Genomic DNA, 44,311 nt, shown 5'->3' on the forward strand with positions numbered 1-44,311 from the left:
CGTGTTGATCCCAATGCCAAGAGGGACACCATCACCGAGCACGAGCTTCGTTCCATGGTAAATGTAGGCCAGGAAAACGGCGTGATCGAGCGGGAAGAAAAGCAGATGATCTACAATGTGTTTGATTTCGGTGACTCTGCCGCCAAGGATGTGATGATTCCCAGAATTGACATGACCTTTATTGAGGTAAACTCCACTTACCAGGAGCTGATGGATATTTTCAAGGAAGACATGCACACCCGTTTCCCAGTTTATGAGGACAATACAGACAATGTAATCGGGATTATCAACATCAAGGATCTGCTTCTCTACCCGGAGAATGAGCAGTTTTCCATCCGGAAAATTCTCCGTGAGCCTTATTTTACCTATGAATATAAGCGTACCACAGATCTGATGATGGAGATGCGCAAGGCTTCCGTGAACCTTGCCATTGTACTGGATGAATATGGTTCCACAGCCGGACTGGTCACATTGGAGGACCTGCTGGAAGAAATTGTTGGGGAGATCCGGGATGAGTATGACGAGGATGAAGAAGAGCCGATCTGTGAAATCCAGCCTGGAAGAGAATATCAGGTGCTTGGTTCTGCCAAGTTAAGCGACCTGAACGAAGCCCTTGGAACCAAACTGGAATCGGAAGACTATGATTCCGTCGGCGGCTACATTATCGAGCAGCTGGACTGCCTGCCCCGTGAAGGCGAATCCGTCACTCTGGAAGACGGTATGCGGCTGGTTGTAGAAGCCCTCGACAAGAACCGCATTGAGCTGGTTCATATCTGGCTGCCGGAACGCAAAAAGACCGATGAGAACCAAGAAGACTGATCATATCCCGATACACGATCCACAATTATATATTTAAAATGCAAAAAATCCGAACCCCTTTCGATTAAAATGGGGATTCGGATTTTTGTTTTCGAAATCACATTTTAACGCCCCTTATCTCCCAGCATCAGGCAGAACTGTTTCACGATCCGGTCAATTTCTCCAGTGACGGCTTCCACCCCGACTTCCGTTTCCCGCCAGTTTTCCCTGGTGATTCCATCCGGGCAGGCCGGGCAGACCAGAATCTTCGCCTCCGGGTACAGGATCTGATAATACATCAGAGAACGTCTGGCATGATAGGTCTTGCAGCACAAAATTGCCTTATTCACCTGAATTCCCGCCCTGTCTGTCACCTGTCTGGAATAAATGGCATTTTCATAGGTAAAGGTTGCCTGGTCTTCCCGCAGGATTGCCTCTTCCGGAACACCGTTCTTCATAAGAACGCTCTTTAAGAATTCCCATTCCGTCTCATATTCTCCGTCATAAATTTCCTGGTGAGACTGCACTCCCACAAATTTCCCCAGGGTAATGCTGTATCTTCCGCTGGGCAGAATATAAGGAGCATAGCCTTCTTTATATAACTGCGCCGCACGCTCAGCCATCTGGGGAAACCCGTTTCCCGGCACAAAAATAATATCCGCCTTCTCAGGCTGATCCTCTGCAAATACAAAATCCTCTGCTGTTCTTAGAAATTCACTGTAATCCATTCTTTTGTTCCTTTCATAGCTCCTGCCAGCTTTTACCAACGAAACAGACATATCTGATCATGCATCCATTCCTAATTTAAAAGCCTGTGCATGTTGTTATCTGCATTATAATGTTTTTCCAGCTATTTTTCCACCCAGGAAATCTCTCCCGTCTTATTTTGTCACGATCAGGGTGCTGTAGCCATCATCCCGCAGCTGCTGTTCCATGCGGATCGCATTGTCCAACTGCACGAAAGCCCCGACCTGCACTTTATAGAATTCCCCATCCTGCAGAATATACGCTGGATATCCTTTTTCCTGCAGCATATACAGCATGCGGTCCGCGTTTTCCCGTTTGCGGAAAATACCGGTCTGCACCCGGTAATACAAAGGCTCCTCTCCCTGCTGCTGATCCAAAGTTCCAAGAATGGCGCCGGCAATCGCCTGGGCAATCTCCTCCTGCTTCTCATCATAAAGCTGATTGTCCTCATCAGAATTGATAAACCCGGTTTCAATCAGAAGAGCCGGCATCTTGGTTTTTCGCAGCACTACAAGCCCCGTTCTTGCCTGAACCCCGATTTCCCGAAAGCCCAGTTCTCCAAGGGCACCTACAATATTCTGTGCCATCTCATATTTCACACCGGATTTGTCGTAAACCAGCACCTCCACTCCATTGTACTGATTCACCTCCGGGCTGCTGTTCCGATGAAAGGAAATGAAATAATCCACCTTCGCCTCATTGGCAAGTCTTGCCCTCTCAAAGGGGGAAATGTAATCATCCGTAGTTCTGGTATACAGCACCTTTATCCCATTTTCGGAAAGAATTTTCCCAACAGCCATGGCAAGGGTGAGATTGTCATCCTTTTCCCTGCGGCCTTTATATACAGCTCCCGGATCCGATCCGCCGTGCCCGGCATCTATCATAATGGAATATGGCATGTCAAAATGACCTTCCTTACACTCTTTCTCTATTAGAATATGTAAAAAACTGCCAAAAGCTACTTGACTTTTACGCTTTAAAGCGGTATTATTTTGTGCAGACAGTACTTTAAACTACGAAAATGTTTTTAAGGAGGAAACAAATTATGAAAAGAAAGGTTTTATCCGTAATTATGACCGGAGCTATGGTAGCAGGTCTTGCAGGTACAGTAACCGTACACGCTGAAGAGCAGCAGACATACAATATCGGTATCTGCCAGCTGGTTCAGCATGAAGCACTTGACGCCGCAACTGAAGGCTTCAAGGATGCAGTCAAAGAAGGTCTCGGCGAGGAGAACGTTACATTTGATGAGCAGAATGCACAGGGCGATTCCGCTACCTGCAGCACCATCATCAACAACTTCGTATCCAGCAATGTAGACCTGATCCTTGCAAACGCTACTGCTTCTCTTCAGGCTGCAGCAGCAGGAACAAGCGATATCCCGATCCTTGGCACCGCAGTAACAGAGTATGGCGTAGCTCTTGATCTTACTGATTTCGACGGCACTGTAGGCGGAAATATTTCCGGTACATCAGACCTTGCTCCACTTGAGGATCAGGCAGCAATGCTTAACGAGCTCTTCCCAGATGCAAAGAACGTAGGACTTCTCTACTGCTCCGCTGAGCCGAACTCCCAGTACCAGGTAGACACTGTTAAGGCTGCACTTGAGGATCTTGGATACACCTGCGAATACTACGCATTCTCTGATTCCAACGATATCTCCTCTGTTGTAACAAACGCAGTTGCAGACAGCGATGTCATCTATGTTCCAACAGACAACACAGCAGCTTCCAACACCGAGCTGATCAACAACATCTGCCTTCCGGCAAAGGTTCCGGTAATCGCAGGTGAAGAGGGAATCTGCTCCGGATGCGGTGTTGCTACTCTTTCCATCAGCTACTATGACCTTGGAAAAGCAACTGGAGAAATGGCAGTTAAGATCTTAAAAGACGGCGAAGACATTTCTACAATGCCAATCGAGTACGCACCTAACTTCACAAAAGAGTACAACGCAGACATCTGCGCAGAGCTTGGAATCGAAGTTCCGGATGATTACGTTGCAATCGGTGCAGACGCTGAATAATACATATTAATATTGATTTGACAGATTATTTGGACATTTAGCTGTTTCAGACAGCATAAACACAGACAGCGGGAAGGGAATCCTCTCTCGCTGTTTGTGTCGTTTCTAAACAGACTTGTCCTTAAATAAAAATCAGCTGTATTGCGCCGCAGCGCTGCCGCAGCTTGGCATGCAGGAGGAAAAAAACATGCAAATCGCAAACTTAATAATGGCACTTCCAGGTGCCGCTGCCCAGGGACTGATCTGGGGTATTATGGCAATCGGTGTATACCTTACTTTCCGTGTTCTGGACATCGCCGATCTGACCGTAGACGGTACCATGTGTACCGGAGGTGCTGTCTGTGTCATGATGATGATCAGCGGACATAACGTATGGGTATCTCTTCTGGCAGCAACCTTAGCCGGTATGCTGGCCGGACTTGTCACTGGTATTTTCCACACCTTTATGGGAATCCCAGCCATCCTTGCCGGAATCCTGACCCAGCTTTCCCTTTACTCCATTAACCTGAAGATCATGGGAAAAGCAAACCAGGCCATCAACGTTGACAAGTATCCGATCCTGATCTCCCTAAGACGAATCAAAAACGTGCCGATCACCCAGAACACCATTCTGATCGTTGCACTGTTTATTGTAGTGATCATCGCAATTTTGTACTGGTTCTTCGGAACCGAGCTTGGCTGCTCCCTTCGTGCAACAGGATGCAACCCTAACATGTCCCGTGCACAGGGTATCAACACAGATTTCTGCAAGGTTCTTGGCCTTATGGTTTCCAACGGACTTGTTGCTTTATCCAGTGCTCTTCTGGCTCAGTACCAGGGCTTCGCAGACGTAAACATGGGCCGTGGTGCGATCGTAATCGGACTTGCTGCCGTTATTATCGGCGAGGCGATTTTCAGCCGCATTTTCCGCAACTTCGCACTCCGCCTTCTGTCCGTAGCATTCGGTTCCATTCTCTACTATCTGGTACTTCAGACTGTAATCTGGATGGGTATCGACACAGACCTTCTGAAAATGCTGTCCGCACTTGTAGTTGCTGTATTCCTGGCAGTACCTTACTGGAAGGGAAAATATTTCGCAAAACCAGCAAAACGTGGAGGTAAGAACAATGCTTGAGATCAAAAACATATACAAAACCTTTAATCCGGGAACCATCAACGAGAAGGTAGCCTTAAACGGTCTTTCCCTGAAGCTCAATGAAGGTGATTTCGTTACCGTAATCGGCGGCAACGGAGCCGGAAAATCCACAATGCTGAACGCAGTTGCAGGTGTATGGCCGGTAGACGAGGGCCAGATCATCATTGACGGAACAGATGTTACCAAGCTTTCCGAGTACAAAAGAGCCGCATATCTTGGACGTGTATTCCAGGATCCTATGACCGGAACTGCTGCTACCATGGGAATTGAAGAGAACTTAGCTCTTGCCAAGCGCCGCGGCAAAACAAGGCTTCTCCGCCCCGGAATCACAAAGGCAGAGCGTGCTGAGTACAAAGAGCTTCTGAAAATCCTGAACCTTGGTCTTGAGGATCGTCTGACTTCCAAGGTAGGTCTTCTCTCCGGAGGCCAGAGACAGGCGCTTACCCTTCTGATGGCTACCCTTCAGAAACCGAAGCTTCTCCTTCTGGATGAGCACACTGCAGCCCTTGACCCGAAAACAGCAGCAAAGGTTCTGGACATTACAGACAAAATTGTCAACCGCGATCACCTTACCACACTGATGATCACCCACAATATGAAGGACGCCATCGCCCACGGCAACCGTCTGATCATGATGATGAACGGAAAAATCGTTCTCGACATCCAGGGTGAAGAAAAGAAAAAGCTTACCGTGAAACAGCTTCTGGATAAATTCGAGGAAGCCAGCGGAGAGGAATTCTCCAATGACTCCGCAATTCTTGGATAAGCAAAATACTTTCCGAAAAAAACCCTGTATTTCCTAAAATTTCTGGAAACTGCCGTCAGACTTCTGGTTCTGGCGGCAGTTTTTTGCCCTTAAAAGCTTTCCCAGGTGATAGACGCTTTACTTTGTCTCCTTCTCGTCCTCTTCGTGGGGGCCTCCCACCTGCAGAAACACAGTTCCCTTATACACCATAAAATCCCCGGTTTCCTGGCAGTACCGATATACCTTATCTGTGAGAAAATCCTCCTCCGGCGTAGCCTCCCGTAATGTGTCCCTAAGAACCTCCTGCAGATCCTCTGGATAGGCCATACGCACGCTGTGGACCATCACCTCATGAATACTGGTAAACACCAGATAAAAGTCTCCTTTCATCAATTCCGCCAGTCTTTTTGCCACGCCTGGTAAAAACACCGCTACCGCTCCGTTTGTCCTTCTTACTGTGCTGAGACAGTTTCCCACATTCTCTCTTCGCAATTCAAATTCCTGGTTCAGATCCATAAAGCATTCTCCGTTGTACTCCGGGTTTCCGATCAGTTTTTCCCACAGGAAAATTCTGGGCGGGGAAATAAAATATGTATTCAAAAGAGCCGCCTCAAAAACCGTTTTCTCGTCAAGCCCCCAGTTTTCCAGACAATCACGACGTATTTTCATGCTGGTGGTGCATCCTTTCACCTCTCCTACCTGCATGTACAATACCAGGGCAATGTCCCCGATTACCCGGTATACCGCTTTTGAAAGCTCTTTCTTGTGCTTCTTCCGGTTCAAAAGCCGGATGAAAAGGTCATTTTTCACCTTCTCGTAATTGTTCAGATTTTGGGTTTTCTCAAAAAATCCGGCATTTTTCAGTTTGCGGATTTCTTTTTCCACTGTGTCTGCAATTTTTTCCAGAGACACACCGTCCTCATAGTCATCAAAAAGCTCTTCCGTATGGATTCCGCACACTTCTTTTCCTGCCGGGGAAGCATGGCATTCCACAAACAGCCGGTCACCGCTAGGCGTCATCCCCTGTTCATCCTGCTCCTTGAAAAAAATCTGTTCTTCTTTCAGCCCCAAACGTTCTAGTAACAGCTGGCGCAGATTCTCCACAAATGCATCATACTCTTTGCTCATATTCAGTTCCTTTCTGCTTGAAAATATCGCTTTGAAATAAAAGGGGCGAAACGCCCTGATGATCGCTGGCCCTGCTGTGCATTGCAGACGGCCTGCTTATGAAAAAAAGATGGAAGCTGTGAATTGCTTCCCTTTGAGTTGCTGTATGGATAGTATATAAGAAATAAGCAGATTTGTAAAGTAGTTTTCATCGACAGAATACAGCGAAATTTTCCACAAAAACGGGCCTGCCGCATACACGGCAGACCCGAAATCATTCAATCTTATAAAGTTAGATTAAGCCTGAGGACCAGCAGCAACAAGCGCTTTACCAGCTTCATTTCCTTCGTATTTCTTGAAGTTCTTAACGAAACGGTCTGCAAGGTCTTTTGCTTTTACTTCCCACTCAGAAGCGTCAGCGTATGTGTCACGAGGATCAAGGATGCCTGTGTCAACGCCTGTAAGCTCTGTAGGAACCTCAAAGTTGAAGAATGGGATCTTCTTAGTCGGAGCTGTTAAGATAGCGCCGCTGAGGATTCCATCGATGATACCACGGGTATCTTTGATGGAGATACGTTTTCCGGTTCCGTTCCATCCTGTGTTAACCAGGTATGCTTTTGCTCCGCTCTTCTCCATTTTCTTAACGAGTTCTTCAGCATATTTGGTCGGATGCAGCTCAAGGAATGCCTGTCCGAAGCAAGCTGAGAATGTAGGTGTAGGCTCTGTGATTCCACGCTCTGTACCAGCAAGTTTAGCTGTGAATCCAGACAGGAAGTAGTACTGAGTCTGCTCTGGTGTCAGGATAGATACTGGAGGAAGTACTCCGAATGCATCTGCGGAAAGGAAGATAACGTTCTTAGCAGCCGGTGCGGAAGAGATCGGGCGAACGATCTTCTCAATGTGGTTGATCGGATAAGATACACGAGTGTTCTCTGTAACGCTCTTATCAGCGAAATCAATCTTGCCTTCACCGTCAAGTGTAACGTTCTCAAGAAGAGCGTTTCTCTTGATTGCATTGTAGATATCCGGCTCAGAATCCTTGTCAAGGTTGATAACCTTAGCATAGCAGCCGCCCTCGAAGTTGAATACTCCGTTGTCGTCCCAGCCGTGCTCGTCATCACCGATGAGAAGTCTCTTAGGATCTGTGGAAAGTGTAGTCTTACCTGTTCCGGAAAGGCCGAAGAAGATAGCGGTGTTCTCACCGTTCATATCTGTGTTTGCAGAGCAGTGCATGGAAGCGATGCCCTTAAGCGGCAGATAGTAGTTCATCATGGAGAACATACCTTTCTTCATCTCTCCGCCGTACCATGTATTTACGATAACCTGCTCACGGCTTGTGATGTTGAACATTACAGCTGTCTCAGAGTTAAGGCCTAATTCCTTGTAGTTCTCAACTTTAGCCTTGGAAGCGTTGTAAACAACGAAATCTGGCTCGAAGTCTTTGAGTTCTTCCTCTGTAGGCTGGATGAACATGTTTGTTACAAAGTGTGCCTGCCAAGCAACCTCAACGATGAAACGGATTGCCATACGGGTATCTTTGTTAGCGCCGCAGAATGCATCTACTACGAAAAGTCTCTTGTTGGAGAGCTCTTTCTTAGCGATCTCTTTCACTGCTGCCCAAGCTTCCTGTGTTGCAGGATGGTTGTCGTTCTTATATTCGTCAGATGTCCACCATACGGTGTCTTTGGAATTCTCATCCATTACGATATATTTGTCTTTAGGAGAACGTCCGGTATAAATACCTGTCATAACGTTAACAGCGCCAAGCTCGCTGACCTGTCCTTTTTCAAAGCCCTCAAGACCTGGTTTGGTCTCCTCTTCAAATAACATTTCATAAGAGGGGTTGTAAACAATTTCTGTAGTTCCGGTAATACCATACTTTGTTAAATCAATTTTTGCCATCTTACACTTAACCTCTTTTCTCTAAAATGGAATTCATCTGCGAACGCAGATTCTATGGCTGATACACGCTGTTTCACCATAATACCTTATCGAAAATATTACTTGCGCCACCAGCTTCTATGGTACAAAACCTAAGGAATGGAACCGGGTGGATTCCTTTTTTCCTTATCATATATTATACATATCTGGTGGATAAAATCAACACAATTTTTCTGATTTTTGAAATTTTGTTAAAGTTTTATCAACATAGAAGGGGCCCCAGGGAAAATCCCCCAGGGCCTTGTGGAATGTTTTATTTTGTCTGTCCGTCTTTTGCGCTGCGTGCATAAATATTTGCAAGAACTGCACCGGAAATATTATGCCATACACTGAATACAGCTCCTGGGATGGTTGCCAGCGGATACTGTGCAAAATGTGTGGTTGCAAGGGAGGTTGCAAGTCCGGAGTTCTGCATGCCGACCTCGATAGAGATTGCACGGCATTTTGTAGTATCCAGCTTTAATGCACGGCCGATTCCGTAGCCAACACCATATCCAAGCAGGTTATGCAGGATAACAACTGCTACGATGAGAAGTCCGGATGTCATCAGCTTAGCAGAGTTTGCGGATACAACAGCTGCTACGATGGCCACGATGGCTGTGGTGGAGATCAGCGGAAGGATCTCTACTACTTTTTCTGTAAATTTCTTGAAGAAATGGTTGATCACAAATCCAAGTACGATTGGAACGATTACTACCTTTACAATGGAAAGGAACATGCTGAACATGTCTACGTTTACCTTCTGGCCTGCATATAAATAGGTAAGAAGAGGTGTTAAAAACGGAGCAAGCACTGTGGATACTGCAGTCATACCAACGGACAATGCCACATCTCCTTTGGACAGATAGGTCATAACGTTGGAGGATGTTCCGCCAGGGCAGGTTCCTACCAGGATTACGCCGATGGCAAGCTCTGCTGGAAGCTGAAATACTTTTGTAAGAGCAAAAGCTAACAGCGGCATTACGGTAAACTGTGCGATACAGCCGATGATCACATCTTTTGGACGGCTGAATACAACCTTGAAGTCGTTTGGCTTCAGGGTAAGTCCCATACCGAACATTACGATTCCAAGCAGGGTGTTGACGTAGCTGGTCTTGATGAAGCTAACCGTGTTCGGTGCAAAGAGTGCAAGTGCGGCAACTGCGATTACGATCACTGCCATGTACTTGCTGACAAAGTTTGTGATTTTTTTCAGTGTTTCCATTTTGGTTTCTCCTTCGTGATTTTGAAGGCAGTGTTGCTGTCTTCCTTGATTTTCCAAGGGATTTCACATGATGGTATTTCCTCTGTGTGAGAGGCAGTGTCAACAGCTCCGCGTTTCTGGCACAAGCGGATAATAAAAAAGCCTCTGTCTCCAGTTAAGAGACAAAGGCAAAATCCTCTGCGGTACCACTCTTATTGCTGCCATGCAGCCACTCACTACTCATCCTATAAAATGAGAAACAGGATAACGACTGTTAACCGTCCGAACTTACTCGAATAGATACTGCGCTTCTATGCTCATCAGCAGATAGGTACTATTTTTCAGTCCGAAAGCTCAGAGGTGATTTTCACAAAAGCTTCCTCGCCATCTCTCACCACCGATGGCTCTCTGTGGATTCCCCTTCTTGCTACTCTTCCTCGTCATTGCGAAATTCTTAGATTGAGGTTATTGTAGTACGGTGAAGTGGAAATGTCAAGAGGGGCAGCGAAAAAAGTTGGACAAATTATACAAGTTGGCGTTTTTATTTTGTGCAGTATTTCTGAAGTTCGGTATTGCCTTCATAATTATTGCACTTCTGTTTTTCACTTTGTTGCTTTTCCCATTATTTATAATACATTGCATCTTTTTCCTCACCTGCCACAGTTCTGTTACATTATCTTATTATATTCTTCCCTCTCGTTCCAAATATAAGAGAAATCCCTCGCATCCTTCCACCACATCCCGATAAGTAGACTCAAAGTTCCCGGTATACCAGGGATCTGCAATGTCTCTGGGATGATCGGAATAATCCAGCAAAAGCTTTACTTTGTGCTCCGGGTCCTTTCCTACAATCCGCAGGATATTTCGGATATTACGCTCTTCCATCCCCAGAATGTAATCATATTTCCCATAGTCCGCCTTGGTGATCTGCACTGCTCTTTTTCCCTCGCAGGAAATCCCATGCTTCGCCAGCTCCCGTTTCGCCGGAGGATAAACCGGATTCCCCACTCCGTTCCAGATTTCTTCCGTGCTGGTGGCTGCGGATGCAATATAAAATCTGTCTGACAAACTGCGTTCGGAAACAATTGATTTCATAATAAATTCTGCCATAGGACTGCGGCAAATGTTGCCTAAACAAACGAAAAGTACTCGTATCATATATTTTTGCTCCTATCTTATCTCATTGTGTTTCTTACATTGAATAATCTAAATATACGCTTTCCTAACGGATATTTGTTTTTACTGGATATTTCTTTAAAAAGCCTCCGAAAGAAGGCTTTAAAAGAATGCTTTTTTCAAAAATAGCTTCTGAAATGTCATGAGTATTGTCAAAAGCACATATATCATGACTTCCATTTATAACAATTTCACCAGATGAAAAGAATACTTTACTAATGAATTATAGCATTGTTCCTTACTGTTGTCTTCAGTTTCTGAGTATATAAAAAACGAACCGAATGCTTTATCCTTTGGAATCAGAAGATGCTGGCTGATTATGCCATTGGCACATTACATAAGTGTTATAGGAAATGGGGAACCCAATCATTTCACATATCCAAATTTCACCAATTCCTGTATAAATGCACTCCGTCTTGGATATCGTTTGCGATATTCTGCCATAAATGTATTTTTTTCACCGATAATTCCATGAGACTCCTTTACTTCACCATAAGCAGAAATAAACGCAGCACATTCATGGTAGTATTTTCTTCTGTTGGCAGTCATGATTCCATCTACCCGCAGGGAAATAAGCTGGTTAATTTTATTCATCCAACGTATTCTGTCTTCGTTCGAAATCTTTACCTCCTGTTTCCATTTGCAGATGATTTCCCACAATAACTCAGTACTGTTCTTTGTGCAGGTATGTCCGGTTCCTTTATAAAATTCTTCTGCCGTAAATTCATATTTTTGCTGTATATAGTTTAATAAACAGGATAATCCTGCAGGCAAATCTGTTCCCTGATATAACAGAAGTAAAAAGCTGGTGATGCCCTCCTTCATAAAGGTAAATGACCAGCCAAGTGATTCTCTTACACTCATGCCCTGGGCCATTACAGTATCAAATTCTTTATTCCAGAAAAGAAGCATAAAATATAATTCATTATCCGTTTTATATAGACCCTGGCAGATTTTTGCTGCCTGTCGTTTGTTATTTTCCCAGTTGTCTCCGCAGAAGCGCAGACGAAGGTAATGAACAAGCGACGGATTAGAGCGGAATGCTTCCAGCCAGCAATATTCGCATACTGATTCCTGATTATTTTCACATGCATATTTGGCTGTAAGCAGAGCTATTTCGCTCCGGACTTTTGTGTTTTCGGAAATCCTTTCCAATGCTTCTATACCAATGCTCATCATACGCTGATTTTTATCAGGATCAGAGTTTTGCTCCAAGATCTGCTTATATAACTCAGGACAGGTATTTGCATATTTTCTGGCTGTATCGAGAATCTGCTGTTCATCCTGAAGCATAGACTGGGCTTCTTTCAAAAGTATTTTTACACCCATGCCGCTGTGGGTCCCCAGGTATTCAATCCAAAGCGGAAGGAACTGCTCAAACTCAGGTAATTCAAAGTTTCCTGTCTGGAGAACATCTTCCAGCCGCACAGAGTAACACTGAAAATTATGGATCATGCAAAGCAGTTCTTCTGCACGATCTTCCAATCTATTTCCCTGGTATTCCAGATACAAGCATTCACGAACTGTTTTTTTCATAGAACCAGACAAAAGTTCGTGTTCATAAAGGTCGTTTATGCCAAGAGGTTCACCGCAAAAATCCTCATAATCTCCTTTTGCAGTGATCTCCAGCACAGACAGTGTTTCGGCTAGTTCGCAGCCTTCTTTATATACTGCCAGATCAATACATTTATGAATCAGCTTGATCGCGTCTTCAATTTCAGATAAAACACCCATGGAATCTGAAAAAAGAACTTCATCCGCATCACTGTTATACCAGTCATCCCATTCTTCGTTATATTCGCTATCGAGGCATCGGATACCGTTATTGATTTCTGCTAATATTTCCTGATTATGTTTCAGCTCTATAAGCAGCTGCTGATGATCGTCACAAGTTGTTTTGGGGGAGTCCGTGGCAGTGGTTTGGGAAGCTGCTGTTAAAGTATCCAAAAAGATTTCTCTTTTATGCTCTGGTAATGTTCTGGCAATTTCATGGATAACAGCTAGCAACTGGTCCTTTGATAGCTGTTGTGTAAGTTCATCTGATTTTCTTAAAAAAGTTGGTAAATTCATTTGTATTCTCCATAGTAATCTTATTTTCCATGCAAAAAACTCCTTATAAACATACTATAGCATTGTTCATTACAGTTGTCATTGGGTTTCGTGGTCAAAGATTAAAAGAACGCTTCCCCATCTGATATTACTCTGCTTTTGACTTTGCCCTGGCAGGAATATCTCCCACTCCATTTAAAACCATAGTTGGACGATATGCATACATTTTAAGTGTATCCTTTGTCGAACATCCGGAAAGAACAAGCACAGTAGACATACCGCTTTCCATTCCTGAAATCACATCTGTATCCATTCTGTCACCAACCATGACAGCCTCTGCTGAGTGACAACCAAGCATATTTAATCCTGTTCGCATCATCAGTGGATTAGGCTTTCCGCAAAAATATGCCTTTGTACCAGTTGCCATTTCGATAGGTGCGATCAACGCCCGGCATGCAGGGGCAATACCGTTCTCAATTGGGCCTGAAACATCTGAATTTGCCCCGATCAGCTTAGCTCCCTTTAAAACCAGATTTGTTGCCTGAGTCAAGGTATCCAGCGAATAGGAACGGCCCTCTCCAACAATAACATAATCCGGGTTTACATCATTCATTGTTATGCCAACATCATAAAGGGCATTTAATAAACCCGCTTCTCCAATTACAAATGCGGAACAGCCCGCTGCCTGTTCTTTTAAAAAAGCAGCTGTTGTGTTTAGGGGAAAATTTTTAGGAAGTTCACAATTTATGTTTTTGTCAACTATCACAGTTACTTTCCTCATTAATACCATACAAAGCATGTATTCTTATCCACTTATATAAAAAACGCCTGCATCTCTGCAAGCACCTTATCATATTGTTCCACAATTTCATATATTATTCTGCCTGCATTACAGCCATGAGGCTTATCCCTGGTCAATCAGTTTAACACCTTAACCTTGTTCATGGATTTCGGCACATTTCTATGCCTAAAGTAAAGTTGTCAATTTATTAAAAACGGTTTAAGAACAAAATCGTTGACCATTCAGAATTAACCGTTCAAACATAACCCAAAATGATTCACAATTGGAGATGTTCTGCAACATCATATTAATAACCCCAATTTTCGAAGGCAGGATTCGAACCCGCGACATCATGGTTAGCAGCCATGTGCGCTACCAACTGCGCCACTTACTAATTGAGTACCCCAATTTTCATCAGAATTGGTATATTCTTGTAACATAACCCTGTTACAGGGAAACTGAGTTCAGGATTTTTCGTAATGCAGACAATGCAGTTATGCAATTTCAATAAAAGTAGTCGCATTCGACACTTTAATCTGCGTATCCAATTCTGTAAGCAGAATGTTTCGCTTTTCTTCAAGCATTCCTAATTTCTTCTTTACATCCAGCGGATCAACAAGTTCAGCGGTATTCTCCCTTACATACGCATCTACAACGCCTAATGGCTTCTCATCTTTCCCCTTACTATCACGCCCCAGAATACTTAAACGCATATTCTCTGCAGTGGACTGAAGCTGACTATTCTTCATATCACAAAAACGTACCCGCTCATTATATTCATTGTTTAACTTCTCCTGAAGCTTCCCTTCAAAATCAGCATCTCCATCATAGGAATCCATGCCACGAAGCTTGCTTTTTCAATCTTATCTGTTATCTTTTTTACTAACAGGTCCCTCTCGTCCAAAGCCTGTGTCACCAGCATTGTTTCTCCCATAAAAAATCCTCCCATAGTTTATTTCCAAGTCGCTTTCTGAAAATAATTTTACAGGAGAATTTCTCTTTTGTCATTGTACTTGTAGTATAATTCTACGCTGCCTCAATTGCTTTTATTTTGCCATAATAAATACGCATTCGCTTTAACTGTACTTGATTTTCTGCTGTAAGAATTCTCTTTCTGCTTCCGCACAGCATGTCATCCACTGAAACCTGAAACAGATAACTAAGCGCATACAAATTATCTACAGATGGCATACTGATCCCATTTAACCAGTGATACACACTTTGAATACTACCCAATCTCAAATACTGCTGAACATCTTTTACTGTAAAACCGCATTCATCCATAATTCTGCGCAAATTAATTCCAGTTTGCTTTTTGTCAATTAACGGAATCATTCTTAGCCCACCTTTCTCTCTTATTTCATGATTTTAAATTCCCCCCACCGAAAACACCACAATCCTCTCCCTCTCATTCTTCCCCTCAAACAAATCCTCCGTATCGATCTCATCAAAAAACAGCAACAGCTCTTCTGTCATCAGGCAGCTGATGTATTCTTCTGAGGGATAATAAAAAAACAGCAGGATTTCCCTTGGGTTTTCGTAGTAGGATTCGTAGATTCTGGACAGGACTTTTCGGAGGATTTCTATGGAAAAGGGATTGAAGAAATAGCAGCGGTCTACGGATGTCGGTACTGGGTATTCTTCGGCGCTTGTCAGTTCGAAGGAAGTCCTTTTCCCGGATACAGCCTGTTCCTGATTGGCTCTGGCGCCGGCGTAAATTCTGTCGTCGTATTCTACGCCGATTGAGCTGCATCTTGTCTGGTAGGACAGGTAGAAGCACACTCTGCCTTTTCCGGTTCCGTAGTCTAATACCACATTTTTCTTTCTGATTAGGCCGCTGTTCGCCAGCCGTTCCAGGACGCAATACGGCGTTGGCTCATAGGGATAGCGATATTGATCCGCGCGGGAATCATCCCGGCCGGTGGTTTTTATTTTTAACAGCTTGTCCCACTGATTTTCATTTTGGTTCATAACAGCATCTCCCTTACAATCCCATCCAACTGCTTCCGAATCCCCTCAAAGGGCAAATTCAAATCCAATGTTTTCACCTCAATCTCATTTCCATGCATCTGGTAAGTTTGGTCAGGATGGATTTGGTCTTCTGTTTTGGCGTAGAGAAGAAGGCCGGAAACCTTGTGGGGTGTTTCGCCAAAAGCGTAATCTTTGTTTTTCACATAAGTAAAAATCTGATAAAGGTTGCCAGAATGCAGTGTATGTCTGCCGTAATGCTCCTGTGTGGTATGGGAATAATATTTTGCGTCAATGATCAATACGCTGCTGCCAAGCTGCAGAGTGATGTCGCTTTGCATGACGGGAAGCATGGTACCGCTTCCATCGTCCAGCGCCCAGGGAATCTGGGACGCAGTTACGGACAGCTGGGGAAAATGTTTTCTGTAATATTCCAGGATAAATTTCTCATAAAGGCGGCACATTCTCTGCTCATCAAGAAAAGCAGCCAACCTGTATTCTCCCTGCTCGGTGGTAAGCAGCAAGCCCTCTGCAAGCAGCTGACAGATACTGATCAGCATCCGGTAATTCTGATTGTTCCGCCCAAACCGTATGGCAGACCAGCGGACAGATGTTAATTCCAGCGTATCCACAGCAGAGAAAAACAGCATTTTCTTTTTCAGATCATCCTTATATCTCGCTTTCACATTCCCGTGCTTCAAAAGAAGCAAAACCGTTGATTTCAAAATCTGGTTCAGCAGATTGTTTTCGGAAAGCTCGTCAAACTCGCAGGCCAGCAACTGCCTTCTGGACATTTTGTTCCGGATGGTTCCCTGCATATTGATTTTTCCCCGCATGACAGACAAATCCTCCTGACAGTTCCGGTATTCCCGATACAGGCCCTGCTTCAGCTGAAAACCAATGCCCTTCGCCAGAATTGCGGCAAAAAGATTCTGCATATCCTCAAACTTCTCTGCCGCAATCTCCTCATAATTAGACTGGTTCAGCGTTTGAAAAGCGTAGGACAGCATATAATAAATATTTTTTATGAGAATACTTTTATCTCTCGTCATTGAAATACCCCATGGAGAATATTTTCCCAGCGCTGTACTTTATCCAGGTCGTCAAACCAGTACTCTTCCAGCATGGGAAGAACATCAAAATCCACGATTTCAAGCAGTTTTTCTGCCGTGCACGCCTTCATGCCGCAAAAATAACTGTGTCCGATGCAGAAGCCTTTTCCTAGAGATCTGTCTGCTGTGATTTCTTTGTTCAGTTCTGTTATTTTGCCAATCAAGGAGTCAAACAATTCACTGTTCAGAGCGTTCTGATATTTCACGAAGCCTTCTGACTCAAATCCCGGCTCCATCTCAAAAAAGCTGAATCTTCTCCGCAGAGCATAATCAATCATGGCAAGACTCCGGTCCGCCGTATTCATCATTCCAATAATATGTACCCGCTCCGGAACCGAAAAACTCAAGCCATTGTACGCCAGAGCCGTCTTGGTTCCCCGGTAATCCTTCTCAATCAGCATGAGAAGTTCCCCAAAAATCTTGCTCATATTTCCACGATTGATTTCGTCAATAATGAAAAAATAATCCTTGTCCGGGTTGTTTGCAGCCTTCTGGCAAAACCGATAGAAAATCCCATATTTCAGCGCAAAAGAATCCCCTTCCGGCTTATATCCCATAATAAAATCTTCATAGGAATAATTCTGGTGGAACTGTACAAATTCCACCCGGCTCTCGTCCTTTTCTCCCATGATCGAATAGGCCAATCTTTTTGCGGCAAAGGTTTTTCCCACGCCAGGGGCTCCCTGAAGGATGATGTTCTTTTTTCTCAAAAGCACGGACACAAGACGGTTGTATTTCGCCTCCGTCATATATACCTCTTCCAGGAAATTTTCTTTTGTATACGGCTCTGTCCTTTGCCCGGAAAATGCAGACGGATTGTTCTCACGAATCATATCCATAATAAAATCAAATTCTCCTTTGGTAAGCTTAAACAGGCTTCCCTGCTGATTGACAAAGTACTCCATTCGCGCAAGCTCCGGGCAGGCCTTCAAAGTCAAATAATCAATAGGCGCAGAAAGTCCCTCAACTTTTTCAAAATAGATCTGCTCTCCATCCTGCTCTGCGGTTACTTTGCAAATCGCCACCACCTGTTTCACTGGATAGGATTCGTAACCGATGATGAAATTCCCAGCTTTGGCGTCCAGGAAATTCTGAAAAATGCGGCGCTTATTGCCGTTCTCGTTGTAAAGGGTGTAGGACTGCACCTCTCCCACAGCAAGATCCGAAAAACTCCAGATGTTTGGATTGGCATTCAGCCACCAATAATGCGGCTCGTCCTCTTCCTGGGAAACAACATACAATGAAATCTGGGACAAATCTGTTTCTTTCAATGCTGCTTCCAGTTCCTCCCGCAGCTTCCAGATATATACGCCCTCTTCATCTGTGCCTGCTTTTTTTCCTATATATAGAGTGGGCCACCATTTCGTACTGCCATCCTGCTGCCAGACCGGACATCCGGTTTTCTCAGTAATGCGCTTTGCAAGAGCAGAAGACCCGGCATTATAAAAATTAGGGCTTTCTCCGTATTTCACGGAAAGCTGGGTGCAAGTAGCTTTGCCGCCATAATCCAGCATGCGCTTCATAATTTCAAGACTGCTCTCGTTAAAAACTTCCTCGTCAGCCAGCAAGCATTTCCACTCCTGCACCGTTATGCCGGGATCGTAGTCTTCAGCTTTGGGCCACCACTCATCTGCAGATGCACGGTTTCGCTGGCTGTAAAATCGGCTGATGTAAAAGCCAAGATCCATTGTCAGCGTCCTAAGTTCCGGATCCGGATAGCAGGTTTCTGTCAGCTGAGACTTCAGCATCCTTCTCAGCTCGTCCTCTTTTTTCAGTTCTTCGCACAGCGCATTGTAAAAGGCATAAAAGTTCCGCAGATTTTCCCCGTAATGACCCTTTCGGAAACTAAGATCACAGCCTAATTCTGCTGCGGCGTTTTTCACTTCACTGTATTTGTAAATGTAATATTTGTCCGGATATCTGAGCCACAGGTAGGTGGTGATGGCATTTTCGTACTGGTAATGCTGCGCTGCATCATTTCCATATTTCTCAAGCAAAATTCCCGCCTGATCCTTAAACGCAAGAATTCTGGAAATCACATCCTGAGTCTCATCAAAAAGTGCGAGATACATCGCCCGCACTTCCTCCGGTGCTGCTTTTGCAAAACCTTCAATCATTTTTCCTGGAAAATTATTCATAGAAACCAACAGATTATAAGTCTTTGCCAGCGAACGTGTAAGCATATCCGCAAAATCAGCCGCATTCACATCCCAGTTATCCTGAAAACACTTCACAGCCTCCCATTTGTACTTTTCATTCGGCCACTGCATTTGGATGAAATCCTTCTTGTAGCAGGCAATGGCATCGGTTAGGTAGGAATTATTGAACATTGGTGAATCTCCTTAATTTTCATATAGATATCTAAATTTACACTTCCATCATCTAGAGCGTGATATTTATTCAAAAATATCTGGCTCATTCTCAATCAAATCTTCCGCCAGATATTTTGCATCCATATTTTCTATTCCATAACTGCCATTTGAAATTTGTTCAGTAAGTTTACTGGAATAATAAATATCAAATGCCTTCCGCAAATCAATCCCTTTTATTTCGGAAATTGCATTAATGATATCATTTTCCAAATTTTGCTTATAAACCTCTTCCAATGTTTTCTTATCTACCATTGTTTTCCACCTCATATGCTCTTTTAAAAGTAATAAGTCGATTCAGTGTTCAACCACCCACATACTACAAAATACCACCTGTTTTGTGACTTTCTTATGCTGGAACTCAAAATAATCATCTTCCTGTATGTACGAATCCACTGCAATCAAAAGGTTTATTCATTATTTTTCATTAGAATTCCCTTCCCTAAGCGTCTTATTCGTCCTTTCATAATCCCTCAGGCATCTCTTCAGCCCATCAAAAACATCACTGAATTCCACACCATATTTTCTCGCCTTTTCGCAATTCATCCACAAATTATGTCTTGGCGGAGCATCCTGAACCGCCACCTGGTTTCCAAGCAAATCTAAAAACTGTTCTGTGATCTCATACATGGACTGGGTGGTCTCGCTTCCAAAATTATACGCGCCTCCCGGCAAAGCCATCACATGATCCATGTTTTCAACCACTTCCTTCAGATAGGTAATTCCGCGAAACTGTCTGGTACTAAACGCCGCCTGCTGCTTCGCATGTATCATATTCAGAAAATAATTCGGCTTCTTTGAAACATAGTCATACATCCACTCCGCCCGCAGCATCACGGCAGAAGGAACCAAATCCAACACCCGCTGCTCCATCTCCAGCTTATGTTCCGCATAAATATTTCCCGGCTTTACTACATCTTCTATATATGGTCCATTCTCCTCGCAGGCACTGTATACCTGATCGGAGCTGAAGCAGATCAATTTTCTGTCTTTGCATGCATGAGCCAGATACACCGGAATCTGCACATTTGCAAAATACGATGCTTCCGGATTTTTCTGACAGGTCCCGATATCAGAAATTGCCGCGGTATGAATCACCACATCCGCTTCACTTTCCTCAACCATTCGCTTTATCCTCTCCTGAGTTGCATTTCGAAGAGATGGTGCAGCGGCCGCCTGAGCATATGATTCCATGATTTTATGTCCTACAAATCCTGTTGTTCCTGTAATAAGCAGTTTCATTTTCATGATTCCCTTTTGCCGTTCTTTGAAAATAAAATAGAAAACGATTCCAGATCATCCGGGATCAGAAGATTGCCGGAAAAATAGTTTCTGCCCTCATTTCCATAAAGCTCTTTTCGGTGCGCAATATTTTTATCTTCTGTATGATACAGCAGCAGATTTTTCACATGAAGTTTCTCCGCCAGTTCGCAGGCATCCTTCACAGTAGAATGGTGTTTCTCATACGGATGGAAAATCTCCGCCTGACTGCTCATACAAAACGCTTCATGCAAAAGCCATGTACTGTTTTTCGCATATTTTTCCTCACAGGGATGGTATGGTTCATCTCCGCAGCATGTTAATTTCTCCCCATTTCCCAATTCCATGCAAAAGCCAAACTGCTTGGTCTTCGTTGACTGTATATCGAAAAAGGTAACTTTTTTGTTCAAAATCTCTTTCGACTCGCCATCTGTCACAGGTATCAGATGAAGACGCTTTCCAATAAACTCTGTGTCTTTCTTTTGCAGCAGTTTTTCGGAAAAATCCTGGAGCAAGGTGGTCACTTCATCATGTGCATATATGACTGCTTCGCCTTCGTATTCGCCCTGCTTCATGGACTGACAGATCATGCGAATCATCCAGATTATCCCGGTAATATGATCGAGATGCTTGTGCGTCACAAAAATAGTTTTTATCTTTTTCCAATCGATTCCGGCATGTTTCAACTGGTGGAGGATCTGGCTTCCTCCACCGCCATCTACCAGGAAATATTGATTGCTTTCGTGCAGGACGAAGCAGGTGTTGTAGCACTCGGTTGTTACTGCGTTGCCGGTGCCTAGGATTGTAAGGGTCATGGTTGGTTCTCCTGACATAGAAAATTTATGATTTCTAATAAAGTGTATAGGGATATTGTCCGAATTTATAAATCCTCTTATGAAAACAAAAAGGATTCATAAAATCACTATCTTTTTATAAGATATATGATACTATGAACCCTTAATGGGTGCAAGCGAAAAAGTCAAGCCGCATTTTGTTAAAGCTCATTTTTTCTTCATATCCCACCTTATTTAACGCTTATGAATAAGGTATAAATTCTCTCCGTTTTTGCATACCAGCAGCTTCAACAGCAATTTTAACTCCACGGTTCTTTTCTTCCTTAGGTATCCATTTTCCACCTTTTTTAATTTTTCCAATAATGATTTCGGAAATTTCTTTCTCCGATTTTCCATCAATAAATAACACATCTCCTATAAAAGTTAAAATAGTGTCTAATGTTGCAATTTTATAAATCGGATCAATTTCTCTGCTATGAATCGACCATGGACTTACCGTAAAATGCTGTTTTCTTTCCCAATAATATTTTGATACACGCCGTTCGAATATAAGCATACAATCTGTATTGTTTAATATACTTACATAATAATTAAAAACATTTTTTAAATTTTCTGAAGTCATTTCAATAGATGCTGAAAGACTAGATTTACTATACCTATAACCATCTTGTGTTAGACAATGACATCCAATTTTTTTCATAAAGTCTTTAATAGGCATTGTAAAAAAAATGGGTTGCTTGAAACGGTCATTTTGTATCTTAAATCGTATTACAGTACCCTTGGTTCCCAAAAAAGTTACATCCTTTTGCTTTAGACACTTTTCAAATACAAAAATATTTCTTTTAATAAATTCAGGTTCATATATAAATTGTAAAGTTTCCTCATTTAAAATTCCATTTGCCTTTTGTATATTCTCAATCACATATTTATAACCGTTTTTCAGCAACCAGTCTGCAATTTTTCTTGTACATAATAAAGGATTTCTTCTATTTTTTGCATAGCAGTTTTCAGCTCTTTCGTATAGTTCACAAAACTCATTCATTTTCAAGTTAAATTTATTAATACTTTCGCTTAAATCTCCTCCAGAAGATATATAAACAGTTCTAATTCGATTACACATAGCAATTACACTTTTTAAATCACTATGCAATTTATAAGGCAAAACCATAGGGAACTGTTCAATCTTATTATTAGCATTTTTACAGAAATCTATATTTTCGCCAAGTGCTACGTCAAATTCAGTTTGTCTAGCATCTTTTTTTACATCTCTTCTATATGAACTTACCTTAGAAATTACACTCCCTGCCCCTTTTATATCTTTATAGTGCTTCACACACTCAGATCCAACATGCAGTTCCTCTCCAGTTATACTGTTTTCGATATAACATATATATACCGTCTTTCTACTACACAACTGACAATGCACTTCATTATCAGCAATCTCAAATGATGACTTTGCGTGCCATTCATTTTTTATACGGTCCATCATCATCTTCGTATCATGATTTAAAATCATACGCGCCTTATCATCAAAAGCTATATCTTCCTTTAACTGAGCTGCCGACAAAGTATTATATGTTTTTAAACATTCATACATATTACCATATATTTCTATATTTTTCGCCTCTTCACTTCGCTTTAACAATACCAGATCTCTTTTGTGTAAAATTAGATTATTAGATGTTTTCTTTATTGACACGTTTAATTCCTCCGTAGAAAAAAGAGAAGAATTGATAGTTCCAAAAGATATTATAGAACAAACGTACGATCAAGTCAACGTTTTCTTTGCAATATATTGTGTCTTATATTTTACCGTCGTCTATATATAGTGTTTTATTGTTATGATATTTAGTTTTTTCCAAATATACTATAAACATTTTTTGTACTGCATACCTATATTTCCAGTACCATCACTCCTTATGCTGCTCTAATATCCCCTCTCCAAAATGGCATTTCTCCTACCATATACCACTCAAATGTTCATCCCCAACTCTATCATAGATTCTTTTAATTAAGTTCAAAATATATATCCTACAATTATAAAATCAAACTGATCCAATCATCAAAAAGCTATCATTAATTACAATATTATTAATGCTACTGTATGTATTTATTTCGCAATATCTATGACAAATTTCCTCTTTTATCAATAAAACACCTGATAAAGCGAATACTTTCTTACCTTATCAGGTGAATTGTTATTCTGTATCTTTCTTAATTGTCATAAACGGTATCACTTTTGATTCCTGATACAACGTTCCTTCTCTAAGATACATAAGATTCTCCAAGTCATGTTGGGAAAGATAAATTCCATATCTTCCAAATTCCCTTAATAACTCACTTACAGTAAGATATCCACCTTCAAACAACATGTCTAATGCAGCTTGAAAAATTGTATCTCCAATTTCTCCCGGTTTATCTCCAGGCTCATGTAGCCTATATCCATTCTTCGACATTATACGCATCATATACTGAAACTGATTTGCTGAGATAATATCCAGTTGTCTTGCCCTATACATCATTGCCTGCATAGACACTTTCCATTTTTTCTTTAAAGCAAAATAGTAATCTATATTTGTTGGATAGGCAGAAACAGACTTCGAAAAAGACTTTTTAGGAAGCAGTAATGCACTGGCAAACATATTAGCTTGTTTTTCTCTTGCATTAAACTCATCCCTTGATATTTCTTCGTTATCCTCTCCCCAAGTGTGCAACAATATATGTCCTAATTCATGAGCCATATCAAATCGAAGCCTTTCAATTGGTTTTGAACCAATTGCCAATGCAATTATATAAATTGTTTTTCCATCTATTTTAATCTGCTGGCTAAATGCATCTATATCACTGTCTACATTTCTAAATCCTGTCACAATTATTCCATTAGACTGCAGTGCATACTGTAAATTATCTATAGGTCCGCTTCCTAGATCCCAAAATTCACGAATTAACATAGCCAATTTTTCAATTTCATTAATTGCTTGCTCAGAATCTACATTAATAATATCTTCAGGTATATCGATCCCTGTCGTATCTGGAAGATTTAGTTCTGGAACATTCACATAATTTAAAATCACTTCATACATTTTAGATACGTATTCCAGCTTTATTTTCTGTGCATTTCGAGATTTTTTAGTTGCTGATGCCTGAGATCTAAAATACGTATTTCCCGTCGATACAGTACATAAATCCTCAGATGTAAAAAAATCAACCGGAAAGTCTAATGTTCTTGCAATTTTTTCAACATTCTCAAAGGGAGGCTTATTTCCAGCATTTGCATAAAGAGACAATGATTGCTTGCTGATGCCAGTTTCATCAGCAAGCTCTGTCATTTTTTTTCCCCTAAATTGTAAAGCCTCTTTTAATCTTTGACCATTAAATTTTTGTACATTCATATCTGTACAGGAAACATAATTTTATTTAATAACTTATTGTCGAAGAACTTATGCTTCCTTATTCTCCTCTACAGACTTCGGCAATATTTCAGTACGTTTTTTTGGTTCAGTAGATTTGCTTGCAGGTATTTTTGCTTTAACAGAGAGTAAGCTACGCACATCTCTTTTCTCTTCTGGTTTTGGCTCTACTGCTGTTAATTCCCCAAAGTTTGGTTTTAATGCTTCAAGTATCGATATTTCTTGAACTTTATCAAAATCTTTGTCCATCAAAACTGCCGATAAGCTTTTCATTACAAATTTCTCAACTTCATATGAAACTATCCAAAAACGATAACCTTCATATTCGCATACAGCCTCTTCCATTATTGAGAAAAAATCTTTTTCAAAGTCCTCCTCGCTAAATGCCGATGTAAATGTTGGATCATAATCAGCAATAGTCATCTGTTTTACTTCTGCAACCTCATCTTTATTGATTGTATTGACCATCGTCTGTGCATAATGAGGACTTCTCCTAGCTCTATTTTTGATAATCCTATTAAGGGTGTTTTTGGTACAGACAGAAAACAACGCTTTATTCCCATTGTCTACTACCAGAACCCCCTTCCACGAACTCCTACTAAACACCTTAATTTTCACATCTTCAGAAACCACCATTTTACTCAGATTCGTATTAACTTTGTCTGCCCTTACGCCTGGCATTCCATTTGTAGTAATCGTATTACAATTTTGAAAGTATGATCTGACATCTTCAACTGCACCTTTTTCAATTGCTTTTCCGATCATTGTCATCGTAGTCATAAGATTGTCGCTTATTGTCATTAATTCATTTACCTCCATAAGAGATTTTCTATTCGTATTTTTACATAAATCGCTTATTTTGTCAAGTTTATTTTGATATTTCTTTTATTTTGTTAATTTATTTTCAAAAGAACAATCTAATATGTCAACTCATATCAGATTGTTCTTAAACCTTTTTTATATTTAGTTACCTCAGCTACAACTACTTTAGCAGTATTATAAAAATTTCATTCCAAACAAAATATTTTTATCACTACATAAAAATATTGGGCACACGTCTATAAATACAGAACTTTTTTATCTTTCAAAAAACAAATTTATATGAATACCTTTCAATAATCCACTAATACCGTAAATAGAATATTTTAATTATACTGCCTTTGTCTAAAAATACTATTTTATTAAACTTTCAAATTCCTCTTTTCCAATTTTTATACCACTTGCAGCTAACCGATCAGACCTATCATAATATATTTTATCTACAACATTCATTTTTTCAGATTCAACACCATAATGTAATCGCCTATGGCATGTTGGACATAAACAAATTACATTAGCATAAATATCCAAACTATTTTGGAATCTGTTCTGGTACTTCATTGGCAAAGCATGATGTCCTTCCATATATGGTTTTCCTGTTCTTTTTGCAGTAAAAGTTTTATGGTTTGAATTTATTTCACATTTATATCCAGCTGATTCTATAGATTGCATTTTTATTATAGAAGATCTTTTCCACGTATTTATAGTAACAATCTGTTTATTCGCAATTGGAATTTCAATATCCATGCTTTTTATCTGCTCATGAATATTTTCAAATCCATCGCCATTAGCAAATCTGAAATAATGATTAAAACCAACGCTGTACATTCGATGTCCGCGTGTATCCAAATCAACAAAGTCAGGATCCTTATACAGATATTCTTTTACTACCACTAAATCATCAATATCTTTAATCTCATATATTGACTGTTTTATTTTCTTTTTTTCAACAAGAAATTTTGAAATAGACTTCAACGCTTGCAAATAATGTTTAATCGTTGAATCAGACACTTTTCTTATTTCTTTTAAATATTTTATATAATATGTCATAAGAACATACTCATTCACATGCTTCACCTCATCTGTACACTATACGATTATAAATTTCCTTCATCAAACTTTTCAGATACTTTCAAATCAAATATTGTCTCTTCTATGACCTGAATACATTCATCCGTATTTTTTTTAATGTCCTTTCCCCAGAATCTAATCACAGTCCACCCCATAAATAAAAGTTTCTTATTAATTTCATTATCACGTTCCCGGTTTCTGGAGATTTTTGTTATCCAATATTCACTATTTTTTCCATTTTCAAGACGTGGCTTCAAAACTTCCCAGTCTTTTCCATGAAAGAACTCTCCATCACAAAAAATTGCAATTTTATATTTTGTCAATGCAATATCTGGTTTTCCAGGAAGGACTTTATAATTTTTTCTATAGTGGTATCCTTGCAACGGTGTACAAAGGGAACATAATAAAAAACTTAATAATGGACTGCCAATCTTACACAAAGTACCGCCCAAACGAGACTACGGGCGGTATTTTTGTATCATGGCGGAGAAAGGAGGAACTTCCCACGGGGGCTTGACTGAAAAGTTGAGCCCCTTTTTTCATGCCCAAAAACAGGAGGTAAATGCTTATGGCAGATGATAAAACCACAAAAACGCCGGAACAGCCGGTAACGGATACCGGACCGGGCAAAGAAACACCGCCTACTCCCCCAAAAGAGCCGGAGAAGGTTTCCGTTTCCCCGGAGCCGGAAAAAAAGACGGAACCGGAGGTAAAGAACCCACAGGTTTCCGTCTATAACTTCACTGAAATTATGAAGGAAAAGAAAGCCGAGGAACGGGCGGCAGCTCCCGGCGTGGAAAAGCCTGACCCGGCAAAAACGGAAAAACCGGAAAAGCAGCCGGAGGCTCCGAAGAAAGCGGAGGAAAAACCCAAAGAGCCGGAACAGCCAAAGCGCCGGGGCCGTCCCCCGAAAGCAGATAAGGACAAGGCCGCAGCCCCGAAGCCCAAAGCCCCCGCACAGAAACCGGAAAAGGCGGTCAAAAAGGAACCGGAGAAAAAAGCAGCTCCAACGGTACAGGCCGCTTCCGCTCCGAAGGGACCCGAGAAGCCGAAGGATGCACCACGCCGGGGCAAGGAGCAGATCGTCTATATCAAGCTGAACGAGCTCCACGCCTTCAAGAACCATCCCTTTGAAGTCCGAGACGATGACGAAATGCGGGCTATGGTGTCCAGCGTCAAGGACAAGGGCGTTACCCAGCCTGCTATCGTCCGTCCCCGTGAGGATGGCGGCTATGAGATCGTGTCCGGCCACCGCCGCCAGAAGGCCAGCGAGCTTGCCGGATATGCGGATATGCCCTGTATTGTTCGCAATCTGACGGACGATGAAGCCATCACGCAGATGGTCGAGGACAATCTCAACCAGCGTGAAGAAATCCTCCCCAGTGAGCGGGCCAAAGCCTTGAAAATGCAGCTTGAGGCCATCAAGCACCAGGGCTCCCGCACTTCGGGCCAGATTGACCCGAAGGACGCAGGAAAACGCTCCAACGAAATTGTAGCCGAGCGCAATAAGATGGCGGTCAAGCAGGTGCAGCGGTATATCCGGCTCAATGAGCTGGTTCCAGACCTGATGAAGCTGATGGATGAAAAAAAGCTGGGCTTTACTACGGCGGTGGAGCTTTCCTATATCGGCAAGAAGAACCAGAACTATATCGCCGTCGCCATTGACAGCCAGCAGTCCTCGCCTTCACAGGCGCAGGCAAAGCGTATGCGTGAGCTGGACGAAAAGAAGCTGCTCAACGGGGATGTGATCGACGGCATTATGATGGAGGACAAAAAGGAGGTAGACAAAGTGATTTTGACAGGTGCGGAACTGAGCAAGTATTTCGGCAAGGAAACTACGCCGAGGGAAATGAAGGACCAGATTATCAAGCTGCTGGACGACTGGAAGGGCCAGCAGAAGGAACACGAAAAGCCGGAGAAGAAAAACGAACAGGAAAAGTAAGCCGAAACTTCGGGTCAACATGGCCCGAGGATTGCGGGGCTCTGCCCCGCGCCCCGAAGCTCTGGAGATATAAATCATTCCCCGTCGCCAGTTATTCCGTAGCATAGCCGGGAAAATCAGTCAAGGGCAGCGCCGCCGCAGGCGGTGCCAGAGGCACCCTTGACGGATTTCTCCCGGTTATGCTTTTTCCCGGTCAAGCGACGGGGATATAAATTCTCCAGAGCCGTTCCCCTTCCCGGGGGAAGGGGCGGAGGGGTTGGGCGATACCTTGCTTTTCCCTAAACCAAAACAGAAATGGAGGCTCAACCAATGAAACGACCTTTAGCGTACCTGACCGCCGCATGGAGCGGCGAGCCGGATGTTGATATGGAGCTGGCGGCCCACTACTGCCGCCTTGCTTATGAGGCGGGCTTTTCCCCAATCTGCCCGCTCTTGTATCTGCCGCTGTTTTTGAATGACAGCGTTCCCGAGGAACACAAGGCCGGGATTGATATGCGCCGGGATATGCTGCGGCGCTCCCATACCCTGATCGTCTGCGGCAGCGTTGTGGACGAGGATGTAAAAAACGATATTGCGGTTGCCGGGCGGCTGGGCATTGCGGCGACAACGCTGGAAGGGGTGCTTGCCGTGAAGGGACACGGCACCCCGGGCTATGCCGGACATTAAGCTGGGGAGCCTTTTTGACGGGATCGGCGTGTTCCCTCTGGCTGCTTCCCGGTGCGGTATCCGTCCGGTATGGGCCAGCGAGATTGAAAAAGCGCCCATCTCCATAACCAAAAGGCACTTTCCCGATATGGCGCATTTGGGAGATATTACGAAGGTGGACGGCGGGAAAATCCCGCCGGTCCATGTGATAACCTTCGGCTCTCCCTGTCAGAACCTTTCTCTGATCGGCAACCGCTCCGGCCTTGCCGGGGCAAAATCAAGCCTGTTCTATCAGGCGTTTCGTATCATACAGGAAATGAGGGATGCTACTGATAACCTATATCCAGCTATCGCTGTTTGGGAAAACGTCATGGGAGCGTTTTCTACAAATGACCGGATGGACTTTAGAGCCGTCCTATCCGCCTTCTCGGACACCGAAGTTCCAATGCCTCCTTCGGGAAGATGGGGAAACGCCGGAATGGTGCGAGGGGGAACGCCTGATGTGTGCTGGCGGCTCATGGACGCCCAGTATTGGGCAGGCTCCCGAAGGCTGGCACGAAGGCAGCGGATTTTCGTCGTGGCGGATTTTGGAGGCAGACGTGCCGCAGACATACTATTTAAGCCCCGTCCAATGCTCCCACTTCCTCCGCCTTGCGGAGAGGGCGGGTGGGCCGCCGCCGAAGGAGATCGAACAGCTTCTTTTGAAACAGGGCGGCAGATACCAGTCATCCACCCCTTTCAGTGCTTCCGTATGCGGGGAGCGGCAAAAAGGCAGGAAGAAACGGCCTTCCGAAACAGCTTCGGATTACCAACTGACCCTTTTCCCACTCTTTTAGCCAGTGATGTAACGCCCTTTGCCTTCTGGTATGAGGGCGACCCGGAGGGCGGCTGCATCCGTTTTCTGACGGAAACGGAAAGCGAACGGCTGATGGGGCTGCCGGAGGGCTGGACAAAGTACGGGGCGGACGGCATGGAGATCCGGCCTCTGCAACGCTACAAGGCGCTGGGAAATGCGATTGCCCTCCCTTGCGCCGATTACATTATGGCCGGGATCTATGAGGTGCTGGCTGGCAGGGCCGGAAAGGAGGAATAAGCCCATGTTTGAAGCCTATATAACCAATACAGCCCTGTACCCCTTGATGGGGATCGAGGTAGGGACAACGGTACATTTCCCCATGACGACACAGGAGTTGCAGGCCGCCCTTGCCAAAATCGGGATAGACGGGAAACGGTACAGCGAAGTGTTCTTTACCAGCTTTGACAGTGATGTGCTGGGGCTCTACGATTATCTCTACGAATGTGAGAACATCGACGAGCTGAACGAGCTGGGCCACGCCCTGCTGGAAGTACGGGATAAGGGCGGACTGGAAACCTTTGAAGCCGCTCTTGTCTTGGGAAACCACACAAGGAGCGTGAAGGATTTGATAAACCTGACGCAGAACCTTGACCTTTACCGCTTTTACCCGGATATTTCCGATGATGAAGGGCTGGGCCGTCTTTACGCCGACGAGCTTGGGACTATCGACATACCGGAGCACATTCAGAACTACTTCGATTATGAGGCATACGGGCGGGATGTGCGTATCAACGAGGGCGGCGTATTCGCTCCCGGTGGGTATGTGTCGGCAGTCCCGGAGGGCTTCAAGGAGTATTACCACGGGCCGCAGGACATTCCGCCGGAACACCGGATATTTGCCTATCCTGAAAAGGCCGAGCCTGTCCACTCCATTCTCGCTGCACTCAAACGGTTTCAAGAAGCCCCACCCGCTCCGAAAAAGGACAAGGCGGGGCCTTCCCATGAAGAACGGTAAGACTTCGGGCCAGCATGGCCCGAAGCATAAAGGAGGTGCATACCATCAACTTTTACCCTATCAATGAAGGAGCCGCCCGCCGGGCAAAAGAAATGAACAGCTTTTCCGACTACAAGGAAGGGAGCGCAACGGCGGAATACCGGGCAATGGTGGATAAGGCCGCCGCCATAGCGGAAAAGCAGAAATCCCGGGTGGACCCCATGTACCATGAGAAGATCGACCATCTGTTAGACACCTACGCCCGCAAGCTGGCCGAAAACATGAACCAGGGCTTTGCCATTGACGCGAGGGTTCCCTCTGTGCTGATCGCCGGGCCTTCCAATTTCCCGGTGGGAAAGAAGGAAAAACAGAACCGGGCGCGGGACAGCAACATGGAGGAATGGCGGCATATTCAAGGGCTGCTGGATAAGATACGCAGCACCGGCATGGGCGGGATCAGCGCCGATGACCCGGCAGCGATTGAAAAGCTCCAGAAGAAGCTGGACGGGCTGGAACGCTCCCAGCTCATTATGAAGGAGGTCAACGCCTATTACCGCAAGCATGGCAAGCTGGACGGCTGTGCGCTGCTGTCGCCGGACCAGATTGAAAGGCTGAAAGCAAGCATGGCGTCAAGTTGGCGAAGCGACCCGAGGCCCTTTGAAAGTTACCAGCTAACCAACAACAATGCGGAGATCCGCCAGGTAAAGGCCCGTATCGAACAGCTTTCCAAACAGGCACAGCAGGAATTTTCCGGCTGGGAGTTCGATGGGGGTCGTGTGGAAATGAACCGGGAGGACAACCGCTTGCAGGTGTTCTTTGACGGAAAGCCTGACGCGGACACCCGGGCCGAGCTGAAAAGCAGCGGCTTTCGTTGGGCTCCCAGCGTGGGCGCATGGCAGAGGCAGCTCACGGACAACGCCATCCGGGCGGCTGACCGTCTGGAATGTATCAAGCCGCTGTCCGGCGAAAAGCCCTCCCAGCTTCAAAAGAAGCCCTCTATCTTGCAGACCATGCGGGAACAGGGCGAAAAAGTCCAGACGGAGCCGGAAAAGAAAGCTCCGTCCGGCAGAGATGCCGAGCGGTAAGCCTCGGGCCACATTGGCCCGAGGTTTTCTGTTCCCCGAGATTGTACGGGGGCCTCCCGGATAGCGAGAACCCCGACGGAAAGGAGGTTTTATGCAGGAAGAAGTAAACCAAAAAACGGTTGCCCTTTCGATCAGGACAACGAAGCTCACAGGAAAAGTGCTGGCTGCCGCTCTTGGCAAGGTGGTTCGGGCGCTGCAAAAGCACCACCAGAAGGCGCTGACCCCGCAGGGACGCCAGAGCGTGAAAAAGCTGATGAACCACTATGGCGGCAAAAGTGCCATGCCCTATGTGGGAGCTCCAAAGGATTTTGACCGGATCGCGAAGGAGTTCCATGTGGACTACGCTTTCCATAAAGTGAGCCCCGGTCATTACCTGCTGTTTTTCAAAGCCAATCAGGCGGACGCTATCACGGCGGCCTTCCAGAAGTACAGCGCAAAGGTGCTGAACAAAGAGCAGGACAAGGCTTCCATCCTCGGTCAGCTTCGGAAATTCACGGAGCAAATCAGGACGCAGGCAAAGGAAAAGCAGCGGACCAGAGAGGCGGTGAAGGACGGACGTTGAGTGACAAGATCAGAAAATATGTGCTCCCAAACCTGCCGTACCTCTTTGTGTTCTGGTTTTTCTCCAAAATCGGGACGGCCTACCGGATCGCCCCCGGCACAGACTTCGGGACAAAGCTCATGGGGATGCTTGATACCTTCCCCAAAGCCTTTGAAACCTACTGGCCGGGGCTTGGCAGTATTGACCTGCTGGTGGGCCTTGCCGGTGCGGCTGGGGTGTATCTGCTGATACAGTCAAAGATCAGGCAGGCGAAAAAATTCCGGCGGGATGCGGAATACGGCACCGCCCGCTTTGGAACAAAGGAGGATATAAAGCCGTTTGTAGACCCTAAATTTCAGAACAATGTCATTCTGACCGGGACGGAGTTCCTTACCATGAACACCCGTCCGAAGATACCTGCCAATGCCCGGAACCTAAACGCCTGTGTCATCGGCTCGTCCGGCTCGGGAAAGACAAGGTTCTGGTTGACCCCGCAGCTCCTTCAAGCCCATTCCTCGTATGTGGTGGTAGACCCGAAGGGCGGCACCCTCGACCAGTGCGGGCGGTTTCTGCAACGGGAGAAATACAGGGTGCGGGTGTTCAACAGTATCGACTTTTCAAAATCCATGCACTACAATCCGCTGGCCTATATCAAGACAGAAAGCGATGTTTTGAAATTTGTTACCGCCCTGATCGCCAACACCAAAGGCGACGGCAAGGAGGGCGACGAGTTCTGGACAAAAGCAGAAACCCTCTTGTACTGCGCCCTTGTGTCCTACATCGTCTTTGAGGGGCCGGAGGAAGAACGCAACATGAATACGCTGGTGGAAATGATAAACAGCATGGAAGTCCGGGAGGATGACGAAACCTTCAAAAATGCGGTGGACTATATGTTTGACGGGCTGGAACGCCGCAGCCCCCAGCACTTCGCCGTGAGGCAGTATAAGAAATACAAGCTCGCCAGCGGCAAGACAGCCAAAAGCATCTTGATTTCCTGCGGTGCAAGGCTGGCTCCCTTTGATATTCCCCAACTTCGGGAGATCATGTCTTATGACGAGCTGGAGCTGGATAAGCTGGGGGATGAAAAATCGGCGCTGTTCTTTCTTATCAGCGACACGGACACCACCTACAACTTTTTGGTTGCCCTCGCTTTTTCGCAGATGTTCAACCTTCTGTGTGAACGGGCTGACAACACCTATGGCGGGCGTCTGCCCTATCATGTGCGGGTGCTGTGGGACGAGGCTGCCAACACCGGGCAGGTGCCGGGGCTGGAAAAGATTGTGGCCGTCATCCGCTCCCGTGAGATCAGCCTGACGCTTTTTTATCAGGCAATGAGCCAGTGCAAGGCATTGTACAAAGACCATTCCGAAACCATCATGGGCAACATGGACAGTATCGTATTCCTCGGAGGCCGGGAGGCTTCCACCCTAAAGGATATTTCGGAAAACTGGCTGGGCAAGGCCACCATCTCTATGCAGACCGAGGGCCGAAGCCGGGGACAGTCTGAAAGTTACAGCCAGAATATGCAGCGACTTGGCCGGGAGCTGATGACCACCAGCGAGATCACCACCATGCCCGGGGATAAATGTATCTTGCAGCTTCGGGGGCTCCCGCCCTTCCTGTCCCCGAAGTATGACTTGAAAAAGCACCCGAATTACAAGTACACAGCCGAATTTGATAAAAAGAAAAACGCCTTCCGCTTGGAAAGCCTGTTCCGCCACCGACCATTGAGACTAAAGCCGGAGGACGAATACACGGTGTACGAAGTGGACGGCTCCGACACGGACGAAGAAGCTGACCTGTTGAATTTCGATGATCTGGACAGCGACGAGTTTGTGTAACTTCGGGCCATGATGACCCGAAGCGCCGCCGATATGGGCGGCTTTTTTTGTACCCAAAACCATCAAACAAACAAAATGGAGGAACGTATATGGAATTTTTCAATCAGGCAATCGACATTCTTAAAATTCTGGTCATGGCTCTTGGCGCCGGTCTGGCGGTGTGGGGCGTCATCAACCTTCTGGAAGGTTACGGGTCGGACAACCCTGCGGCAAATGCTCATGTACAGTAAAGAAGCAAACAACCGAAAACAAGAGATAGACCGCCAGCACCACACTATTCCGAACCAAAGAGCAAACGACAAGCACCATGGAAATGTGTATAACTTGCTATTCCGTTATGGAAAAGTCCGTTCACAGAACATGGAAAAGCTAAAGAGCAGCTTTCCCACATTCTGCAAACGGACTTTCCCACAACTCCATAAGATAGCAAGTTATGCACATTACGCACAGTGCCGACTGCTGCGGAAGCCCTCTCATTTCATTATCTATTCAAGAAAATAAATTATGAATTTTTTTCTTAACACTACTGCGGTAGTGTTGACAACCGATTAAGAAAGGTGTAATGTGTAATCAAGCAGAAACTACTGCGGTCTTGTGGAAAGGAGGAAACAAATGGATATTAAACTTTTCGATTCAGAATTGAAAGTAATGTGTGTGCTTTGGAACGAGGGCGACACCACTGCAAAACACATATCCGACGTTCTGAAAAAAGAAATTGGCTGGAACATGAATACTACCTACACACTGATAAAAAGGTGTATCAAAAAAGGGGCGATTGAACGTTCCGAGCCTAATTTCATGTGCCATGCCCTTATTCCCAAAGAAGAAGTACAGGAAGCGGAAACAAAAGAATTGGTTGACAAGATTTATGACGGTTCAGTTGACAAACTGTTTGCAGCCCTGTTAGGCAGAAAAAAGCTTTCCGCTGAACAGATTCAGAAGCTCAAGCAGATTGTGGAAGATTTGGAATGAGGTGGTGTAAATGAATTTACTGCAAATGAGCTTTTCGGGGGCTGCTTTCATTACTGCGGTAGTGATTATCCGTGCGGTGGCAATCAATAAACTGCCGAAAAAGACTTTTCTTGTTTTATGGGAATTGGTGATATTAAGACTGCTTATCCCGTTTTCGATTCCGTCAATGTTTAGTGTTTATACGTTGGTAACTCATAGCATATCTTCTACAACATTGCCGGAAGCTGGAACAGATTACAACATTCCCGCTATGCAAGGGCTGTTTGTTACGACACAGGGAGCAGAACAGCCGCCAGAGAATATTTTATCATCTGTTTCCATGTGGTTTATTGTATGGTGTGCAGGAATAATACTTATCGCATTGTTTTTTGTAATATCCTATTTGCGTTGTCTGATTGAATTTCGGACAGCTTTACCCGTCCACAACCATTATGTAGAAAAGTGGCTGGCGGAACGCCCATTGAAACGTCCAATTTTGGTAAAGCAATCTGATAGGATTTCCGCCCCATTAACTTATGGCATTTTCCGTCCTGTTATTTTGGTGCCGAAAAAAATGGACTGGAAAAATGAAAAACAACTGCAATATGTCCTCTCACATGAATATGTGCATATTTATCGCTATGATACTGTAACAAAGCTGATTGCGACACTTGCCCTTTGTATTCATTGGTTCAACCCCTTTGTGTGGGTGATGTATATTCTTTTTAACCGTGATATAGAACTGGCTTGTGATGAAAGCGTCATACGACAATTTGGAGAAAAATCAAAATCTGCCTATTCGCTAATGCTTATCAACATGGAAGCAACGAAAAGTGGGCTATTGCCATTTTGTAACAGCTTTAGTAAAAATGCTATCGAAGAAAGGATAACTGCTATTATGAAAACAAAAAAAACAACTATTTTTTCGCTGGTACTGGCGTGTCTGATTGTTGTCGGGGTAGCTACAGCATTTGCAACTTCCGCCCAAGCTAATAATAATCCAATTTTTGAAGAACAGGAGTACAAACCAATACATGCTTCCGAGAATGCTTCAGATTACGATACGGCGGCAGAACTGCCCGGCGGTAATATTGACTATGGGATATATGAAGAATATGGATTGATTTATGATAAGAATAGCAAGTGCTACACTTACAAGGGAAATGTTGTCCGATTTTTTAATGACCCAGTGGGCGGCGCAAGTTTTACCAATTTCTTTACGGGAACAGTGGATATTGAAGCGGAACGGGATACAAACGATAAACTTATTGGTATTCGGGAATGCACAAAAGAAGTTTATGACAGGCATACAGAAAAGTATGAAAATTCAGGACTTAAATCAATGCCCGCTGGCACTTCTACAGAAAATGGAGATATGATTAGAAATCATGAATCTTACAGCATGGAATCTGGAGATAAGACAGAAAACATGAATACGCTCCAAGATTATGAATCCTATGGCATAGTTTATCACCCAAAAGATGGGTATTGGTACTACAACGACCAGATAATTGGTATATTCATTGATACTAAAAAACCCATCATCTATTTTAATAACAGTGGCAGTATATATCTTTCCATTGCTGAAAATAGTGAAAATGGAGTTATGGAGATTAAGGAAATTTCCGAAGCGGAAGCACAAAAACTTTTACGGGATAATAATTCGGGCAATTCTGCTTCATTCACAGTAGAAACCTTGAAATAACAAGTGTCTTATAAACCATACGCCGTATTATGTGGGAGAAAGGGGGAACTATTTATGCCTTGCACAGAAGCATATAAGGAGCATATCGAGTACACCTTTAATGCCTTTTGCAGAGTTGTCATACACTATGCAGCAATCAACGCATGGCGTGACAGGGATAAACGGCGGCAAAGGGAAATATCCTTTGAATATCTCACAGAAGAAAAGTTTTATCCATTTTGTACGTCAGACACATATTTCATAGACCCTTACAAGCAATACCCTGTTACGATATGCGGTCAGAGGGTTATCCTCACAAATGGAAATCTTGCCGAAGCCCTGTCCTCTCTGCCAGAGAAAAAGAGGGAAATCATTTACCTTTATTTTTTCGGGCGTTACACACAGCAGGAAATCGGGGAACTGTACGGACGCTGCCGGAGTACGGCGTGGCATCACATACACAGTGCCTTGCAAATGCTGCATGAAGAAATGGAGGTGCTGTCCCATGAGTAGCCTACTTCTCCCCTATGACACGATAATAAAAGCACATGAGGGCGACCCCATAGCGATACAAGCTGTCCTTGACCGATATGCCGGGTATATCCGCTATTTCTCCAAAATGAACGGCTATTATAATTCTGATATGGAGGACTACATCAGAACAAAGCTGATTGAAAGCCTGTTCAAGTTCCGGCTTGACCGATAACATAAAAACTGAATATCCCGCCGCCCCGCAGCAGCACATGAAGCAGTAAATCCGAAAAAGATTTGCTGCTTTTTTTGCGCCCATTTTTGGCAAATTTCCAAAAGTTCCGTATTAGACATTGAAGCTAAAAAGGCTGCCATTTTTTTAGACAGCGGGCAAAACGCAGCTTCCGAAACGCCTTATTGTCGGGAAAGACCGAGCCGCCGGAAAAGTTCTTGCCGGAAAGTCCGTCATTTTTGCTTTTTGCGGTGTTGTAGGGAGTAAGAGGAAGAACGCCAGCCCGCAGCCTTTTATGAAAAAGCTGGTTATAGATTTTCTGAAAAAGTGGCAGTAGGAAGTGAACGGCAGTCCGGCAGTTTCTTAGAGCAAGATTCTACCGCAGTACCAAAATTCGCTTTTCGCTCATTTTGCCCCTGCGGGAATCTTGTTGGGGAGTGCCTTCCCCAAACCCTGCTTATGCGGCTTGCGCCGCTTAAAAATCCTTCAAAATATTTTTTCGGATTTTTCAAAAACAGTTCCGCTTCACACCCCGTTTTTCTCCTATTAGTGAGAGGACACCACGCACAGAAAGGAGGTTTTACCATGCGAAAACGATACAACACACCGCACCGCAGCCGGGTAGTCAAAACACGCATGACCGAGGAAGAATACGCCGAGTTTGCAGAAAGGCTTTCTGCCTACAACATGAGCCAAGCCGAGTTTATCCGGCAAGCCATAACCGGGGCAGCCATACGCCCCATCATAACCGTTTCTCCCGTCAATGATGAGCTGCTTGCCGCTGTTGGGAAGCTGACCGCCGAATACGGCAGGATCGGCGGCAACTTAAACCAGATAGCCCGGACGCTGAACGAGTGGCACAGCCCCTACCCGCAGCTTGCCGGGGAGGTACGGGCGGCGGTTTCCGACCTTGCTGCCCTAAAGTTTGAAGTCTTGCAGAAAGTGGGTGACGCTGTTGGCAACATTCAAACATATCAGCTCTAAAAATGCGGACTATGGCGCAGCGGAAGCCTACCTCACATTTGAGTATGACGAGTTTACCATGAAGCCCACCCTTGATGAAAACGGGCGGCTGATACCGAGGGAGGATTACCGCATTTCTTCCCTTAACTGCGGGGGCGAGGATTTCGCTGTTGCCTGTATGCGGGCTAATCTCCGCTATGAGAAAAACCAAAAACGGGAAGATGTGAAAAGCCACCACTATATCATCAGCTTTGACCCACGGGACGGGACAGACAACGGCTTGACCACAGACCGGGCGCAGGAACTGGGGGAACAGTTCTGCAAGGCACATTTCCCCGGACACCAAGCCCTAATCTGCACCCACCCGGACGGGCATAACCACAGCGGGAATATCCATGTGCATATCGTCATCAACTCCCTGCGGATTTACGAAGTCCCGCTTCTGCCCTACATGGACAGACCAGCCGACACAAGGGAGGGCTGCAAGCACCGCTGTACCAATGCCGCTATGGAATATTTCAAGAGTGAAGTCATGGAGATGTGCCACCGGGAGGGGCTTTACCAAATCGACCTCTTGAACGGCAGCAAGGAACGGATAACCGAACGGGAATACTGGGCGGCAAAGAAAGGGCAGCTTGCCCTTGATAAAGAGAACGCCGCCAGAGAAGCCGCAGGACAGCCGACCAAGCCCACCAAGTTTGAAACGGACAAGGCGAAGCTGCGCCGGACGATACGGCAGGCACTTTCCCAAGCTGCCAGCTTTGACGAGTTTTCTTCCCTTTTGCTGCAGGAGGGTGTGACCGTCAAGGAGAGCCGGGGGCGGCTTTCCTACCTCACGCCGGACAGGACGAAGCCTATCACAGCCCGGAAGCTGGGGGACGATTTTGACAAGGCTGCTGTCCTTGCCCTGCTTACGCAGAACGCCCACAGAGCCGCCGAACAGACCAAAGCCATACCGGAATACCCACACACCCAAAAGGGACGCTTGCAGGAGGAAAAAGCCGCAAAAACCACCCCGGCAGACAACATCTTGCAGCGCATGGTTGACCGGGAAGCCAAGCGAGCCGAGGGCAAGGGCGTGGGTTATGACCGCTGGGCGGCAAAGCACAACCTAAAGCAGATGGCGGCTACCGTTACTGCCTACCAGCAGTACGGCTTTTCTTCCCCGGAGGAACTGGACGAAGCCTGTTCTGCCGCCTATGCCGCCATGCAGGAAAGCCTTGCAGAGCTGAAGCAGGTGGAAAAGACGCTGAACGGGAAAAAGGAGCTGCAACGACAGGTGCTTGCCTATTCCAAGACCCGCCCTGTCCGGGACGGGCTGAAACAGCAGAAAAACGCCAAAGCAAAAGCAGCCTACCGTCAGAAGTACGAAAGCGACTTTATCATAGCAGACGCAGCCGCCCGCTATTTCAGGGAGAACGGCATTTCCAAGCTGCCGAGCTATAAAGCCCTGCAAGCAGAGATTGAAACCCTTATCCAAGAGAAAAACAGCGGCTACAACGATTACCGGGCAAAACGGGAGGAATACCGCCGCTTACAGACTGTCAAGGGCAATATCGACCAGATTTTACACCGGGAGCGCAAGCCTGTGAAAAGGCAGGAACAGGAACGATAAAAACCGCCCCAAAATGTACCCGAACCTATACAGAACAAGGGGGCTGCCCCGTACCCTATCCGCAAATACCAAAGGATTTTTTAACGGGCTTATAGGGCAGAAAAACCCCGAAAATGATACCGAGATGATACAGAATTACCGCCGATACCGCCACACCAGCGGAAACGGCAGAAAGGAGCGCACCCATGCCAAGAATGAGCAAGAAACGGCGGCTGGAATGGTCTTTTTTCCTGCGGCAAGTGAAAGTCGGGAATTCCACCTGCGACCGTATCACATACAATGACCTCTGCCGGGGCTGTACCCATAGCTGCAAGCAGAGCTTCCGGGCGATTATCATACTCTGCCCCCACTACTACTCCAAACGCCGGAAAAAGGAGGACAGTGACAATGGCAGATAACCGCAAGTATTACTACCTCAAGCTGAAAGAGAACTTTTTTGACAGCGACTCCATTGTGCTGCTGGAAGATATGAAAGACGGGATTTTATACTCCAATATCCTCTTGAAGCTGTACTTAAAATCGCTGAAAAACGGCGGTAAATTGCAGCTTGACGAGCATATCCCCTACACAGCGCAGATGATAGCGACACTGACCCGCCACCAGATAGGAACGGTTGAGAGGGCTTTGGAGATTTTCCGGCAGTTGGGGCTTGTGGAGCAGCTTGACAGCGGGGCTTTCTATATGACCGACATTGAGTTGATGATAGGACAGTCCTCTACCGAAGCCGAGCGAAAACGGGCGGCAAGGCTTGCAAACAAGGCTTTGCCACCACCCCGGACAAACGGCGGACATTTGTCCGACATTCGTCCACCAGAGATAGAGATAAAGAAAGAGATAGATATAGAGATAGAAAAAGAGAGAGAGTTAGAAACGGGACAAGCCCCCGCCCGCAGCTATGGCAGATACAACAATGTTTTTCTTTCCGATACGGAACTGGACGAGCTGAAAGCGGAACTGCCCGACAAATGGGAGTATTATATTGACCGGCTTTCCTGCCATATCGCTTCCACCGGGAAGCAGTACCACAGCCATGCAGCCACCATTTACAAGTGGGCGCAGGAGGACGCTGCCAAAGGCAAGGCTGCCCCGAAACAGGGCATACCCGATTATTCATGCAAGGAGGGCGAGAGCTTATGAAAAACGAGATTGAAGCTATGATTACGGACATTACAGCCACTACCGCCGAAGCGGAGGACTACACAGGCGAGGACGGGCTTTTATACTGCGGCAAGTGCCATACGCCCAAAGAAGCCTACTTTGCAGAGGGAAAGACCTGTTTCGGGCGTGACCGCCACCCAACAGACTGCGACTGCCAGCGAGCAGCCCGTGAAAAGCAGCAAGCCGCCGAAAGCCGACAGAAGCACCTTGAAAAAGTGGAGGACTTGAAACGCCGGGGCTTTACCGACCCTGCTATGCGGAACTGGACATTTGAGCATGACAACGGCAGAAACCCACAGACCGAAACCGCCCGCTTTTATGTGGAGAGCTGGGAAACCATGCAGGCTGAAAATATCGGCTACCTGTTTTGGGGCGGCGTGGGGACAGGAAAAAGCTACCTTGCCGCCTGTATCGCCAACGCCCTTATGGAGAAAGAGGTTGCCGTCTGTATGACAAACTTTGCAACCATACTCAATGACCTTGCTGCCAGCTTTGATGGCAGGAACGAATATATTTCCCGCCTTTGCAGCTACCCCCTGCTGATACTTGATGATTTTGGTATGGAGCGAGGAACAGAATACGGGCTGGAACAGGTTTACAGCGTGATTGACAGCCGTTACCGAAGCGACAAGCCGCTGATCGCCACGACCAACCTCACGCTGGAGGAATTGCAGCACCCACAGGACACGCCCCACGCCCGTATCTATGACAGGCTGACTTCCATGTGCGCCCCCGTCCGCTTCACGGGCAGCAACTTCCGAAAGGAAACCGCACAGGAAAAACTGGAACGCTTAAAGCAACTGATGAAGCAGCGAAAGGAGAGCCTATGACAGAAACGAAACAGACAAGCACCACCAAAACAGACCGCCGCCCGGACTGTGTAACGGAAATCCGCATGGGCAATTCCGTCCTTACCGTTTCCGGCTTCTTCAAGCAGGGCGCAACCGATACCGCAGCCGACAAGATGATGAAAGTGCTGGAAGCGGAGGCTGCTGCCGGACATACGCCACCGTTCAGCGCATAAGTGATGACATGGAAAAGCGGTCACGCCGGGGAGCATGACCGCTGGAATATCAGTAACAACTTTATTTTTTCCGAAGTTTCAACTCAATGCCTTTTGGAGCAGCTATATCCTGCAACAGTTTTGCGATAACAGAAGCCTGTTCTTTCTTCCCCATACTTTGAAAATCCTTATCGGATTTAACTGTTTGCAAGATATTTTCAATTTCTTTAATCGTTAAGAGATTGACTGCAACACAGAATAGATTTTTTCTGCGCCCGTCATTATAGTGTGACAAGAGGAAATCCAATAATTTGCGCTTTTCTTCCTGTTCAGCATTATAGGCGGGAATCCCTATCTGGCTGGCTTTTTCCATGTCATTCATTTGATTATGATGAGTTATAAAAGAATCAAAATCATCTATATGAGCGTATTTGTCACAAGGGAAGCTGGTACACTGAAAGCAATATTCGATTTTCCCATGTTCAATACTGCACTTTGCGATTTTACAACTTTGATTATCAACGCCGCAACCGGAACAATGCCCTGCCAAATTCATAGGACATAATTTACAATTTAGACCACAAAGAGAAAGGTACTGATTGTTACGGACAAACCCTTTCATTGTCACACCCCCTTGTATTGATTGGCTCCATTTTACCATAAGAACAAGAGTTTTTCTACTATGCAATCCCAATCATCTGCTACACAAAAAACGGCGATTTGACCGACCATAAAGAAGCAGATTTGACGCTTTTGCCGCTATACAGACAGCCGCCCCATGTGGTACAATCAAGGTACGGAATAGTGGGGCTGGCTGTCGGAAACGGAGGATTTTATGTTAAGACAGACCAACCAACAACCAATTACCGCCCTTTACCCAAGACTTTCCCATGAGGACGAGCTGCAAGGCGAAAGCAATTCCATTTCCAATCAGAAGCGTATCCTTGAAACCTATGCAAAGCAGAACGGCTTTTCCAATCTGCGCTGGTACACGGACGACGGTTATTCTGGTGCGAACTTTCAAAGACCCGGTTTCCAAGCCATGCTTGCGGACATTGAAGCCGGAAAAGTCGGGACAGTTATCGTAAAGGATATGTCGAGGTTAGGGCGAAACTACCTGCAAGTGGGAATGTATACGGAAATGATTTTCCCACAGAAAGGTGTCCGCTTCATCGCTATCAATGACGGAGTGGACAGCGCACAGGGCGACAATGATTTTGCCCCGCTGCGGAATATCTTTAACGAATGGCTGGTGAGAGATACGAGCAAGAAAATCAAAGCAGTAAAACGCTCAAAAGGCATGAGTGGCAAGCCCATCACAAGCAAGCCTGTGTATGGTTACCTCATGGACGAGGACGAAAATTTCATTATTGACGAGGAAGCTGCACCCGTAGTCAAGCAGATATACAACCTCTGCCTTGCCGGGAATGGTCCGACCAAGATAGCCCGTATGCTCACAGAGCAGCAGATCCCCACGCCGGGGACGCTGGAATACCGCAGGACGGGCAGCACCCGCCGCTACCACCCCGGCTATGAATGCAAGTGGGCGACCAATACCGTTGTGCATATCCTTGAAAACCGGGAATACACAGGCTGTCTGGTAAATTTCAAGACAGAAAAGCCCTCTTACAAAGTCAAGCACAGCGTAGAAAATCCCCCGGAGAAGCAAGTGATTTTCGAGAACCACCACGAGCCTATCATAGACACCCAGACATGGGAACGGGTGCAGGAACTTCGCAAGCAGCGCAAACGCCCCAACCGCTATGATGAAGTGGGCTTGTTCTCCGGCCTACTGTTCTGTGCGGACTGCGGCAGTGTGATGTATCAGCAGCGATACCAGACGGACAAACGCAAGCAGGACTGTTATATCTGCGGCAACTACAAGAAACGCACCCATGACTG

45 protein-coding genes, 1 tRNA gene, 2 pseudogenes and 1 other annotated feature (1 of these 49 running past the window's edge) are annotated in these 44,311 nt (G+C 45.2%); of the genes and pseudogenes, 24 read left to right on the forward strand and 24 right to left on the reverse strand.

Annotated elements, in window-relative coordinates; genetic code table 11:
* Window positions 1–819 carry the 3' portion of a hemolysin family protein gene (locus tag DWZ38_RS17935; RefSeq protein WP_117854400.1) on the forward strand. 468 nt of this gene lie to the left of the window's left edge, so 819 of the gene's 1,287 nt are visible here — the last part of the coding sequence; its start codon lies beyond the left edge, outside the window; the stop codon is at window positions 817–819.
* A 104-nt stretch (window positions 820–923) separates the two neighbouring features.
* Here DWZ38_RS17935 and DWZ38_RS17940 read toward each other — a convergent pair whose 3' ends face one another.
* Both DWZ38_RS17940 and DWZ38_RS17945 read right to left on the reverse strand, forming a co-directional pair.
* Window positions 924–1,526 (reverse strand): YdcF family protein, encoded by a 603-nt coding sequence (locus DWZ38_RS17940; protein ID WP_117854443.1) that lies wholly within the window; start codon window positions 1,524–1,526, stop codon window positions 924–926.
* Between the two features lie 153 nt (window positions 1,527–1,679).
* A complete protein-coding gene (locus DWZ38_RS17945; protein WP_117854401.1) occupies window positions 1,680–2,444 on the reverse strand; it encodes an N-acetylmuramoyl-L-alanine amidase in 765 nt (254 codons plus the stop codon).
* A 146-nt stretch (window positions 2,445–2,590) separates the two neighbouring features.
* Between DWZ38_RS17945 and DWZ38_RS17950 the strand changes: the two genes are divergently transcribed.
* From DWZ38_RS17950 to DWZ38_RS17960, 3 genes are all read left to right on the forward strand, one after another.
* Window positions 2,591–3,568, forward strand: coding sequence for an ABC transporter substrate-binding protein (locus DWZ38_RS17950; protein WP_021925535.1), 978 nt, complete (start codon window positions 2,591–2,593; stop codon window positions 3,566–3,568).
* Window positions 3,569–3,755: 187 nt separating this feature from the next.
* Window positions 3,756–4,682: an ABC transporter permease gene (locus DWZ38_RS17955; RefSeq protein ID WP_021925534.1), complete on the forward strand. Its 927-nt coding sequence runs from the start codon at window positions 3,756–3,758 to the stop codon at window positions 4,680–4,682.
* Window positions 4,675–5,469 carry an ABC transporter ATP-binding protein gene (locus tag DWZ38_RS17960; protein ID WP_021925533.1) on the forward strand — a complete coding sequence of 265 codons (795 nt, stop codon included), beginning with the start codon at window positions 4,675–4,677 and terminating at the stop codon, window positions 5,467–5,469. The genes DWZ38_RS17955 and DWZ38_RS17960 overlap by 8 nt, the downstream gene beginning before the upstream one ends.
* A 117-nt stretch (window positions 5,470–5,586) precedes the next feature.
* On the opposite strand, the gene DWZ38_RS17965 is transcribed toward DWZ38_RS17960, so the two are convergent.
* From DWZ38_RS17965 to DWZ38_RS18060, 21 genes are all read right to left on the reverse strand, one after another.
* Window positions 5,587–6,576, reverse strand: a complete 990-nt coding sequence (locus DWZ38_RS17965) for a DUF5688 family protein (protein WP_173765586.1) — start codon at window positions 6,574–6,576, stop codon at window positions 5,587–5,589.
* Between the two features lie 276 nt (window positions 6,577–6,852).
* Complete coding sequence (pckA, locus tag DWZ38_RS17970; protein WP_117854402.1) at window positions 6,853–8,457, reverse strand: phosphoenolpyruvate carboxykinase (ATP); 1,605 nt, start codon at window positions 8,455–8,457, stop codon at window positions 6,853–6,855.
* A 292-nt stretch (window positions 8,458–8,749) separates the two neighbouring features.
* On the reverse strand, window positions 8,750–9,700 hold the full coding sequence (locus DWZ38_RS17975) for a bile acid:sodium symporter family protein (protein ID WP_021925063.1): 951 nt from the start codon (window positions 9,698–9,700) through the stop codon (window positions 8,750–8,752).
* 154 nt (window positions 9,701–9,854) lie between these two features.
* Window positions 9,855–10,132, reverse strand: a binding site (T-box leader).
* A 228-nt stretch (window positions 10,133–10,360) separates the two neighbouring features.
* Window positions 10,361–10,837 (reverse strand): low molecular weight protein-tyrosine-phosphatase, encoded by a 477-nt coding sequence (locus tag DWZ38_RS17980; protein ID WP_117854403.1) that lies wholly within the window; start codon window positions 10,835–10,837, stop codon window positions 10,361–10,363.
* A gap of 384 nt (window positions 10,838–11,221) precedes the next feature.
* Window positions 11,222–12,925, reverse strand: coding sequence for a hypothetical protein (locus DWZ38_RS17985; RefSeq protein WP_021925061.1), 1,704 nt, complete (start codon window positions 12,923–12,925; stop codon window positions 11,222–11,224).
* A 127-nt stretch (window positions 12,926–13,052) separates the two neighbouring features.
* Window positions 13,053–13,670 carry an HAD hydrolase-like protein gene (locus DWZ38_RS17990; protein ID WP_330600181.1) on the reverse strand — a complete coding sequence of 206 codons (618 nt, stop codon included), beginning with the start codon at window positions 13,668–13,670 and terminating at the stop codon, window positions 13,053–13,055.
* A gap of 336 nt (window positions 13,671–14,006) precedes the next feature.
* Window positions 14,007–14,080, reverse strand: a tRNA-Ser gene (locus tag DWZ38_RS17995).
* A 99-nt stretch (window positions 14,081–14,179) separates the two neighbouring features.
* Window positions 14,180–14,524: a hypothetical protein gene (locus DWZ38_RS18000; RefSeq protein WP_021925059.1), complete on the reverse strand. Its 345-nt coding sequence runs from the start codon at window positions 14,522–14,524 to the stop codon at window positions 14,180–14,182.
* On the reverse strand, window positions 14,470–14,619 hold the full coding sequence (locus DWZ38_RS22965; RefSeq protein WP_021925058.1) for a hypothetical protein: 150 nt from the start codon (window positions 14,617–14,619) through the stop codon (window positions 14,470–14,472). Before DWZ38_RS22965 ends, DWZ38_RS18000 begins: the two co-directional genes overlap by 55 nt.
* Window positions 14,620–14,711: 92 nt before the next feature.
* Window positions 14,712–15,020, reverse strand: a complete 309-nt coding sequence (locus DWZ38_RS18005) for a helix-turn-helix transcriptional regulator (protein WP_021925057.1) — start codon at window positions 15,018–15,020, stop codon at window positions 14,712–14,714.
* Between the two features lie 33 nt (window positions 15,021–15,053).
* Entirely contained in the window at window positions 15,054–15,656 is a 603-nt protein-coding gene (locus DWZ38_RS18010; protein ID WP_021925056.1) for a class I SAM-dependent methyltransferase, read from the reverse strand.
* On the reverse strand, window positions 15,653–16,705 hold the full coding sequence (gene mcrC, locus DWZ38_RS18015; protein WP_117854404.1) for a 5-methylcytosine-specific restriction endonuclease system specificity protein McrC: 1,053 nt from the start codon (window positions 16,703–16,705) through the stop codon (window positions 15,653–15,655). The genes DWZ38_RS18010 and mcrC overlap by 4 nt, the downstream gene beginning before the upstream one ends.
* A complete protein-coding gene (locus DWZ38_RS18020; RefSeq protein ID WP_021925054.1) occupies window positions 16,702–19,095 on the reverse strand; it encodes an AAA family ATPase in 2,394 nt (797 codons plus the stop codon). The genes mcrC and DWZ38_RS18020 overlap by 4 nt, the downstream gene beginning before the upstream one ends.
* Before the next feature lie 66 nt (window positions 19,096–19,161).
* Window positions 19,162–19,389: a hypothetical protein gene (locus tag DWZ38_RS18025; RefSeq protein ID WP_021925053.1), complete on the reverse strand. Its 228-nt coding sequence runs from the start codon at window positions 19,387–19,389 to the stop codon at window positions 19,162–19,164.
* 162 nt (window positions 19,390–19,551) lie between these two features.
* Window positions 19,552–20,376: a sugar nucleotide-binding protein gene (locus tag DWZ38_RS18030; protein WP_117854446.1), complete on the reverse strand. Its 825-nt coding sequence runs from the start codon at window positions 20,374–20,376 to the stop codon at window positions 19,552–19,554.
* Window positions 20,377–20,378: 2 nt separating this feature from the next.
* Complete coding sequence (locus tag DWZ38_RS18035; protein ID WP_021925051.1) at window positions 20,379–21,209, reverse strand: MBL fold metallo-hydrolase; 831 nt, start codon at window positions 21,207–21,209, stop codon at window positions 20,379–20,381.
* 220 nt (window positions 21,210–21,429) lie between these two features.
* Window positions 21,430–22,887, reverse strand: coding sequence for a hypothetical protein (locus DWZ38_RS18040; RefSeq protein ID WP_117854405.1), 1,458 nt, complete (start codon window positions 22,885–22,887; stop codon window positions 21,430–21,432).
* 499 nt (window positions 22,888–23,386) lie between these two features.
* A complete protein-coding gene (locus DWZ38_RS18045; RefSeq protein WP_117854406.1) occupies window positions 23,387–24,580 on the reverse strand; it encodes an XRE family transcriptional regulator in 1,194 nt (397 codons plus the stop codon).
* A 48-nt stretch (window positions 24,581–24,628) separates the two neighbouring features.
* Window positions 24,629–25,417 carry a DUF5986 family protein gene (locus DWZ38_RS18050; protein ID WP_147343033.1) on the reverse strand — a complete coding sequence of 263 codons (789 nt, stop codon included), beginning with the start codon at window positions 25,415–25,417 and terminating at the stop codon, window positions 24,629–24,631.
* Between the two features lie 354 nt (window positions 25,418–25,771).
* Window positions 25,772–26,485, reverse strand: coding sequence for an HNH endonuclease (locus DWZ38_RS18055; protein WP_117854408.1), 714 nt, complete (start codon window positions 26,483–26,485; stop codon window positions 25,772–25,774).
* Between the two features lie 29 nt (window positions 26,486–26,514).
* Window positions 26,515–26,919: a very short patch repair endonuclease gene (locus DWZ38_RS18060; protein WP_243000357.1), complete on the reverse strand. Its 405-nt coding sequence runs from the start codon at window positions 26,917–26,919 to the stop codon at window positions 26,515–26,517.
* A gap of 131 nt (window positions 26,920–27,050) precedes the next feature.
* On the opposite strand from DWZ38_RS18060, the gene DWZ38_RS18070 reads away from it, so the two are divergent.
* The 19 genes and pseudogenes from DWZ38_RS18070 to DWZ38_RS18165 all read left to right on the forward strand — a co-directional run bounded on the left by DWZ38_RS18070 (window position 27,051) and on the right by DWZ38_RS18165 (window position 42,430).
* Window positions 27,051–28,430, forward strand: coding sequence for a ParB/RepB/Spo0J family partition protein (locus tag DWZ38_RS18070; RefSeq protein ID WP_117854410.1), 1,380 nt, complete (start codon window positions 27,051–27,053; stop codon window positions 28,428–28,430).
* 309 nt (window positions 28,431–28,739) lie between these two features.
* The gene (locus DWZ38_RS18075; RefSeq protein WP_178105371.1) at window positions 28,740–29,096 is read left to right on the forward strand and encodes a hypothetical protein; all 357 of its coding nucleotides are present in this window, start codon (window positions 28,740–28,742) and stop codon (window positions 29,094–29,096) included.
* Window positions 29,083–29,496, forward strand: a pseudogene (locus DWZ38_RS23655) (DNA cytosine methyltransferase); the annotation flags it as partial. The gene DWZ38_RS18075 and the pseudogene DWZ38_RS23655, both read left to right, overlap by 14 nt.
* Before the next feature lie 156 nt (window positions 29,497–29,652).
* Entirely contained in the window at window positions 29,653–30,168 is a 516-nt protein-coding gene (locus DWZ38_RS23660) for a DNA cytosine methyltransferase (RefSeq protein ID WP_347520118.1), read from the forward strand.
* Window positions 30,169–30,172: 4 nt separating this feature from the next.
* Complete coding sequence (locus tag DWZ38_RS18085; protein WP_117854412.1) at window positions 30,173–30,886, forward strand: antirestriction protein ArdA; 714 nt, start codon at window positions 30,173–30,175, stop codon at window positions 30,884–30,886.
* A 14-nt stretch (window positions 30,887–30,900) separates the two neighbouring features.
* Window positions 30,901–31,950, forward strand: coding sequence for a hypothetical protein (locus tag DWZ38_RS18090; protein ID WP_117854416.1), 1,050 nt, complete (start codon window positions 30,901–30,903; stop codon window positions 31,948–31,950).
* Between the two features lie 91 nt (window positions 31,951–32,041).
* On the forward strand, window positions 32,042–32,512 hold the full coding sequence (locus DWZ38_RS18095; RefSeq protein ID WP_025543433.1) for a PcfB family protein: 471 nt from the start codon (window positions 32,042–32,044) through the stop codon (window positions 32,510–32,512).
* Window positions 32,509–34,332, forward strand: coding sequence for a VirD4-like conjugal transfer protein, CD1115 family (locus tag DWZ38_RS18100; protein WP_117854418.1), 1,824 nt, complete (start codon window positions 32,509–32,511; stop codon window positions 34,330–34,332). The genes DWZ38_RS18095 and DWZ38_RS18100 overlap by 4 nt, the downstream gene beginning before the upstream one ends.
* 89 nt (window positions 34,333–34,421) lie before the next feature.
* Window positions 34,422–34,550 (forward strand): annotated as a pseudogene (locus DWZ38_RS18105) (Maff2 family protein); the annotation flags it as partial.
* A gap of 394 nt (window positions 34,551–34,944) precedes the next feature.
* Entirely contained in the window at window positions 34,945–35,304 is a 360-nt protein-coding gene (locus DWZ38_RS18110) for a BlaI/MecI/CopY family transcriptional regulator (RefSeq protein ID WP_008704785.1), read from the forward strand.
* 10 nt (window positions 35,305–35,314) lie between these two features.
* On the forward strand, window positions 35,315–36,988 hold the full coding sequence (locus tag DWZ38_RS18115; RefSeq protein ID WP_117475928.1) for a M56 family metallopeptidase: 1,674 nt from the start codon (window positions 35,315–35,317) through the stop codon (window positions 36,986–36,988).
* A 54-nt stretch (window positions 36,989–37,042) separates the two neighbouring features.
* Window positions 37,043–37,480: a sigma-70 family RNA polymerase sigma factor gene (locus tag DWZ38_RS18120; protein WP_015536791.1), complete on the forward strand. Its 438-nt coding sequence runs from the start codon at window positions 37,043–37,045 to the stop codon at window positions 37,478–37,480.
* The gene (locus tag DWZ38_RS18125; protein WP_015536790.1) at window positions 37,473–37,673 is read left to right on the forward strand and encodes a helix-turn-helix domain-containing protein; all 201 of its coding nucleotides are present in this window, start codon (window positions 37,473–37,475) and stop codon (window positions 37,671–37,673) included. The genes DWZ38_RS18120 and DWZ38_RS18125 overlap by 8 nt, the downstream gene beginning before the upstream one ends.
* Window positions 37,674–38,255: 582 nt before the next feature.
* Window positions 38,256–38,654 carry a plasmid mobilization relaxosome protein MobC gene (locus DWZ38_RS18135; protein WP_002569238.1) on the forward strand — a complete coding sequence of 133 codons (399 nt, stop codon included), beginning with the start codon at window positions 38,256–38,258 and terminating at the stop codon, window positions 38,652–38,654.
* A complete protein-coding gene (locus DWZ38_RS18140) occupies window positions 38,626–40,248 on the forward strand; it encodes a relaxase/mobilization nuclease domain-containing protein (protein WP_117854424.1) in 1,623 nt (540 codons plus the stop codon). The genes DWZ38_RS18135 and DWZ38_RS18140 overlap by 29 nt, the downstream gene beginning before the upstream one ends.
* Before the next feature lie 185 nt (window positions 40,249–40,433).
* Window positions 40,434–40,646 (forward strand): hypothetical protein, encoded by a 213-nt coding sequence (locus tag DWZ38_RS18150; RefSeq protein ID WP_117854426.1) that lies wholly within the window; start codon window positions 40,434–40,436, stop codon window positions 40,644–40,646.
* Window positions 40,636–41,385, forward strand: coding sequence for a phage replisome organizer N-terminal domain-containing protein (locus DWZ38_RS18155; RefSeq protein WP_117854429.1), 750 nt, complete (start codon window positions 40,636–40,638; stop codon window positions 41,383–41,385). The genes DWZ38_RS18150 and DWZ38_RS18155 overlap by 11 nt, the downstream gene beginning before the upstream one ends.
* Complete coding sequence (locus tag DWZ38_RS18160) at window positions 41,382–42,236, forward strand: ATP-binding protein (protein ID WP_055222989.1); 855 nt, start codon at window positions 41,382–41,384, stop codon at window positions 42,234–42,236. The genes DWZ38_RS18155 and DWZ38_RS18160 overlap by 4 nt, the downstream gene beginning before the upstream one ends.
* Entirely contained in the window at window positions 42,233–42,430 is a 198-nt protein-coding gene (locus tag DWZ38_RS18165; protein WP_009320846.1) for a transposon-encoded TnpW family protein, read from the forward strand. Before DWZ38_RS18160 ends, DWZ38_RS18165 begins: the two co-directional genes overlap by 4 nt.
* A 61-nt stretch (window positions 42,431–42,491) precedes the next feature.
* On the opposite strand, the gene DWZ38_RS18170 is transcribed toward DWZ38_RS18165, so the two are convergent.
* Window positions 42,492–43,031, reverse strand: a complete 540-nt coding sequence (locus tag DWZ38_RS18170; protein ID WP_055246193.1) for a DUF3795 domain-containing protein — start codon at window positions 43,029–43,031, stop codon at window positions 42,492–42,494.
* 213 nt (window positions 43,032–43,244) lie between these two features.
* On the opposite strand from DWZ38_RS18170, the gene DWZ38_RS18175 reads away from it, so the two are divergent.
* Window positions 43,245–44,311: recombinase family protein (locus tag DWZ38_RS18175; RefSeq protein ID WP_117854431.1), on the forward strand; the 1,067-nt coding region annotated here is incomplete at its 3' end.

The sequence above is a fragment of the Ruminococcus sp. AF31-8BH genome (assembly GCF_003460605.1).
Taxonomy (GTDB): domain Bacteria; phylum Bacillota; class Clostridia; order Lachnospirales; family Lachnospiraceae; genus Blautia_A; species Blautia_A acetigignens.

Coding starts and splice junctions, on each gene's coding strand:
- DWZ38_RS17940 (WP_117854443.1), bottom strand. CDS start 1,526: ATGGATTACAGTGAATTTCTAAGAACAGCAGAGGATTTTGTATTTGCA.
- DWZ38_RS17945 (WP_117854401.1), bottom strand. CDS start 2,444: ATGCCATATTCCATTATGATAGATGCCGGGCACGGCGGATCGGATCCG.
- DWZ38_RS17950 (WP_021925535.1), top strand. CDS start 2,591: ATGAAAAGAAAGGTTTTATCCGTAATTATGACCGGAGCTATGGTAGCA.
- DWZ38_RS17955 (WP_021925534.1), top strand. CDS start 3,756: ATGCAAATCGCAAACTTAATAATGGCACTTCCAGGTGCCGCTGCCCAG.
- DWZ38_RS17960 (WP_021925533.1), top strand. CDS start 4,675: ATGCTTGAGATCAAAAACATATACAAAACCTTTAATCCGGGAACCATC.
- DWZ38_RS17965 (WP_173765586.1), bottom strand. CDS start 6,576: ATGAGCAAAGAGTATGATGCATTTGTGGAGAATCTGCGCCAGCTGTTA.
- pckA (WP_117854402.1), bottom strand. CDS start 8,457: ATGGCAAAAATTGATTTAACAAAGTATGGTATTACCGGAACTACAGAA.
- DWZ38_RS17975 (WP_021925063.1), bottom strand. CDS start 9,700: ATGGAAACACTGAAAAAAATCACAAACTTTGTCAGCAAGTACATGGCA.
- DWZ38_RS17980 (WP_117854403.1), bottom strand. CDS start 10,837: ATGATACGAGTACTTTTCGTTTGTTTAGGCAACATTTGCCGCAGTCCT.
- DWZ38_RS17985 (WP_021925061.1), bottom strand. CDS start 12,925: ATGAATTTACCAACTTTTTTAAGAAAATCAGATGAACTTACACAACAG.
- DWZ38_RS18000 (WP_021925059.1), bottom strand. CDS start 14,524: ATGGATTCCTATGATGGAGATGCTGATTTTGAAGGGAAGCTTCAGGAG.
- DWZ38_RS22965 (WP_021925058.1), bottom strand. CDS start 14,619: ATGGGAGAAACAATGCTGGTGACACAGGCTTTGGACGAGAGGGACCTG.
- DWZ38_RS18005 (WP_021925057.1), bottom strand. CDS start 15,020: ATGATTCCGTTAATTGACAAAAAGCAAACTGGAATTAATTTGCGCAGA.
- DWZ38_RS18010 (WP_021925056.1), bottom strand. CDS start 15,656: ATGAACCAAAATGAAAATCAGTGGGACAAGCTGTTAAAAATAAAAACC.
- mcrC (WP_117854404.1), bottom strand. CDS start 16,705: ATGACGAGAGATAAAAGTATTCTCATAAAAAATATTTATTATATGCTG.
- DWZ38_RS18020 (WP_021925054.1), bottom strand. CDS start 19,095: ATGTTCAATAATTCCTACCTAACCGATGCCATTGCCTGCTACAAGAAG.
- DWZ38_RS18025 (WP_021925053.1), bottom strand. CDS start 19,389: ATGGTAGATAAGAAAACATTGGAAGAGGTTTATAAGCAAAATTTGGAA.
- DWZ38_RS18030 (WP_117854446.1), bottom strand. CDS start 20,376: ATGAAACTGCTTATTACAGGAACAACAGGATTTGTAGGACATAAAATC.
- DWZ38_RS18035 (WP_021925051.1), bottom strand. CDS start 21,209: ATGACCCTTACAATCCTAGGCACCGGCAACGCAGTAACAACCGAGTGC.
- DWZ38_RS18045 (WP_117854406.1), bottom strand. CDS start 24,580: ATGAATGTACAAAAATTTAATGGTCAAAGATTAAAAGAGGCTTTACAA.
- DWZ38_RS18050 (WP_147343033.1), bottom strand. CDS start 25,417: ATGGAGGTAAATGAATTAATGACAATAAGCGACAATCTTATGACTACG.
- DWZ38_RS18070 (WP_117854410.1), top strand. CDS start 27,051: ATGCTTATGGCAGATGATAAAACCACAAAAACGCCGGAACAGCCGGTA.
- DWZ38_RS18075 (WP_178105371.1), top strand. CDS start 28,740: ATGAAACGACCTTTAGCGTACCTGACCGCCGCATGGAGCGGCGAGCCG.
- DWZ38_RS18085 (WP_117854412.1), top strand. CDS start 30,173: ATGTTTGAAGCCTATATAACCAATACAGCCCTGTACCCCTTGATGGGG.
- DWZ38_RS18090 (WP_117854416.1), top strand. CDS start 30,901: ATGGCCCGAAGCATAAAGGAGGTGCATACCATCAACTTTTACCCTATC.
- DWZ38_RS18095 (WP_025543433.1), top strand. CDS start 32,042: ATGCAGGAAGAAGTAAACCAAAAAACGGTTGCCCTTTCGATCAGGACA.
- DWZ38_RS18110 (WP_008704785.1), top strand. CDS start 34,945: ATGGATATTAAACTTTTCGATTCAGAATTGAAAGTAATGTGTGTGCTT.
- DWZ38_RS18115 (WP_117475928.1), top strand. CDS start 35,315: ATGAATTTACTGCAAATGAGCTTTTCGGGGGCTGCTTTCATTACTGCG.
- DWZ38_RS18120 (WP_015536791.1), top strand. CDS start 37,043: ATGCCTTGCACAGAAGCATATAAGGAGCATATCGAGTACACCTTTAAT.
- DWZ38_RS18125 (WP_015536790.1), top strand. CDS start 37,473: ATGAGTAGCCTACTTCTCCCCTATGACACGATAATAAAAGCACATGAG.
- DWZ38_RS18135 (WP_002569238.1), top strand. CDS start 38,256: ATGCGAAAACGATACAACACACCGCACCGCAGCCGGGTAGTCAAAACA.
- DWZ38_RS18150 (WP_117854426.1), top strand. CDS start 40,434: ATGCCAAGAATGAGCAAGAAACGGCGGCTGGAATGGTCTTTTTTCCTG.
- DWZ38_RS18155 (WP_117854429.1), top strand. CDS start 40,636: ATGGCAGATAACCGCAAGTATTACTACCTCAAGCTGAAAGAGAACTTT.
- DWZ38_RS18160 (WP_055222989.1), top strand. CDS start 41,382: ATGAAAAACGAGATTGAAGCTATGATTACGGACATTACAGCCACTACC.
- DWZ38_RS18165 (WP_009320846.1), top strand. CDS start 42,233: ATGACAGAAACGAAACAGACAAGCACCACCAAAACAGACCGCCGCCCG.
- DWZ38_RS18170 (WP_055246193.1), bottom strand. CDS start 43,031: ATGAAAGGGTTTGTCCGTAACAATCAGTACCTTTCTCTTTGTGGTCTA.